The following is a 54900-nucleotide window of genomic DNA, read 5'->3' as shown; positions in this document are numbered from 1 at the left end:
GTAAAATCCAAATACCTTCTTCCGGGCATCGCCAATTATCATTTGCCGGCCAAATGCCCATCTCGAATCCAAGCGGATCGAGAACCGTCGGCGGTAGCCCCATCGCGACCGGCATGACGGCAGAATCCCGAAACGCCAGCTCTGCGATGCTGAAGGGTCGCGTCTCCAAGTTCGACCGCACCCGCATCGCTACGGTGAGCAGCCGTCTGCTCGAAGGAGTGCGTGTTATGAGAAACTCAACGACAATGCTGGCAACGATCGCCCTGGGCGCCCTGCTGGCGACCGGCTCGGCAACGGCGTCGATCGCTGGTGGCGGCGGTGATGGCGGCGCCACATTCATCAGGAGCCGTGGCGACTTCAGGAATCATGGCGGCTTCGGTGGCGGCCGCAGCTTCGGCGACCATTCGTTCAACAGGAGCAATGGTAGCTTCGCCATGCATCGCGGCTTCGGCATGCGTCACCGCTTCAATGGCGATCATCGCTTCTACGGAAGGCGCCATTTTGGTCGCTTCCATGGCGGTGACGACCTAGACGACTTCTTTGTCCCATTCTTTGGACTTGGCCAATATGGACCGTACTGCGGGAACTACCGCTCGTACGGGTGGGGCGTGCATCGCTATTACTGCCCGTAGCCAAGCCGGCGCCAACTCCATTCATCGATAGACCCAAGGCGTTCCGCCCTCGCGGAGGCAGCGCACACCTTAGTGCCAACGTCGATCTAGCCAACCTCCGCCACCAACAGATTACACCGCGGTCGTCGATGGGACGGTCGCTCAATCAGGAAGGAGACCATATCATGAACATCAAAGCTATCTATATCGGCACAGCGCTTGCTCTTTGCGCCGGCGGCGTTGCCTATGCCGGTGCGCTCGATGCCGCCGACACTGTCAACAACCAGGCGTTCCATACTGATCCACTCGTGACAGGCTCGATCGGTCAAGCACAGGGCGTGGACTACGGTATCACCGGCCGCCGCGTGACAGCCTTGATCAATCAGGTGCAGGGCGTGGACAAAGGCATCGAGGACGCGATGCAAGTGAAAAAGATCGAGCCGGCCGAGGCGCATAAACTGCATATGCGGGCCGCTCACATCAGCCAGGCTGCCCAAAGAGCCGCGGGACATGGCGCGATATCGGTTGGCGAGTATCAGCAGTTATTGCACCAACTCGATGGTTTGAGCCAGCAGCTCCGGGTTGACACCGGCAGCGCCTTCTTGATGGGCAACGGCGGCGATGGCGGATATTATCCAAACGGCTACGGCCCGAACGACTGAAATCATCCACCGAACGGACTGTCTGACGCCCGTGGGTTCCGCTCGCGGGCGTCCCTTTCTTCGCCGGTGCTATCAGGAAACTGAAATCCAAAACGGATTCAGGGCGATCGACCTTGCGCAGCGTGCGCATGATCTCGCCCTCCAAGGCCAATCTCTCGAATTGCCCGAGATCCGAAGATGCTCCAGATCGATCCCAAAATCCCGGCAACCGTACTCACGCTTTCCAGAAGCAAGAATGTGACAACCCATCTCCGCGACACGAGTCTCAAGGAAGCCGTCAGGTTCGTCATGGAACGCTTGCCAAAGGTGGATAGACCACGGTCAGTTATCCGGACGGCAACACATTCACACTATTTCGCGGAAATCGAAGCTCTCTACATGCAACCGGAATTTCGCCGCCAGCACGTCGCTGGTCCGGACGCCGATCGTGACGTGGCGTCAGACTACCATTTCACCTCGAAGCCCACCGAGCCGCCGACAGCGTAGCTATCGCCGATCACGCCCGAGTGACTTGCATAATGCAACTAACTTGGCTATAAGTCACTTTCATTTTGAAAGAGACCTCTGCCATGGTTGCAAAAACAAGCTTCGAAACCCGCCCGTGCCCCATCGCGCGCAGCCTCGACGCTGTCGGGGAGTGGTGGAGTATTCTTTTGCTCAGGGACGCGTTCCAGGGTCTGACGCGCTTCGACCAGTTTCAGAAGAGCCTGGACATTGCGCCCAACATCCTGACGCGGCGGCTGAACAGCCTGGTCGAGCGCGGCCTGTTCGAGAAGCGTGTCTACTGCGAACGGCCGCTTCGCCATGAATATGTGCTGACCGCCAAGGCGCGCGATTTCCGCCCGGTTCTGCTTTCCCTGCTCGCCTGGGGCAACAAGCATCTGGCGCCCGAGGGCCCGAGCCTGGTGGTGGTGGACAAGGCAGACGGCCGCTGGGCCGAGCCGGTTCTGGTTGATCGCCAAACCGGCAGCGAACTCGACAGCGAGGGCTTCGCCCTGGCGACGGGGCCGACAGCGACCGATCGCATGCGGCAGCGGTATCGCTTCAGCAGCGCGGGCTCAGGCCTTCCGCTGGTGGAGAACACAGTGATCGAGCACAGGTCCGATGAGGCGCGCCGCCAATGAACAAGGTTCTTTCCGCTGCCGAACTGCAGCCGGCGCAGCCACCGGTCGTGCAGATCGCCGCGCCCGCCAAAAAGCGCCGCAAGCCGTGGCTGACGCTGGCAGCGGTGATCGCCATCGCCGCCGCCGGATGGTACGGCGTCCAGTGGTGGCAGGCTGGGCGCTTCCTTGTCTCCACCGACGATGCCTATGTCGGCGGCAACGTCACGCCGCTGGCGCCGCGGGTTGCCGGCCATATCGATCAGATCCTCGTCGAGGACAATCAGCATGTCGCCGCGGGACAGCTGATCATCCGGATCGATGACCGGCCGTTCAAGGCAGCGCTGGAGCATGCGCAGGCTTCCGCTCAGCAGCAGCAATCGGCGCTCGACAATCTGCGCGCCCAAATCTCGCTGCAGAATTCGGTGATCGAGCAGGCCGTGGCCGATCTTGAGGCCAAGAGCGCTGCCGCTACCTTCACCGAACAGGATGCCAAGCGCTACGAAGTGCTGGCCACCACCAGGGCCGGAACGCAGCAGGATGCGCAGAGAAGCCTTGCCGCCGACGGTCAGGCCAAGGCCACCGTTGCCGCCTCGCGCGCCGGTCTTGCAGCCGCCAAGCAACAACTCGACGTGCTCAACACCCAGATCGCGGAAGCCACCGCCGCGGTTGCGGCCGCCAAGGCGGATGTCGATACGGCCGAACTCGATCTCGGCTTCACTGAGATACGCTCACCCATCGACGGCGTCGTCGGCAACAGGCTGGCGCAGGTCGGCACCTATGTCTCCCCGGGCAGCTATCTGCTGACCATCGTTCCGGCATCGGGGCTCTGGGTCGACGCCAATTTCAAGGAAGACCAGCTGCGCAACATGGCCGACGGCCAGGCTGCCACGGTCTATACCGACATCGCGCCCGATGCGCCGCTCAAAGGCCATGTCACCAGCCTGGGGCCGGCGACCGGGGCGATCTTCAGCGTGATCCCGCCGCAGAACGCGACCGGCAATTTCACCAAGATCGTCCAGCGCGTTCCGGTCCGGATCACGATCGACCAGGACCAGGCGCAGAAGGTTGCGCTGCGGCCAGGCCTCTCCACCGTCGTCACGGTCGATACCGCGTCGCACTGAGGACGCCATGTCAGAGCGCGCTGCCCCCCAGTCCTTTTTCGTCAGCATCCTGCCGTTCATGGTGATGTGCGTCGGGATGTTCATCGCGCTGCTCGACATCCAGATCGTGGCGTCCTCGCTGCAGGATATTGGTGGCGGCCTGTCGGCGGCGCAGGACCAGATCGGCTGGGTGCAGACCTCCTATCTGGTGGCGGAGATCATCGTCATTCCGCTGTCGGGCTGGCTCACCCGTGTGTTCTCGACACGCTGGCTGTTCACCTTCTCGGCAGCCGGCTTCACGCTGGCCAGCATGCTGTGCGGCTTCGCCTGGAGCATCGAAAGCATGATCGTGTTCCGCGCGCTGCAGGGCCTGCTCGGCGCGTCGATGATCCCGACGGTGTTCACCTCGTCGTTCCACTATTTCCAGGGGCCGAGGCGGGTCTATGCGGCGGCGGTGGTCGGCAGCATCGCGTCGATCGCGCCGACGCTCGGCCCCGTCATCGGCGGCTGGATCACCGATACGCTGAACTGGCACTGGCTGTTCTATGTCAACGTCATTCCCGGCACCATCATCACCATCCTCGTCGCGCTGCTGGTCAAGATCGACAAGGCCGATCCGTCGCTGCTGAAAGGCGCCGACTATATCGGCATGGTGCTGATGGCGGTCAGCCTCGGCACGGCCGAATATGTGCTGGAGGAGGGCACGCGCTGGAACTGGTTCGACGATGCGACGATCCGCAACGGCGCCATCGTTGCCAGCGTTACCATGGTTCTGTTCGTCATCCGCAGCCTGACCTATGCGCAGCCAGTGGTGGATTTTCGCGCCTTCGGTAACCGCAATTTTGCCATTGGCTGCTTCCTGTCCTTCGTCACCGGCATCGGCATCTTCGCCACAATCTATCTGACGCCGCTGTTCCTCGGTTATGTCAGGGGCTACGACGCCTTCCAGACCGGGGTGGCGGTGTTTTCCACCGGCGTCGCGTCGATGGTCGGCGTGCCCGTCTACATCTTCCTTGCCAAGCGCTTCGACACGCGCTGGCTGATGATGTTCGGGCTGGCATCCTTCGGTGCGTCGATGTGGAGCTTTAGCGCCATCACCAGCCAGTGGGGCGCGGCCGAGCTGCTTCTGCCGCAGATCTTTCGTGGCTTCCCGCAGGTCTTCGCGGTGGCGCCGAGCGTCAATCTCGGCCTCGGCAGCCTGCCGCCGGAGCGGCTGAAATATGCCAGCGGCCTGTTCAACACGATGCGCAATCTCGGCGGCGCGGTCGGCATCGCCATTTGCGGCGCGATCCTCAACGACCGCACCAACTTCCATTTCCTGACCATCGCTTCGCATCTGACGCCGCAAAACGAAGCGGCGATGCGGCTCCTCGACAATGTCGGGCAGCGTTATGGCCAGTTGCCGGGTGCTGTCGCCGATGGTCATGCCGCGGCGCTGAAGCAGCTCTGGCAGCTGGCCTATCGCGAGGCCTCGACGATGGCCTACGCCGATGCGTTCCTGGTGATCATGGTGGCGTTCGTCATTGCCACCGCGCTGGTTCCATTCCTGCGCAACGTCACACCAAAAGCGCCGCCGCCCGACGCACACTGAAGCTGGACCGCCGTTGGACCGCCGTTGGACCGCCATATGGACAGGGCTGCCATCTGGCCCTGTCGTTTTGCTCTGATATAGCCGGCTGCGATCCATCACATGAGCATGTCCCGTGAAGTCACCCAGCCTGACAGGCATCGTTTCCCCCATGATCCCGGTGCTGGTCTGTGCAGTCGCGATCTTCCTTTTGTCAGCCATGGATGCGGCGATGAAGATCCTGGTCATCGCCGTCGGCGTCTACAACACGGTGCTGTGGCGCAGCATGCTGGCGACCGTAATTGCGGGCACGGCCTGGGCGGCGGGGCCGCGCTCGCTTCCCACGCCTTCCGTGCTCAGGCTGCATGCGCTGCGCGCCGTGGTCGTCGGCATCGTTCTGCTGTCGTTCTTCTGGGGGCTTGCCAGATTGCCGCTGGCGGATGGGATTGGGTTAAGTTTCGTCGCGCCGCTATTTGCTCTCCTGCTGGCTGCGCTGCTCTTGGGCGAACGCATTCAGCGTCAGGCGATCTGGGCGTCGCTGGCCGGCATTGCCGGTGTCGTCATCATCATGGCCGGACAGTTCGGGCAGGGCAGCTACACCAGCGATGCCCTGCTTGGGACGGTGGCGGTGCTCGCATCGACGGTGTTCTACGCCTATAATCTGATCCTCTCGCGGCGGCAGGCGCTGGTGGCCAAACCAGTCGAAATCATGCTGTTCCAGAACCTGTGCGTTGCCGCCGTCCTTCTCCCCGCCGCGCCCTGGCTGGCCGTCGCCCTGCCGGCCAATCTCTGGCTTTCCCTGGCCGGCGTGACGGCGTTGTCCCTTTCTGGCCAATTCCTGATGAGCTGGTCCTATGCGCGGGCCGAAGCGCAATATCTGATCCCGACCGAATACTCGGCCTTCATCTGGGCGATCGTGTTTGGCTGGCTGTTCTTCGACGAGGCGGCGACCTGGACCACGCTGGCGGGTGCCGCCCTGATCGTCGCCAGTTGCCTGATCGCCTCGCGCTCCAGTCCGAAGCTTGCCGAACCGATCGAAGCCGCGGTCTAAACGGGCGCTGTTGTCAACGCACCACCTCGCGATGGCCGCTCGGCAGGCGGGTGGCGATCAGCTTGTCGATGCGGCGGCCGTCGAGGTCAACGACCTCGAAGCGCCAGCCCTGCGCGTCGACGCATTCGCCGGTCGCCGGCAGATGGTGCATGTGCGACAGAACATAGCCGGCGACGGTTTCGTAGTCGCGGTTTTCCGGCAGGTCTATGCCGAGAACTTCCGCCATCTCGTCGGCCTGCATGTAGCCGGCGAGCAGCCATGAACCGTCCTCGCGCTTGACGGCGTTTTCCTCTTCACCGGCGTCGAGGTCGGCGCGGAAGACGCCGGTGATGGCTTCCAGAATGTCTGCGGGGGTGACGATGCCTTCGAAATGGCCGTATTCGTCATGAACCAACGCCATCGGCACGTCGGAATCCTTCAGCTTCTGCAGCACATCTAGCGCGTCGGCCTGGTCATAGACGATGGGGGCCGTGCGCACATGCTTGCGCGGGTCGAGCGCGCGGCCGGCAAGGATCGCCGCCAGCACATCGCGGGTCTGGACGACGCCGACCATGACGTCGACACCGCCATCGCCCGCCGGCAGGCGCGAATGCTGGGTGTCCATCAACAGCTTGCGGATGGCACTCTCATCCGCCTGCAGATTGATCCAGTCGACCTCGGTGCGCGGCGTCATCACCGCGCGCACGGCGCGGTCGCCGAGCCGCATGACGCCGGCGATCATGCGCCGCTCGTCGGATTCGATGGTGCCGTGATGCTCTGCCTCTGCGACCAGCATCTTGATCTCCTCGTCGGTGACCCTCTCCTCGCTCTCGCCGTGCTGACCGAGCAGCCACAATATGGCGCGGCCGGAAATGTCGAGCAGGAAGACCAGCGGCGCCGAGACGGTGGCGAGGATGGTCATCGCCGGGGCGGCGCGGGCGGCGACGCGTTCTGGATCGCGCAGCGCGATCTGCTTGGGCACCAGTTCGCCGACGATCAGCGAGAAATAGGTGATGATGGCAACGACGATGCCGACGCCGAGCGGATCGGCGATGTTTTCGCGGATGCCGGTCGAGGCCAGGTACACCGACAGCCTGTCGCCCAGCGTGGCGCCGGAAAAGGCGCCGGACAGCACGCCGACCAGAGTGATGCCTATCTGCACCGACGACAGGAATTTGCCGGGGTTGGAGCCGAGTGCCAGCGCGCGCCCGGCGCCATTGACGCCACGGTCGATCATCGCCTTGAGCCGTGCCGGGCGCGACGAAACGATGGCGAGTTCGGACATCGACAGAAGGCCGTTCACACAGATGAGGACGACCACGGTAGCGATTTCGACGTATAGCATCAGGGGTCAATAGCATTGCCGCAGGCCGCTGGAAAATGGTCCGCGTTGATTTTTGAAAAATGACAGTGGCAGCCCGTAACAAGGCGGCACGAAAGCATCGGACAGCTTGCCGCCATTTTCGATGTTTTTTCGGCCTTACGGCAGTTGCCGCAGCACACCGACAACGGCCTTGCCGTCAGTGAAATAGGGGTCGCCGCCGCCATTGCGTCCGCTCCTGGTGGCGCCGATGCCGGGGATATCGCTCACCGAGATCACCATGCCGGCCGCAGTCAGGTCGTGGATCACGAGATCGCGCTCGGCGTCGATGTCGGGTCCGATATGGTGGGTGATGGCCCCGGTTTCGTGGCTCAACCCAACGCCACGGTCGAAGCTGGCCGAGCCGAGCCATAGCGGGCGGCCATCGTCGCCGGTCGCGTCGATGCGCCAGAAACGGACATGATGACGCCGGTCGGCGCTGCCGCCGACCGGTTTTTCAAAGGCGAGGTCCTGGGCGCGGCCTTCGAACAGCAACCGGCTGACCGGGGCGTCGGGATAGGGATGATCGAACAGCACACTTTCACCGATTTCGATCGCGGTCTTCAGCGTCACGCCATCGGCGGTGTCCCAGCCGGCCACGGCGAAGGCATGCACAAGCTCCTTTTCGCTGCCGACAAGGCCGACGTTGATCGGATCGCCGGGAATACCTTGCGGCGTGTGCGTCACCATCTCGAAGGTCTGCTTGCGAAAGCCGCGGTCGCGAAACGTCCAGAATTCCGGCGCGGCGACATAGGCAAGCCCCAGCCAGGCCGCGCAGAGCGCCGCCAGCCAGGTCAATGCGCGTCGTCGCAGGCTTCGTTGGCTCATGAATGCGGCTCGATCCGTGCGGTATCTGTTGCCTGACGGACCCTGGAAATCAATGGTCAGCAGCGCGCAGCCGTTCTATCGTCGGCCATCGTTTTTGCGTGGGGTGAGCAGGAATGGAGCGGAAGCTGGTGGGTCGCAGCCCGATGGCATTGACCGCCGACCTTGTCGCAAGGGTCGAGCGTATCGAACCGGATCCGGGTCCCGAGCCCGGAACAACCGAGCATACAGACGCGGAGTTCGATAGTCTTGTCGAGCAACTCCTGTCGGAACATCGGCCTGAAGCGCTGTGGGTTTTTGCCTATGGGTCGTTGATCTGGAACCCCGAATTCGCCCATGTCGAGCAGCCCGGCCACGGCGCCGGGATGGCACCGCTCGTTCTGCCTGAAGCTGACCCGCTGGCGCGGAACCCGCGATTTGCCGGCCTTGATGCTGGCCCTCGATCGAGGCGGAAGCTGCAACGGCATCGTCTATCGGCTGCCCGCGGAAGACCATTTCGGGCAACTTGGCCAGTTGATGCGCCGCGAGATCGATGCCAACCCGCCAACCAATGTGCCATGCTGGATCAAGGTCAAGACCAAGGACGGGCCGCTGCGTGCCTTGGCCTTCGTCGCCGCGCCAGACGGCAGGGCCTATGCCGGCCGGTTGCCATTGGAGCAGGTTGCCAACACACTGGCGCAGGCTGCCGGTCATTGGGGCTTCTCGGCGCAGTACCTATTCCGAACCGTCAGCAAACTGGAGGAGAGCGGGATTCGCGACCGGAATCTCTGGCGCATCCAGGATCTGGTGGCACGACACATCATCGCTTCCACAGGTGACGCCCAGCGCGCCTGATCTTTCCTAGCGGCAGGCGCGGTAGCCGCTCTTCCGGTTCTTGATGTCGAAATGGAAATGATTGCGGTGATCGTAATTGTAGCCCGGGCCGAGCACGGTGGTGAAATACTGGCAGCCGTCGGCGCGCACATTGTTGAGGAAGCCACGGGTGCGGAAGGCAAACAGGCCGGGCTTGCGCACGTCGATGTCGTCGCCATTGTTAAGCTCGATGCTCATGACGTCGAGCGCGTTGCCCTTGCCGTGCTCGGACAAAACACCTTCGCCGGCGATGTTGCGGCAGGAATAGCTCGAGCCCTGGTGGATGGTCTTGACGCCCGAGAAATAGCGCCAGCGGGCAGAGGGAACGAGCTCGTTCTTCGTCCAGGCGGCGAAGCTGGCGGCCATGTCGCAGGTCAATGTCGCCGCCGGCTTCATCTGGATGCCGCCGATGGCCGAGACCTTGACCGGCCAGTCGATGCCGCATTGTCCCTCATGGATCGGCTGGACGTCGGAGTAGACGACACCGAGTCGCCTCAACTCGCCACGGCAGTCGGTTTCGCTGGCTGGCATCTGTTCGGGCTCGGACATCGGCTCGTCCATGCGCGGATAGGCTGCGGTCATGTAGGGGTTGGACGGGACGAGCTTCTGCATGCCTTCATACTGCGGCACGGCCGCGGTCTGCGAGCCGACGTCGACGGCCGGCTGCAGCGACAGCACGCTGCCGGTGTTGCAGGCTGAAACGGCGGCCAGCGCAAGACCGGCGGCCAGCATCGCTGCGCGTTTTGATTGGCGCGCGACCATCGCGGCGGCGCGAAATATTCCGGCCATGGGCGGAATTCCTGTCCCTGATCGGTGGGATTTTAACGATCAAGGGTAAAGGAAAACTCAGCGCTCGCGTTCATGCCTGCGGCCGAAATGCGGCACGTGGGTCAGCCTGCCAGCCTACTGGCAGAAGGTGCCGCCGTGCCGACGCGGTTCGAGATCGAGGTGGAAATGCAGGGCGTGGTCAGGGTCGGCGCCAGGTCCAAGCACGGTCTTGAACGGTCCGCAGGCGGCCTTGCGCACGGCGTTAAGGAATTTCGCGTCCTTCTCAGGCGGCGTTGGACCGACTTCGATCTTCCTGCCGTCAGACAGGGTGAAACTGGCGATGTCGAGGGCGTTGCCGAACGCGTGCTCCGACAGTTTGCGCGTGCCATTGCGCGGCCGGCAGACAAAGGCCGATGCCTGGTTGATCGATTTCAGGTCGGCGCCGAATTCGGCTTTCGCAGCCGGCTGGATGACATTGGCGGCAAAGCGGGCGGCGGCTTCGGCCATCGGACAGTTGAGCTCGGTCGCGGGGCCGATGGCGATGGATTTTCCAAGCGACTTCAGCATCAGGGGATAAGGGATCGAGCAGCCGATGTCGGGATTGCTTTCCGCCTTGTGCTCCTCGAATTCGACGCCAAGCGCTGTCAGCCGCTCACGACAGGCAACTTCCTCCGCCGGCATTTTTGCGTCGGGCAAATCGGCCGAGCGGGGGTCTGGCAGCATCTTCTTGTCGTCGGCATCCGCGGGTTTTTCAGGCGGCTGCGGGGCGACGACCGGCGGCTCGACCTCCGGCTTTGCGACGTCGGGCCTTTGTGTCGGAACTGGCACCACTGCCGGCGGCTCAGGCTCACTTTCCGTATTGGTTGACGGCTCCGGGGCTGACGGTTCGGGCCGCGCCTGCTTTTTCTGGCGGGACTTTTCTTCGTTGAACCGATTGTCATTGGACCGGTTGGGCGCACCGCTGGTCTTGGGACCTTCGGTCTTTTGCTCTTCAATCGGAACGTCGGTCTTCTGCGCCTTCGCGGGGCGCGCCTCGGGCACCGGAACATCGCCAGCTGAGGGCTGCGGATCCGGCATCTTCGGCTCTGCCTGGTTCGGCGCGCTATGCCGCTTGCCGCGCGATTTCAGGCGGTGCTTGCTGCGCGGCTTCAGCGGCTGGTCGGCCCGCTGTGTAAGCGGCTGCTCCGCCCGTGGGGCCAGCGGAGCATGATGCCGGCGATGCTTGGCGTCGGCCGGAGTCGCGAGCGATCCGGCCACCACCATGGCCAGCGCCAACCTGCACATTCTGGAAAAGACAAGCGCCGCCATTGGCCCTAAACGGCGCGGGCTTGTGGAGGTTGCCGGGAAAAGCGCATGCGCCCGATCACGATCGGTTACCCCGGCGTTACGCGCCAATCGCCTCCAGCCCTTCCTCCAGCCAATCGGCCAGAAGCGGCATGCCGAGCAGATATTTTGCCGTGCGTTTGTTGGCGCGCTCGCGCGCGGCGGCAACCGCATCGGACCATTCCGCCGCGTCATAGTCGCCGCGGCCGACCCAGGCCAGCGCGATGAGCTCGGCCGCCTCGTCGACATTGAGGTCGTTGATCAGTTCGCGCAGCTCTTCCTCGCTGAGGTTTTCCGAACTTTCCTCGGCAAGGCCGTCATGGTGGTGGTTGTCGTGCGTGTCGCCGTCGAACTCGACCTCATGCTCGGCGCCGTCGGCATAGTCTTCGTTGACGGCAGCGCTCAGACCCTTTGCCTTGAGAATGAACAGGCGCACGGTGTCCGGGCCGATCGATAGCTCCCATTCCCGTTCACGGCGCTGTTGCACTCTCGCGCACTCCGCTGGTCATTTCGCGGATGATAGCGGATTTGCAGCGCGCGTCACGTCACCTTCGGCCGGCTGGCCTCATCGCCGGCGGAATTTTGACTCGCACGCCTGACTTTTGAAGAGGGTTTTGGGAAATAGTTTTGACGGCGGCGGCTTTTCCGGGATGAAATGGTGTCCGCCCGGCGTTAGCATTTCATCATTATCCCTCAAGGAGGCTTCGATGCGCAGACGTTTGCTGATTCAAGTTCTAGCTGTTGCCGCCCTGCCGCTGTTTGCTGCGCCTGCATTCACCGCGGGTGAAGGCGGCGGCGGCGGTGGTGGCCAGACCACGCAATGCAAGAAGGGCGAGGTCTGGGACAAGAAGCTTAAGAAGTGCGTCACGCCGAAATACGGCATGCTCGACGACAACAACATCTACGAGGCCGGCCACGATCTGGCGATGGACGGGCGCTATGACGAGGCGATCGCCGTGCTCAGCCTGGCCGAGAACAAGCAGGATCCGCGCATCCTCAACTATCTCGGCTATTCGCACCGCCATTCCGGCCGCGTCACCGTCGGCCTCGGCTATTACGAGGAAGCGCTGCGCATCAATCCCGATTACACGCTGGTGCGCGAATATCTCGGTGAGGCGCATCTGCAGATCGGCGACCTGGCCGGCGCCCAGGAGCAGCTTGCCGAAATCGAGAAGCGCACCGGCAAAGGCTCGCGCGAATATGGCATGCTGGCCGAACAGATCTACCATTTCATGAGAAGCTGACCCCACCCCAACGGCTTCTTGGGCCGGCTGCGAGCAATCGCAGCCGGTTTTTCGTTGTCGCAGCCGCAACACAGCGCGCGTGCCGTAACGGCAACTGCACAATCAGCTCATGATTTTTCAAAAGCCCGCTTTTTCAGCGTGAAAAGCGCGCGAAGATCGCTATATTGGGGGAAATTGCGGTGAAACGGTTCCGTTAGCCCGAGGCTGCCGGACCCGTTTTCTTTTTGTACCCATCGACAAGGCTTTCCCCGAAACGCGGGGGTGGCGGCAGGAAAGGTCAGGCATCATGAACAAGGTCCCGATGACAGGCGAGGGGTTCGCGTCATTGAAGGAAGAACTGCGTTGGCGCCAGCAGGAAGAGCGGCCGCGCATCATCGAGGCGATCTCCGAAGCGCGCTCGCATGGCGACCTGTCCGAAAATGCCGAATATCATGCCGCCAAGGAGTCGCAGAGCCTCAATGAGGGCCGCGTCAACGAGCTCGAAGACTATATCGCGCGCGCCGAGGTGATCGATGTCACCAAGCTCAGCGGCGACAAGGTCAAGTTCGGCGCCACCGTCGTGCTGGTCGACGAGGACACCGAGGAAAAGAAGACCTACCAGATCGTCGGCGACCAAGAAGCGGACGTGAAATCGGGCCGTATCTCGATCTCGTCGCCGATCGCGCGCGCGCTCATCGGCAAGGAAGTCGGTGACGCCATCGAGGTCAACGCGCCCGGCGGCGCCAGGGGCTACGAGATCGTCCAGGTGCAATTTATTTAGGGGAAGTTCACGCCTGACCTGCGCTTTTTGAGCTGAGGTTGGCGCCGCCCCTCATCTGGCTGCCGCCATCTTCTCCCCGTGAACGGGGAGAAGGACGCAATCATCGATGGTTTCGCCCGTTTTCGACGTTGCAAGGACGGCGCCAGCGTTGCGGCCAGCCTCTTTCTCCCCGTTCACGGGGAGAAATGCCCGGCAGGGCAATGAGGGGCAGCGCTGACTGATCGAAATAACTAAATCAGGCCTTGTCGGCATTGACCTGACAGAGCTTCAGCAGCCTTTCCGCCTCGGCTACGACCTCAGCAGGTGCCACTCGCCCACCAGCCGCCGCCATCAACGTTGACGCATACGCTCCGCGTGGGCCGGTCAAACCCGGCTCCGTCGCCAGGAACACTGCGACCGTCGGCAGGCCGAAGGCGGCGGCGAGGTGGGTCAGGCCGGTGTCGGCGCCGATGACCAGCGTCGAGCGGCCGAGGATGGTGGCGATTTCAGCCAGTGGTGATTTCGGCACTACGATTCCAGACGGCACGGCTTTTGCGATCGCCTCGGCCACGGCCTTCTCGCGCTCGTTCGACCAGGTGGTGATCGGCGTCAATCCGCTATCAACCAGCAGGCGGGCGGTTTCGATCCAGTCTTCGGCCGGCCATTTCTTATCCTCGCGGCTGGTGCCGTGCAGCAGGACGGCCATTTTGCCGTCGATGCCGGCCAGGCCACCCGGAGGCGGCACAATCCCCGATACCAGCGTCGATAGATCGGGCTCGTAGCCGAGCGCCAGCCCGAACAGCCTCCGTGTGCGCTCAATGGCGTGCAGGTCGCGCGACACGGCGTATTTGCGCTGGTAAAACAACGTTGCTGAGGCCTCCCGCGCGCTGGCGCGGTCGAAACCGGCAACCGGCGCGCCAGCCTGGATGGCGACAAAGGCCGACTTCAACAACCCTTGCGCATCGATGACCAGATCGTACTGGCCAGCGTGCAGTTTCCGGCGCAGGCCGGCCATCTCGCGCCATGTAGCGCTGTCGAAAAGTTGCTTGCGCCAGCGCCGGATCGCCACCTTGTGGATGGTTCGGATCGTCGGATGCAGCGCGACGATGCCGGCAAAGGCCTCTTCAACGCACCAGTCGAAGGAGATATCAGGGCGCTTGCGGCGCGCATCCTCGACAGCGGGGAAGGTGTGAATAACGTCGCCCATCGACGATGTCTTGACGATCAGCACCTTCATGCGACGGCCGGGAGTTCCAGCAAACGGTCCGCCGCCGCCGCAACCTTCGCGACATCCAGCGTCTTCAGGCAGTTGAGATGACCGAGTGGGCAGACCTTCTGATGGCAGGGCGAGCAGGACAGATGCAACCAGATCAGCTCGCGCTGCTCGGCGAGCGGCGGCGTGTTTTCCGGCGAGGTCGAGCCGTAGACGGCAACGATCGGCGTGCCGACGGCGGCCGCGACATGCATCAGCCCGCTGTCGTTGGACACCGCCAGCCGCGCTGCGGCGATCAGGTCGATGGCGTCCTCCAGCCGCGTTTTCCCTGCGAGATCGAAGACGCCGGGTGCGAGGGCTGCGATCTCGGCGGTGACGTCGCGGTCGTTCTTCGAGCCGAACAGCGCGACCCGAAAGCCTTTCGCCATCATCTCGCGGGCGAGGCCGGCATAGCTTTCGCCCGGCCAGCGCTTGGCTGGGCCGAATTCGGCGCCGGGCATCATGGCGACGAATTTTCCCGGCTGCAGCCCGAAGCGCGCAAGAAGCTCGCCCTGATTGCTCGCATCGACGGTCAGCCGCGGCGGCCGGAAATGTCCGCCCTGGGCAAGGCCGAAATAGGCCTGCGCGGTGCGCCGCTTGACGCTTTCGGGCAACGGCACGATGTCGGTCAGCAGCCCATAGCGCATTTCGCGGAGGTTGCCGAAGCGGCGCGGAATGCGGGCAAAGAACGGGATCAGCGCCGATTTCCAGCTTCCCGGCAGGACATACGCCATGTCGTAGCGGCCGCGCAGCAGGCGGCCGAAGCGGCGGCGAATGGTGAATTCGAGCGCGCCGGGTTTCAGCGGGAAATCGATCTGCTGGCGCAGTTCAGGCATACGCTTGACCAAGGGTGCGGCCCAGGCCGGGGCCAGCACGTCGATGGCGGCATTGGGATGGCGTTCCTTCAGCGCCGAGAACAGGCACTGCGCCATGACCATGTCGCCCACCCAGCGTGGGCCGATCACGAGGATCGTTGGGCTTTCAGCCATTCGACATAGTCTCTGACGCCGGTTTCCACGCTGCGGAATTGCCCATTATAGCCGGCTGCGCGCAAGCGGGACATATCAGCCTGGGTAAAACTCTGGTAGCTGCCCTTGAGATGGTCGGGGAATTCAATGAACTCGATCTCGCCTTGGCCTAGCGTGTCGATGACGGTTTCGGCGATGGCGCGAAACGGTTGGGCGCGGCCGGTGCCGCAGTTGAAGATGCCGCTTGCGCCTCGCTTCCACAGCCACAGATTGACGTCGGCGACGTCGCCGACATGAATGAAGTCGCGGCTTTGTTCGCCGGGGCCAAAACCGTCATAGGCGCCGAACAGTTTCGGGTTCTCGCCGCGCCCGACCTGGTTGAACAGGTGGAAGGCGACCGAGGCCATGGCGCCCTTATGCGCCTCGCGCGGCCCATAGACGTTGAAATAGCGCAGGCCCGCAACCTGCGAATGGCCATTTTTTAGCGAATGATTTGGGTCGAAGACGGTCCGCCTGACATAGTCGTCGAACAGTTTCTTCGAATAGGCATAGACGTTGAGCGGCCGCTCGAGCGCGGGATCCTCGCGAAACTCCGAGCCGCCGCCATAGACGGACGCCGAAGAGGCATAGAGGAACGGTATGCGCAGCGACAGGCAAGCATGTAGCAGCCGTTTCGAATAGGCGTAGTTCACGTCCATCATGAACTTGCCGTTCCACTCGGTGGTGGTCGAGCAGGCGCCCTGGTGGAAGACGGCCTCGACGCGGCCGAGGTCGCCGGCTTCCATGCGCGGCAGGAACTCGTCCTTGTCGAGATAGTCTGCTATCTGCAAATCGGCCAGGTTGGCGATCTTGTGGCCATCGGTCAGGTCGTCGACGACGAGGATGTCGTCATGACCTTCGGCATTGAGTGCGGCGACGATGTTGGAGCCGATCATGCCGGCGCCGCCCGTGACGATGATCATGAAGGCCTCTGGTTGCTAGCGATTCCGGACCTTATAAGGGAGGCCAACCGGACTGTCGACAAAGCAGGCGCATACGCCACTGTGGGGCTGCAAGGCTCCCGCCTCAGTCGAAGCCCGCATAATGAGGGACAAAAATGCCGTCGACCGAACTGCTCATCGCGTTTTTCGCCACCACGGCGATCTTTGCCTACATTCCGGGTCCGGCGATGCTCTATGCCGCCGCGCAGACCATGGCGCGCGGGCGCTGGTCGGGGCTGACGGCGGCGCTTGGCATCCATCTTGGCGGCTATTTCCATGTCTTCGCCGCTGCCGCCGGCCTGTCGGTGCTGTTCCACGCCGTGCCGCCGCTCTATATGGCGGTCAAACTCATCGGCGCGCTCTATCTGATCTGGCTTGGCGTTTCCCTGTTTCGCAAGCGCGGAGAGGGCGACGCGGCGCTGCCCGTCATCGAGCGCAAGTCGGCCCGCCGCGCCTTTTTCGAGAGCATCACGGTCGAAGTGCTCAATCCGAAGACGGCGATCTTCTTCATGGCGTTCCTGCCGCAGTTCATCGATGCCTCGGCGGGGTTGCCGGTCTGGCTGCAGTTCGTTGTGCTGGGCACGATCGTCAATCTGATGTTTTCTTCCGCCGATATCGTCTGCGTGTTCCTGGCCGGTGCGGTCATCGGTCGGCTCAAGCGTTCCAGCCGCGCGCAGCGCCTGATGCAGCGGGCCGGCGGCGCGGTGCTGGTCGGACTGGGCGTCCACGTTGCGCTGCAGAAGAGCTGACGGCCGTCCTGACGTTGCGCTGCGTGGATTTGCGGTATATCGGCTTCGCCATGAATGATCCGGCCCGTAAATTGACAATTTTCAGCGTGATTGAGATCGGCCTTTCCCTCGCATTGCCAGTGACATGATCAAGCACAATCCGCCTTCTCCCGAACCGCTGCACCGCGCCATTGCCCGCTTTGGCGACGTTGCCGTGCTGGTGGTCGGTGACTTCATCCTCGACCGTTTCGTCAACGGCGTCATCGAACGCATCTCGCCGGAAGCGCCGATCCCGGTGCTGCACGGTCGTGGCGAGACTTCGACGATGGGCGGCGCCGGCAATGTCGTCGCCAACATCGTTTCGCTTGGCGCCAAGGCCATTCCGGTCTCGGTGATCGGCACCGATGTGGCCGGCGACAGTCTGGTGCGCATGCTTGGTGAGCTTGGTGCCGATACAGCTGGCCTGCCGCAGGCGCGGGACCGCGTGACGTCGTCGAAGAGCCGCTTCAGCGCGCTCAACCAGCAGGTGCTGCGCTTCGACGAGGAAGAGATCAAGCCGCTCGACGAAGCAGAGCGGGCCGGCCTGGTCCGGCATTTCCGCGACGCACTCTCTCGCGCCGACATCGTCATCCTGTCCGACTATGGCAAAGGCATTTTGCTCGACGGCGTCGCCGCCGAACTGATCGCCATCTGCCGCGAGGCGGGAAAGCCGGTGCTGGTCGACCCCAAAGGGCGCGACTATGCCCGCTATGCCGGCGCGACCGCCATCACACCCAACCGCAAGGAACTTGGCGAAGCGGTCGGTCATCCGGTTTTTGCCGATGATGAGATTGTGGTGGCCGCACGCCAGCTGATCTCGGCCCATGGCTTCGACTTTGTCGTCGCCACGCGCAGCGAAAAAGGGATGAGCGTCGTCGGCGCGGATGAGGCGCGCCACATCGCCACCCAGGCGCGCGAAGTGTTCGACGTGTCGGGTGCCGGCGACACGGTGATCGCGAGCTTCGCGCTGGCTCTGGCCGCGGGCGCCGATCGCGTCATGGCCGCCTCCATCGCCAATGCCGCGGGCGGCGTGGTGGTGGGCAAACGCGGCACGGCACGGCTGACGGTCGAGGAACTCACCGGCGCCCTGTTCCGCTCGCATGGCCCGACCGCGCACAAGGACGCCATCCTCGATGCCGCATCGGCCGCGCGCATGGTGGCGGCGTGGAAGGACGAGGGCCTCAGCGTCGGCTTCACCAATGGCTGCTTCGACATATTGCATGCCGGCCATGTCAGCCTGCTGCACGCGGCGCGCAGCCAGTGCGACCGGCTGGTGCTTGGCCTCAACAGCGATGCCTCGGTGCGCAGGCTGAAGGGACCGGGCCGCCCGGTCAACGATCAGCATGACCGCGCCTGCGTGCTCGCGGCCCTGGCTTCCGTCGACGCCGTAGTGGTGTTCGAAGAAGACACGCCGCTGGCGCTGATCGAGGCGTTGCTGCCCGACATATTGGTCAAGGGCGCCGACTACACCGTCGAGACCGTGGTCGGCGCCGATGTGGTGCAAAAGGCCGGCGGACGTGTCGTGCTGGTCGATCTCGTCGCCGGCAAGAGCACCACCGGCACGATCGGCAAATTGCGCGCCGGTGGCGCCACCAACTGAGGGATTTCATGTCCGGACTGAACGATTACCTGGTCCGCTCGGCGGCTGCCGTCAACGCCATGGTCGAGCGTGACCTGACCGGCGAGATGGAACGCGCGGTATCTGCCGTCGTCGCCGCGCTTTCGTCGGGCAAGGCGCTGCTGGTCTGCGGCAATGGCGGTTCGGCCAGCGACGCCATTCACATCGCTGGCGAACTGGTCGGCCGCTTCCTCAAAGAGCGCAAGGCCTACAATGTCATCGCGCTGCCGGCCAATGCAGCGGTGCTGACCGCCTGGGGCAATGATTACGGCTTCGACACGGTGTTTTCACGCCAGGTCGAGGCGCATGGCGCGGCCGGCGGCGTGCTGCTCGCCATTTCGACCAGCGGCAATTCGCCGAGCATCCTTGCCGCCGCCGAGCAGGCGCGGATGATGGGCATGACGGTGGTCAGCCTGACCGGCGACACCGGCGGCAAGCTCAAGCCGCTCACCGACATCCTGCTCAACGTACCCTCGACCTCGACGCCGATCATCCAGCAGGGTCATCTTTGCCTCTACCATTATCTCTGCGAAGTGGTCGAAGCGCGTCTCAGCGATGGCTGACACCGGCGCCTCCGGTCCATACCCGCTGGCTGAGCCCGGCCTGTGGGTCGAGCGGGTCGGTTCGCGCGTGTTTCCAGCCGGGACACCGGCGCTGTTCCTCGACCGTGATGGCACCATCAATGTCGATACCGGCTATCCCGACGATCCCGCTGACATCGTCCTGCGGCCGGAAATGCTGCCAGTAATCCGAACCGCCAATATCGTCGGCCTTCCTGCGATCATAGTGTCCAACCAGTCGGGCATTGCGCGCGGCTACTTCGGTTGGCCTGAATTCGCCGCCGTGAATACCCGGCTGCTGGCACTTCTGGAAGCCGAGCAATGCCGTATCGATATGGTGCTTGCCTGTGCCTACCATTCGAGCGGCACGGGTGAACTGGCGATAGGCGATCATCCGATGCGCAAGCCCAATCCAGGCATGCTTTTGCGTGCTCGTGATCTGCTGGGCGTGGACGTCGGTCGATCGATCATCGTTGGCGACAAGGCTGACGACATGGAAGCCGGTCGAAGAGGTGGGCTGTTAGAAGGCTGGCTGGTCGGCGGCAGGTTCAACAAAGAGGCCCCGGACGGCAGTTTCACGACGCGTAAGCTGATGACGGGCAATGATCACCGCAGACTGTGCGACGTAATCGCAGGGTTGGGCGTGGCTTAGAACGCCACCAGCCCTTCATCCTTGACGCGCCGGATGGTGAGCGCGGTGCGCACGGTGTCGACATTGGGCGCCGAGGCCAGTTGCTCGATGACGAAGGTCTGGAAGGTGCCGAGATCGCTCGCCACGCAATGCAGCAGAAAGTCGGATTCGCCCGACACCATCCAGGCGTCGCGCACGATCGGCCAGCCGCGCGTGCGCTCGGCGAAGGTTTTGAGCTCGGCATCGGCCTGGTGGTGCAGGCCGATCAGGCAGAAGGCGACGACATCCATGCCGAGCGCCGGCGCATTGAGCAAGGCGCGATAGCCACGGATAATGCCGGTTTCCTCCAGCCGCCGGACACGGCGCAGGCAGGGCGGCGCGGAAATGCCGACACGGCTCGACAGTTCGACATTGGTCATGCGCCCGTCGGCCTGAAGCTCGCGCAGAATCTTCCAGTCGATGGCGTCGAGGTCGGCTTTCAGGGGCATGGCTGTCTCAGCTTAAGCGCAAGAATCTTTCGCGATCTCGTCATTAAACGACTTTTGTGGCGATGCCAGCCCTTGGTCAGGCGATTTTAGGGCGGTAACGAAAGCGGCGATTGCGCGAATAAGCCTGTGGGTCGAAGCTTTCCGGGGACGACGGCCTGTTCGTCTTGCTGGCGTGGTTGGCAACCCTTACATTACCGGCGACATTTCACGTCTTTTTCCAAGGCACACTCGATTGTCTGCCCCACAGAGGCTTTAGATGACCACCAAGCACGCGCCTGTTCTCATCATCGGTTCCGGCCCCGCCGGCTATACGGCGGCGGTCTATGCCGCGCGCGCCATGCTGAAGCCGATGCTCGTCGCCGGCCTGCAGCAGGGCGGCCAGTTGATGATCACTACCGATGTCGAAAACTATCCGGGCTTTGCCGATCCGATCCAGGGGCCGTGGCTGATGGAGCAGATGCTGAAGCAGGCCGAGCATGTCGGCACCGACATCATCAACGACATCATCACCGAGGTCGATCTCAACGTGCGGCCGTTCCGCGCCAAGGGCGATTCCGGCACCACCTATTCCGCCGACGCGCTGATCATCGCCACGGGCGCGCAGGCGAAATGGTTGGGCATCCCGACCGAACAGACCTTCATGGGGTTCGGCGTGTCGGCCTGTGCCACCTGCGACGGCTTCTTCTACCGCGGCAAGGATGTCGCGGTGATCGGCGGCGGCAATTCGGCCGTGGAGGAGGCACTCTACCTCTCCAATCTGGCGAAGAGCGTCACCGTCATCCACCGGCGCAACGATTTCCGCGCCGAGCGCATCCTGCGTGAGCGGCTGCTGAAGAAGGATAATGTCCGCGTCATCTGGGACACGATCGTCGACGAGATTACCGGCCGGCCCGGCAAGACGCCGCTGCCGCCTTCGGTCGAAGGGCTGAAGCTGAGGAACGCGGTGAACGGCGAGATCAGCCATCTCAAGGTCGACGGCGTGTTCGTGGCGATCGGCCACGCGCCTGCGGTGGAGCTGTTTGTCGGCAAGCTGAAGCAGAAGCCGAACGGCTATCTGTGGACGGCGCCGAATTCGACCCGCACCGACGTGCCCGGCGTGTTCGCCGCCGGCGACGTCACCGACGACATCTACCGTCAGGCGGTGACTGCCGCGGGGCTTGGCTGCATGGCCGCGCTCGAGGCGGAAAAGTACCTGGCCGGCATCGAGGTGCACCGCGAAGCGGCGGAATAAATCTATCAAGACGGCAGAGCAAGCCGTTCAAAAGCCTGATTTTTCATTCAGACGCCAAAAACAGAACGAGGGGAACTCAATGGCGTTGGACTGGGACAAGCTTCGCGTGTTTCACGCTGCGGCGGAGGCTGGGTCGTTCACCCATGCCGCCGAGACATTGCATCTGTCGCAATCGGCGATTTCGCGCCAGGTCAGCGCGCTCGAACATGATGTCGGCGTGCCGCTGTTCAATCGCCATGCGCGCGGCCTGGTGCTGACCGAGCAGGGCGAGATGCTGTTCCGCACGGCGCATGACGTGCTGATGAAGCTTGAGACCATCAAGTCGCGGCTGACCGAGGCCAAGGACCGGCCGTCCGGCGTGCTCAGGGTGACGACGACAGTCGGGCTCGGCGCCGGCTGGCTGACCGAGCGGGTGCAGGAATTCATCGAGCTCTATCCGGAAATCAGCCTGCAGCTGATCCTCGCCAACGAGGAACTCGACCTCACCATGCGCCAGGCCGATTGCGCGATCAGGCTGCGCCAGCCGCAGCAGCCGGATCTCATCCAGCGCCGCCTGTTCACCGTGCATTTCCACCTCTATGCCTCGCCGTCCTATGTCGGCAAGCACGGCAAGCCAACCTCGGTCGCCGATCTGAAGAACCATCGCATCGTCACCTTCGGCGTGCCGGTGCCGTCGCATCTGTCGGAACTGAACTGGCTGGAAACGATCGGCGATTTCGAAGGCGGGCAAAGGGTGCCGACGCTGCAGATCAACGACATATTGTCGATCAAGCGCGCCGTGCAGGGCGGCGCCGGCATCGCCATGCTGCCCGATTATGTGATCTCCAAGGAGTCGGATCTGGTGCAGCTGCTGCCAGAGACCGAGGTGCCGTCCTTCGACACCTATTTCGCCTATCCCGACGCGATGAAGAACCAGGCCAAGCTGCACGTGTTTCGCGATTTCATCATCGCCAAGGCCCGTAGCTGGTCGTTTTAAGGGCATGTCGATATTCAGGTGAGGCCGGCCTGTGAATGATGGCTTCCTGCGCTTCCGGTGCTCACGTACTTGAGTACGCTCCGCTCCGGTTCTCGGATGCCACCATTCTCGACTCAGCCTGACCTGAATCTCAACATGCCCTGCGGCACTACTTGTTCTTCGGCTTATCCGCGCCACGGCGTCAGCCGCGGCAACCAGCCGGGAACGTTGCGGCGGTAGGTCTCGTATTCGGCGCCATAGCGACTGGCCAATGTCGGCTCCTCATAGAACTTGACGAAGGAGCTCATGACGACCGCGCCGATGGCGGCATAGGCGACGACGCTCCAGCTCGAAAACAGCAGCGCCTGGCCGAGGATGATCGACAGCACGGCGACATACATCGGGTTGCGGACATGGCGGTAGATGCCGCCGATCACCAGTCTCTCTGTGGGCGCGACAGGCGCCGGCGTGCCGAGGCCTTCCAGCGCAAAGCGGGCGAAGGAATGAACGAGCAGGGCGATGGCAGCGACGATCAGAAGCCAGCCGAGCGGAACGAAGCCCGGCACAGTCGATAGCGGCACATGGTAGTGGTCGGTCAGCAGCCAGGGCACCACACCGGCGACGACGCAAGGTGCCACGATGAAGAAGACCGCGCTGCCGGCGATCGCCTGGGGTGTCCGCATTTCAGGTCTCCCTTGCCAGCGGCCTGGCTTTCCGATTCTGGCCGGTGCCGCAAAAATAAACGCGCCCTGCCTGTTTCCGTGTCATTTGGCATTTTTGCGCTTCGGCGCAAAAATCGGGTCCGGTTACGGTTCTGTGACAGCAATGGGCTGGCCGCACAGGCCGTTTGAAGGTTTTTTCTGGTCCTATCGGGCTCTAAGATGGGTTAGACCACAGCCTATGCCTTTTTGCATGCGTGTGTTGCAAAATAGATGCTTGTTTCTTGGGCATGATGAGCACATATATAGATCATCTCCTGGGCGCGTTCTCCTCCCATTAGCGCCCTCGAGTGTTCCCCTCTGGAGGTTAGCCTTAACAGGCACTTCCAATCAAACTCAGCCGGATCTTCGTTGATCCGGCTTTTTTGTTTCCAGGCCTGCCGCAACCGCCGAAAAAAACCGATCAGCATTGCCGCGTAACAGTGACATGTAACCTCAGGTAACATGTCGCAAGCGCGATTCATCGTTTAAGCAGATCATAGGACGCGGTGTGGTTCGTCCGGGAGATGGGGGCATCACTCGGAAGATCCGGGCTCAGGCGGCTACCGCGTCCGAACCTATTCGTCTGCCAGTGCCGTCAGGCGCGGCGGATACATGCGGCGGACCTGCCGTTTTCCTCCCAAGAAGACGGTCCGCAATAGGAGCGGCGTCCGGATCATCCGGGCGCCGTTTTTTGTGCGGATCAGGCGCCTGGAGCGGTTCGCCGTTCAAGGAAACGGCGACCGCTCTAGCTCTTTGTTCTAAGCAATTCCGGACGGAAAACCGCTTCACACTTTTCCTGGAATTGCTCTAGGCAGCCTTGCCGTTGGCGTTCATCGCCTCGTCGGCCAACCGTCCGGTAAGCTCGGCCATATGATCGAAGGCGCAGCGATAGCTGGCGACGCCGGCAGTCGCCGAGCGCAGTTCGATGATCAGGTCGCCGATCTCGGCCTGTGGCATGGTCGCCTCGACGATATCCCATCCCGGCCAGTCTGGCCGCGCGTCGTAGCCGAGGATCTGGCCGCGCCGCTGCGGGATCAGCGCGATGATCTTCGAGGTGGCTTCTGACGGCGTGACGATCTCGACCTTCATTACGGGTTCGAGCAACACCGGCGAGCAGGCCGCCATGCCTTCCTTCATCGCCAGCTTGGCCGCCATCTGGAAAGCCATGTCGGAGGAATCGACGGCATGGTAGGAGCCGTCGGAGAGGTTGACGGAGACATCGACCACAGGGAAGCCGAGCGGGCCGGATTTCAGATAGTCGCGCACGCCGGTCTCGACCGACTGGATGTAGGTCTTGGGCACGACGCCGCCGGTGATGGTGTCCGAGAACTGGAAACCGGAACCACGCGGCAGCGGCTTGATCTCGATCACCACATCGCCGAACTGGCCGTGGCCGCCGGACTGCTTCTTGTGGCGGCCGCGTTGCTGCACCGTCTTGCGGATCGTCTCGCGATAGGGGACGGCTGGCGCATGGCCTTCGACCGGTATCTGGTTCTTGCCCTCCAGCCGCTCGCGCACGACCCGCAGATGCATCTCGCCATGGCCAGACAGCACGGTCTCTGCCGAGTCCTGGTTGTGGCGCAGGGTGAGCGAGGGATCTTCCTCGGCCAGGCGCTGGATGGCCGCCGACATCTTGACCTCGTCCTTGCGCTCCTTCGGCCGCAGCGCGAAGGCAAAGACCGGCTGCGGCGGCGCCAGCGTCAGCAGCGGCTTGATGCCTCCCTTGGTGGAGCTCAATGTCTGGCCGGTCTTGACCTCGTCCAGCTTGCCCAACGCCACCGTGTCGCCGGCCTTGGCGGCAGCAAGCTTGGACTGGTCCTTACCGAGCATCTTGTAGATGCCGGAGACCTTCGCCGTCTCGCCGTTCGACAAATAAAGCTCGGCGGCATCGGCAATCTGGCCGGAGAGCACGCGCGACACCGACAGCTTGCCGCCATGCGCGGTGTGGATGGTCTTCATCACCTGGACGACGGTCTGATTGCCGTCCGGCACCCCGAGCCGCTTGCGCGTCGCCTCGACATCCGGTGCGTCATGGCGGATCGCCTTCAACAGGCGAAGCACGCCATTGCCCTTTTCGGCGGTGCCGATGAGCACCGGGGTTATGGCGCCAGCGCGCAGGTCGGCGGAGAGATCGTCGAACACCGCGTCCTTCGGCGGCTCGATCTCCTCCAGCAACTGCTCCATCAACTGGTCGTCGTGATCGGCGAGCGTCTCCAGCATGGAGAAGCGGGCTTCCAGCTCGCGCGCCTTCTCGTCGCCCGGAATCTCGGCGACCTGGCTTTCGGCATATTCGCGATAGATGTAGGCGCGTTCCAGCGCCAGATCGATCGAACCGATGACCACGTTGTCCTTGCGCAGCGGAATCTGGCGCAGCAGCAGCGGCGCCGCGCTCGTCGGCTGCAGCATCTTCAGCGTATCGCGCACGCCAGCTATCGCCTTGTCGACCTTGTTGAGGAACAGGATGCGCGGCACGCCGAGATCGTCGAGCTTGCGCATGATGAGCTGCAAGGCAGGGATCTTCTTCTCGTCGGCCTCGGCGACAACCACGGCGATGTCGCAGGCGGCCAGCACCGGCTCGGCCTCGAAGGAGAATTCGATTGATCCGGGACAGTCGACGAAGGTGAGCTGCTCGCCCATGAATTCGGTGGTGGCAAAGGTCGCCTCGACGCTCATGGCATGGGCGCGCGCCTCGGGCGAATGATCGGAAACGGTGCTTCCCGATGAAACGGGATTTTGGCGGGGGATCGCGCCCGTACGGGCGAGAATGGCTTCGAGAAGTGTCGTCTTACCGCTTGCAAAGGGACCGACTATGGCAATGCATTTCGGTCCCGTGCGTCGTCCTCCGGCGCGAGTACCCATGGCTGACCTCCACTCAGGCGTTGCCCTTGGAGTGCAATCAGCAAAAGTGGAAACGGTTTTGCGCCGATCGCACCCTGATGTCAGCGGCGGCCGGCCTGTTCGACCGTCGCGGGCGGGTTGTTTTCATTTAGCCACCTGCCCAAACCCATCGTCCCACGGGTTAGGCGGCAGGGCAAGGAAAATAGAAATGCGCGACCGTCAGGCGGACAAAGCGAGGGGTTTGTCCGATGCGGAAAGAAGGCCGACCTTGGCGCGCGGAACCGGCTTGCCGAAAAAGTAGCCCTGGAAGCGGGTACAGCCGGCAGCCTTTGCCAAAGCGAACTCCTCAGAAGTCTCAACCCCTTCGGCAACGATGGTGACGTCCTGGATGCGGGCGATCTGGGCCAGCGCTGAAACGAAGATCTGCGCAACCTGATCGTGCGCGAGGCTGCTGATGTAGGAGCGGTCGACCTTGATGCTGTCGATGGGCATGGTTTTCAGATAGTTGAACCCGCAATGGCCGGTGCCGAAGTCGTCGAGCGCGATGTGGAAGCCGAGGCCGCGCAACGCTTCGAGGCGCCGCAGGATTTCAGGCGTGGCGGCGGTTGCCACCGTCTCGGTGATCTCGATGATGAATTGCGACGCCGAGCGGCCGGTTTCGCTGAGCACGCGATCGCACATGGTCACGATCTCGTCGCGCTTCAGCTGCTCGCCCGATACATTGATTGAAATGCGGCGCCCGTGAAAATGGACGACGTCGGCGCAGGCGCGCTTGAACACCCATTCACCAACCATGTCGATCAGTGTCGAGCGTTCGGCAATTGGAATGAATTCAGCTGGCGAGATGAGACCCCGAACCGGGTGACGCCAGCGGATCAACCCCTCAAGCGCATAGAGCGAACCGTCGGCGTGGACGATCGGCTGGTAGTGCAGTTCGAGTTCGCCGAGATAGACGGCGGCCTGCAATTCCCGCTCGATGAGGCGACGATAACGCTTCTCGGACAGCATCTCCTCGTCGAACACGGTGACGCGGCCGCGGCCCGCAGTCTTGCTTTCGTAGAGCGCCAGATCGGCAAGCAGCATCAGCTCCGTCGGGTTTGACGCGTGCGTCGGCGCGAGCGCAACGCCGACGGAAACGGAAAGCGGGATGGTCTTGCCCTCATAGGATTTTCCCGCCCGCATGGCGTCGAGCAAGCGTCGCACGTCCTTGTTGATGGCGGTTAGATCGCTGTGCGGGACGATGACGCCGAACTCGTCGCCGCCGAGCCGGCCGACCACGCCGTCGGCAAAGATGCGGTCGGCCGCCTTGACGACATGCGCCAGAGTGAGATCGCCGAACTGGTGGCCGAACGTGTCGTTGAGCTGCTTGAAGTGATCGAGATCGATCAGCACCAGGCTTGCTTCGCGCCGATTGCGCAAGGTGCCGATGCTGTCGCGCAGCGCTTCGAGGAAATAGCGGCGGGTCATTGCCCCGGTCATCGCGTCCCTGGTTAGAAAGTGATGCTTTTCGGCCTCGGCGGCTGCCGCCGACTGCAAGCGATGGATGACGCTGCTGCGCATGTACATCAGCACCAGCAAGGCCAGGCTGGTCGCTGTCATCGACACGAGAAAGGCGGTGTTGGCGGGGAAGCTGGCCAACATATTGAGCGCCCCGAAGCCGGCAGCGCCGATGCTCAAAAGGAGCAACAGCTGGATGCCGCGATAGATCCGGCCACTGTGGTCCTTGATGGTCGCCAGTATGCTCATATGCCGCCCCTGTACCCCGGCCCCACGGCTAAAGCGCAGCCGTTAAAATGCCATTGAGGCCGCGGCCTTCGGCCGCCAATTCGGCTGTTCGCGCCACCGATCGATGATGATGGTTAAGAAGCAAGAACCGAGAGAAAGCTGGAAGGGGCTCAGCCAGTCTGGGTCCGGCTCGCCGGCCTGGCTGCACTCTGCTTCACCACCGCCTCGGCAAAGCGCGACAGCAGCGGGTTGAACAGCTCCGGTTGTTCCCAGAACGGTGCATGGCCGGCGCCTGATATGACATGGCACTGTTCCCACAGCGAGGCGTAGGCCACCGTCTCGAAGTAGCTCAGCCGCACCAGCGGATCATGCTCGCCGTTGATGACAGCGACCGGGAACGAAGCGTGTTCGACCACCTGCTTCTGGTCGGCGCCGCCGCCGGCAAACATGCTGCGCGCGACGCCGGCGCGCAGCCTGCCGTCGGTACGCCTTATTGCTTCGCGGAAGGACGGACTTGCGGTGTCGCCGAAGCAAAGCGCTTCAAAGCGCTCGACGTCGCGTTCGGAGTAGACCTTCTTGGAAGCGAGCAGCATGTCCCAGTTGGCATGAAAGCCGCGCAACATTCCGAGCGGCCCCCTCGAAACCGGCGGCGCCCCGGTCAGCACCAGGCCGCTCACCGCATGGTGGAAGCTGGCAAGTTCGATCGCCACATGGCCGCCGAGCGACCAGCCGAAGATGATGGCGCGGTCGATGCCCAGGGCATCGAGAAGTCGGGCTGTGGTCTGGGCAAGGCCGGTAATCGTATAGGCGGTTGCCGGGTCGCGGGCGTCGGAGGACTCGCCATGGCCAGGAAGGTCGAAGGCGATCAGCCGGTGGACATCGGCGAGCGGACTGTCGAACTGACGGGCAAACACGGCGCGCGAACTGCCGGAACCATGAATCATGACGATAGGCATGCCGGAGCCCGACGACTGGCTGAGGCGCAAATCGGCCTGGGGCGTGCGGAACGTGCGGTCGGAAATGCTCATGCTGGATTAGACCTTCAGATTTGCCTGAAGGCCAACATCGCATCGCGGGCTCTATATGTTCTTTAAACATGTGGTTAAGAAAGGATTTCTAGAAATCGACCATCGGCGTGACCGCCGGGTCCATGGCAACCACCGCGGAATCCCGACAATGGAACCAGTCCTCGACCTTCTTGTCTCGATCTGCAGCATCGCGACGCTCGGCCAGTATGTCTGGTCGATGCGGGCGCATTTCCAATCGCAGGCCATGTCTCCGGGCGCCATCGTAATATCGGCGGCGGTCATCGCCACGGCGCTGTTCTTTCTGGCCATACTGTGGATCCAAGCGCAGCCGGTTTCGGCAAAGCTCATCGGGCTCGCCGTCGAATTGGCGAGTTCTGCCCTGTTCTGGTGGGCGATTGTCACGTCGCGCAAGGCGCGGTTGCGCTTCGCCTTTGCGCCCGACAACCCGCACAGTCTGTTGACCGATGGTCCCTATGGCTATGTCCGCCACCCTTTCTACACCTCCTACATCATCTTCTGGATCGGATGGGGGATTGCGACCTGGTCGATCTGGGCGGTGGTACCCGTCGCCGGGATCGTCGTCCTCTATGTGTTTGCGGCGCTGGACGAAGAGAAGAAATTTTCGCGCACGCCGCTCGCCGACTCGTACAAGGCCTATCGTGGGCGTGCCGGCCTGTTCTGGCCGCGGTTGGGGTGGTAGCCGGCACCGGGGCAGGGTAGGGTCAGCCGAACTCAGGGATTGCCAGACATGAAGATCATTGCCTGCGGCAGCGTGCCGACCATCATCGCGCCGGACAAGTATTTCACCGGCCGCGTGTTGCAGACGCCGATCATCGAGAAGGAAGCGCCGGCGCGGCTGCGCGCCACGCTGGTCAGCTTCGAGCCTGGCGCACGCACCCACTGGCACACGCATCCGCTCGGCCAGACGCTCTACGTCACTTCGGGCGTCGGCCTTGCGCAGACATGGGGCGGGCCGATCCAGGAGATCAGGGCCGGTGACGTCATCTCGTTCGAGCCCGGCGAGAAGCACTGGCACGGAGCGGGCCCGAAGACGACGATGACCCATGTCGCCATGCAGGAGGCGCTTGACGGCGTCCATGCCGATTGGATGGAAGCGGTGACGCCTGAACAATATGGCGGCTGAGCGCTAAGCAAGAGGCGTAGGCAACAAAAAACCCGGCGGTGACGCCGGGTTTTTCTGTTTCAGGCTGTCCTGATCAGGTCAGCGATGCCGTGAACCGCTGGATGCGCGTGCAGGCTTCCTCCAGCAGCGTCTCCGACGTCGCGTAGGAGATGCGGAAGTTGGGGCCGAGGCCGAAGGCCGAACCGAACACCACCGCGACACCCTCGGCCTCGAGCAGTTCCGAGCAGAAGGCCTCGTCGGTGTCGATAACCTTGCCGGCCTTGGTCTTCTTGCCGATCAGCTGCGCGCAGGACGGGTAGACGTAGAAGGCGCCTTCGGGCGACGGGCAGCTTATGCCGCGCGCCTGGTTGAGCATCGACACGACAAGGTCGCGCCTGCCTTGAAAGATCGCCTTGTTCCTGGCGACGAAATCCTGCGGACCGTTGAGCGCCTCGACCGAGGCCCATTGCGCGATGGTGCAGGCGCCCGAGGTCTGCTGGCCCTGAATCATGTCCATCGCCTTGATCAGCTGCACCGGACCCGCCGCATAGCCGATGCGCCAGCCGGTCATGGCATAGGCTTTCGAGACGCCGTTCATGGTCAGCGTGCGCTCGTAAAGCGTCGGCTCGACCTCGGCGATGGTCTTGAAGACGAAATCGCCATAGGTCAGGTGCTCGTACATGTCGTCGGTCAGCGTCCAGACATGCGGGTGCTTCAACAGCACATCAGCCAGCGCGCGCAGCTCGGCTTCCGTGTAAGCGGCGCCCGACGGGTTCGACGGCGAGTTCATCAGCAGCCATTTGGTCTTCGGCGTGATCGCCTTTTCCAGGACGGCGGGAGTCAGCTTGAAACCATTGTCGATCGAGGTGTCGGCAAACACCGAGGTGCCGCCACAGATCGCCACCATTTCGGGATAGCTGACCCAATAGGGGCGGGGGATGATGACCTCGTCGCCGGGGTTCAGTGTGGCCATGAAGGCGTTGAACAGGATCTGCTTGCCGCCGGTGCCGACAATGGTCTGCTCGGGCTTGTAGTCGAGATTGTTCTCGCGCTTGAACTTTTTGGCGATCGCCTCGCGCAGCGGCACGATGCCCGAAACCGGCGGGTACTTGGTCTCGCCACGGCGGATCGCCTCGATCGCCGCATTCTTGATGTTGTCGGGCGTGTCGAAATCCGGTTCGCCGGCGCCGAGGCCGATAATGTCACGGCCGGCATTTTTCAGCTCACGGGCTTTCTGCGTCACCGCGATGGTGGCGGAAGGCTTCACGCGGGAAAGAGCGTCGGCAAGAAAGGCCATGACCAGATATCTCCAGAGGGGTCGACGCAGCGGGAACAGCTGCGGCGCTTCTCATGTCGCATCAACCCGCCAAGTGCAAGCATTGTCGGATGAGCCAGGGATCAAGGGCCTGTGAAGATCGGCTTTGGAACACCGGGTTTCGTCCGCGCTTGGGACCTTGCAATCCATGGGGCGTATCCGCGGCAAGAATAAATTCATCAACGGCCGTTAAAACCTTTGACGGCAGGATCGCCAGCCATTTCGCCTGTCTCGCGGAGCGAGGGACCCTTGTCGCGCAGCATCGGGCTTGCCCACATCATCCGTAACGATGACGGCACCTCGTCAGGTGTCTGGGGCCTCTATACCCTGCAGAGCGCCTTCCAGCCGATCTTCGCCTTCAAAGAGGGCAAATTGTCGGTGGTGGCGTTCGAAGGGCTGATCCGGCCGTTTCGTGACGGCGAGCCGCAATCGCCGTTGAATTTCTTCTCGACCTGTCCGGCCGGCGACCGCCTGCATATCGAGGCGCTGACGCGCACACTGCATTTGCTCAACGCCGGCGCCTGCCTGCCGCAAGAGGCCTCGATCTTCATCAATTTCGACCCGTCGGTGTTCACCGAGCGCTCCATCGCCGACAACGCGCTGCGCGACATGCGCCTGGTGTTGCACGAGGCCGGGATCGATCCGCGCCGCATCGTGTGCGAGGTGACCGAGCAGAAGTCGGCGTCGCAGGAAACGCTTTACAGCTTCGTCGAGGCGCTGCGGGCCAATGGCTTCCGCATCGCCGTCGACGACTATGGCGCCGATGAATCCGACATCAACCGCATCAAGGAACTCAAACCAGACATCGTCAAATTCGATGCGCACTGGATCACGCAGCTGATGGAATCCGGCGCCGGCTTTGCCCTGTTGACCACCATGGTGACGAACTTCGAACAGCAAGGCATCCGCACCGTGTTCGAGGGCATCGAGGAGGGCTGGCAGCTTGAACTGGCCGAGAAATCGGGCGCCTCGATGGTGCAGGGTTTCGTGCTGGCAAAGCCGGAACTGGCGCCGACCAGTTTTCGTGTTTTCGGCAAGGATGCGCAGCCACCTGCCGCGGCGACCGAGCCAGTCAAGGCGCCTGCCGGCCGAACCGCTTCAGGGCGGCCGGGCAGGGTGTTCGGGCGCAGGACCGGGCCATGACCGGGCAGCGCGAGCGGCGGCGCGATGTCGGCGAGGCGATCTTTGCCGACGAGGTCGGCATCGAATACGGCGTCCATGGCGCGTTCCGGCTGAAGAGCGCCTACCAGCCAATCTTTGCGCCACGCGGCGGCGCGCTGGCCGCGGTCGCCGTCGAGGCGCTGATCGAACCGCACCGTGCGGCCATGCCGGTTGCGCCTTCCGTGTTCTTTGAAAGCGTTGCGACGGGCGACCGCCTGTTTGTCGAGACGATGTGCCGGATGCTGCATCTGAGAAACTTCCGCAACATCGGCGTCGATGGGCTCTACCTGTTCTTCAACTACAACCCGATGATCAACGACCATCTCGGGCGTGCGCTGGCCGAGATCCGGCTGATGACCCGGCATCTCGGCGATCTCGACCTGCATGCCGGCATGCTGGTCTGCGAGATCACCGAGCAGGCCGCCGACGATCATGTGCTGGCCCCGCTGGTGCGCGAGATGCGGCGCCACGGCGTTCGCGTTGCCATCGACGATTTCGGCACCGGCCATTCGACCGCGGAGCGGATGAGCCTGCTTCAACCGGATATCGTCAAGATCGATGGCGGCTGGTTCGCCGAATTCTGCCGCCACGCCGCCGCCGAACGCTTCTTCCGGCCGCTTGTCTCGTCGCTGCACGATCGCGGCGCCAAGGTGCTGGTCGAAGGTATCGAGCAGGCGACGCATCTGCGCGTCGCGCTGGATGGCGGTGTAGATCTGCTGCAGGGATATCATCTCGGCCGCCCGGCGCTGGCCGGTACGCTCTTCAACCAGGAGCCGCTGTCGATCGAGGCGCTGCTGGACACGGACAACAAGGTGGTGCCGTTGCATCTGCGGCGTTGATTTTGTCCTCACGCTTGCCGCCGCTTCGCGGCTCGCTCCGGACGGGCGCGCCAACGGGCGCGACGCCCGGTCGGGCTTGCGGCCTTTGGCCGTAGCGCGAATTCAGAGAGGACGAACTCGGCCCGCGCGAAGTTCGGCCAAAGCCTGCTCGGCAGGCTTATCCAGTCTGCCGGCCTTGGCGTCGGCCTCGATCTGCATATCCCACACATCTGCCTGAAACGCCTCGAACCATGCGGCAAAGGCCTTCAGTTCCTCGGGGCTCAGGGCTGCGATGGATCTTTCGATCTGTTCAAGCTTGGTCATGGAGTGGAAAATAACATGATCGAGGTTGCAGGGCCAAGTATCTGCAACAGACAAACAAAAAGGCGGGATAAATCCCGCCTTCCCATTTTTCGGTAGCCTGATTGGGAGCTTTAAGTCCGGACTGGCAGCTATCTGCTGATCCAGCTTGTCGGGTCTTTCCGCTCCAACGCGCTTCTCGCGCGACTGTCAGTACATCCGTGACTTGCCGCGCGCCCCGAACTCTCGCCCGGCGCGCGCTATCGCAAAATCAGGCTGCCTTGCTCAGAGAACCAGCGGACGACTTGCCTGTGCGGCGGTCCTGCTCGATCTCGAAGTTGATCTTCTGGCCTTCGACCAGGGTCGACAGCCCAGCGCGCTCGACAGCGGAGATGTGGACGAAAACGTCCGCGCCGCCCGAATCAGGCTGAATGAAGCCGAAGCCCTTGGTGGCATTGAACCACTTGACCGTACCAGTTGCCATATGAATAGTCCTCGCATTTGCTTTGGTTTGACCGAACCGAGGTTCAGCCGGTGTGTATCGAGATTTTGGAGATAGACGTCAGCAAACGCGAAGATCGCGAGGCCCGGATCGATCGGCCGAAATATCAATGGACCTGATATAGGCAGGTTTTGCACCAAAAACAAGACGGCTCGAAAAAAGGCGCCGCCGTGGCACCGCCCAAAGGCCGCCCCAATCGCATGAAAGCGTTGAGCAATCGGGAAGATCGGGACGCCCCACGGCGTTAGTCCGGTTTTGGGAGACAACCATGAAAACCGTCGTGAAAACCATTCTGCTGGCTGTCTGCCTGACGCTGGCGGCCGCCGAGGCGCAAGCGATCTCGCGCTACGACCCCACCCGTATGAGCTGCGACAGGGTGCAGGGCACGATCGCCCGCCAGGGCGCGGTCATCCTGCGCTATCAGTCCAGACGCGTGCCGGGGCTGCCGCTCTTCGACCGCTATGTGCAGAGCCAGCAATTCTGCAACATCGGCGAGGTCAGGAAGCGTGCCTATGTGCCGAGCGCCGATACCGAATCCTGCCCGGTCTATCTCTGCAAGCGGATCGAGAACGACCATTTCCATCGCCGCTTCCTGCGCCGCCGCTAGAGGCTGATCGTTTCATCGCGATTCCACCGGTGGAACAGGTTCCTGATCCACCGGAACAGGCCCTGTTTTCAGAACCCGAACGAGACCTGCGCCGGCGGTGGCGGGCCGACGCGCACGCCTTCCATGGCCAGCATCTTTTCCTTGGTGACCGAACCGCCGGGCGCCGAGAAGCCGCCGATCTTGCCGCCCGCGGCCAGGATGCGGTGGCAGGGGATGACCAGCGGTACGGGGTTGGCGCCAAGCGCTGCCCCGGTTTCGCGTGGCAGGCCGGGCTGGCCGGCACGCTTGGCCAGTTCGCCATAGGTCGTTGTCTCGCCATAGCCAAGCTTTCGCGCCGCGTCGTAGATGGCGAGGCGGAAGTCGTCGACGCCATCCAAATCGACCGGCACACCGGAGAAATCGACGTCCTCGCCTGAGGCATAAGCCTTGATCGAGGCGATCAGCTCGACGACCCATTTCGGCTGCTCGGTATTGGCGGCAACACCGGCATGACGCATCAGCCGGCGCTCCACCGCTTCGCGGCTCTTTTCGGGCAGGCAGAGCCGGATCAGGCCCTTTTCGCTCCAGGCGATGCCCATGAAGCCGATCACTGTTTCTAACACTGCGTGGCCGGCTGTGATCGAAGATGTCGTTTCCATGATGCGCTCCTTTCCGCAAAGTGGCGAAAACCGGCATACCGACCGGTACATATGCAGAACAATATGGCATCTGGGGCCAGCTCTCGCCACCCGAAAACCACCGGATAGCCCCGATTGCTCACCAGGAATCGCTGGTGTAAGGACTTCTTAACAACCCGACAAACCGGACCCGCGCGGCTTGCCAGCAAAATTCAACCTTATTGCGATCTGCGTGATCGTCGGCGCCGCCGCACTCAGCGGCTGCCAATCGACTTCGCAGATGAAGGCTACGCCTGCGCTGACCGAAACAGCGACCGCCGCCGGCAGCGATGCCGGCTTCACCGTGCCGCTGCCCGACACGGTTTCGGTGCTGCCGCAATCCTCGGGCACAACACCAGTCCAAGCGGCCGAAGTGGCTCCCGTAACCCCAGCGCTCGATGAAGCTGCGCAGCCGGTTGCCGCGACCGCGGCCTTTGCCGGCGCGACACCCGCGGCCCCGGGCGTGCCTGCGGTGATGGCCGCCAGTGCGTGGCAGGCGCCGGCGCCGGCCAAGGCCGGGCAGCCCGTCACGGCTGAGACATACACCACCGCCGGCCTTGTCATGCCGGCAACCGCCAAGAGTGGCGAGAAAACCCTGCCCGGCGTGCAGCAGGTGGCTTATGTCGGGCCGCAGAATCCGGCTGCCCTGGTGCAGTTCCCCGCCGCGCCGCTCAGCCCGGCGCCAGCAGAAGAGCATGCGACCGGCATGCGCGGCGACATCGACCAGTTGATCCAGAAATACGCCGCACTCTACGAGGTGCCGGTCGACCTGGTGCGCCATGTCGTCAGCCGCGAAAGCACCTACAATCCCAAGGCCTACAACAACGGCCATTGGGGCCTGATGCAGATCAAGCACGCGACGGCACGCGGCATGGGCTATGACGGGCCGGCCAAGGGCCTGTTCAATGCCGAGACCAACCTGAAATACGCGGTCAAATATCTGCGCGGCGCATGGTTGGTGTCGGACGGCAATGCCAAGAAGGCCGACTGGCTCTACCAGACCGGCTATTATTTCGACGCCAAGCGCAAAGGCCTGCTCGAGGCGACCGGCCTCGGCGTCGACCGCAAGCGCCGCCGGCTACAGCCCGACGCCTGAGCGTTATGCCTGAACCGCGCCCGCCGGCTCCAAACGACATCCGGCTGCGCAAGATCCTCGACGAGACACTCGTTGCCCCGCATTGGCCGGACGGCTTTACCATGCGCTGCTTCGAGCATGGCGACGCTCAGCCCCTGCATGCGCTTTTGACCGAAGTGTTCGACGACGGCACCGACGGACCCTTCGACGAATGGTGGCCGCGTATCTCAAGTGATGCCGAATTCGACCCGGCGCTGTGTTTCCTGGTCATCGATGACAAGGGACGGCTGGCGGCGGCAGCGCTCTGCTGGACGAGGGCCTTCGTCAAGGACCTTGCCGTTCATCCCGAAGCGCGCGGCAAAGGCATTGGCGAGGCGCTGATGTGGCAGGCGTTCACCGCCTTTCGCGAGCGCGGTGCCGCCCATGTCGACCTGAAGACCAACACCGTCGAGAACGCTGCCGCGCTCAGGCTCTACGAGCGGCTGGGTATGGTACCCGTCGCCTGGGAAGGTTGAGCGTTTTGTGTTGTTGAAATCCTTCGATTTGTGAACTGCTTCACATAGGCCGCCGCAACCGGGTGCTACCTCACCATCCATGCCTTTCGACCGATGGCGGATCGACGACTGGCAGATGTGGAGCGGCTGCACCGGCATGTGTTCAGCCACTCCTTGGCGGGTCCCAGGCGGGGGTTTGGGGCCCGCCAGTCGTCTTACAGCTAACCTTCAGATATCAGGCGCCCCTTAGATATCAGGCGCATTGCCGATCTTTTTTTTGAGCTCGAGCGCCCAGGCGCGGCCCTCGTCGCCGCCCCACAGCAGCCAGGCGATGGTGCCGGCCGACGGATTGTCTTCATTGCCATAATTCTTGCCGCGCTTGTCGACCTCGTGGCGGGCGAAATAGCTGACCATGCGGCGGATGGTGGAGGGGGCCAGCTTTTCGCGGTTCTTGAGTTCGGTGGCGCGCGCAACGCCGATCTCGGTGCCGCCGCGACCGAACTGCTTGCGCAGCCTGAGCCCCTTGGCTGCGTTGTCGGCCACCACTTGCGGACAGCGCAGGTCGATCTCTTCGGTGTTCTGCTCGCGCATGTATGCTCCCTGATCCCGAGAGATCTAGCTGACGGGAAGAATACGGCAAGTCGGGCTCGTTTCCCGGATCAAAATGTCGGAACCGATCGCCGTGAAACGTCCTTGGGCCGTAACGCAATCCGTGCCGGGACGCCGGCGCGACGGCCAAGGAGACGATCATGATCACCTTCCCCAACGAATCCGCCAGATATCGCACCGCGCGTGAAAAACTCCTGCAGAAGGAAATTGAATTGCGCCGCGCCATGGAGGCCGTGGCTGTCGCCCGGCGCGCTTTGCCGCCGGGCCGGCTGGTGCCGCAGGATTATGTCTTCGACGGTCTTGGTCCGGACGGCAAGCCGGCGCGCATAAAACTGTCGGAGCTGTTTGCGCCGGGCAAGGATTCGCTGATCCTCTACAACATGATGTTTCCGCGCCATCCGCAGGAAACGCGCGATGTCGCGGCGAGCGGCGAAACCGCCAAGCTGGCAAGGAAGGACCAGCCTTGCCCTTCCTGCACGGCGCTGCTCGATCAACTCGACGGCGCGGTCGGCCACCTCGAAGGCGCCGGCTTCAACTTCGCCGTGGTGGCCAAGACCGCGCTGGAGAACGTGATTGCGCTCGGTCGCGACCGCGGCTGGAGGAACATCCGGCTCATTTCTTCCGCCGGCAATGATTTCAAGCGCGACTATCACACCGAGGCCGATGATGGTGCGCAGCTGCCGCTGATGTCGGTGTTCCACCGCGATGGAGACGGCATCAGGCATTTCTGGTCGTCGGAACTCGGCTTCGCGCCAACGGATCCCGGCCAGGATCCCCGCGCCATCGGCACCTGCGAGATCCTGTGGAATTTGATGGATTTTACGCCGGAAGGGCGGCCGGATTGGCATGAACAGCTGCAGTATGGCGAGGGGTGCTGTCATTGAGAGAAGTGCGGCGGTGCATCGGGGTGACCTGGCCCGAAGAACGTGAACGGGTCAAAAATCGGCGCTYTACGGCGCCCCCCTCTGTCCTGCCGGACATCTCCCCCACGGGTGGGGAGATTGGCYGTCAYMKCGGCYTTCGCYAATTTTCAACGTYGCAAGAACAGAGCCGGCGCGCCAAGACTGCTAATCTCCCCCCAAGTGGGGGAGATGTCCGGCAGGACAGAGGGGGGCGCCGTAGAGCGCTATGGTTGATGCCAGCCGTTGGCAAACCGTTGCCGCAAAGTGGCTCTTTGCCCTCGCCTGCCGCGAAAGCACAAATCCTAGGGAGCATCCCATGCCCAAGATCGACATCTCCGCCGTGCCCGTCCGCAAAGGCTCAGGCTACCCGCGCCCTTCGATTCCCCTTGCGCAAACCGCGCGCGCCGCCGCCTCGGCGACGCGGGCGGCCTCCGCGACTTCGGCGTCAACCTGATGATCTTGCCGCCCGGCGGCTGGTCCAGCCAGCGGCATTGGCACAGCCATGAGGACGAACTCGTCTATGTGCTGGAAGGCGAATTGGTGCTGGTCGAGGATGGCGGCGAGACGCTGCTCAGGGCAGGCGACTGCGCGACCTTCGCCAAGAACAGCGGCAACGGCCATCACATGATCAACCGCTCGATGATGACAGCGCGCTATCTCGAAGTCGGCTCGCGCTCTCTAGACGATGTCATCACCTGCTCCGACATCGACATGATGAGCCCAAGCTCGGACGGCCGGTTCCTGCACAAGGACGGCTCGCCATATCCGGGGCAGGGGTAGCGGTTTGTTTTTTGCGGCCACGCGCGGCTCTGACCTGCCTTGGACCATGCATCCGCGCTGGCGTTCAGCCAGTGCCGGGATAAGCTCCCTGCAAAACCAGGGAGGATTGCCATGAAGAAGGAAATCATCGAAGTGCCGGTGCTGTCGGCGGCGGTGCGTGCGCTCGGCGTGCCGCTGTCGCTGGTGACCAAGGGGGCAGGGCTGGTCTTCGTCTCCGGCATACCGCCGCTCGATCTCGTCACCGGCAAACTGGTCAAGGGCGACATCGAGGTACAGACCGAGGCGTCGCTCAGGGCGTTGCGCCATTGTCTCGAAGCGGCGGGCAGCTCGCTCGATAACGTGCTGATGGTGCGAATTTATGCCGCCAATGCTGGCTTCTACAGCGCTATCAACCGCGTCTATGCCAGGCATTTCCCGGAAAATCCGCCATCGCGCACCTTCGTGCCGGTGGCGTCATGGCCGATGGAGTTCGATATCGAGATCGAGTGTGTGGCGGTGGGGTGAACTGAGCGGCGGCTGGACCATGCGTCGGCGCTGGCGTTCCGCCCGCGCCGGGATAAGCTCCCTGCAAACAAGGGAGATCACAGTGAACAAAGAAGTCATCGAAGTGCCGGTGATGTCGGCCAAGGTCCGAGCGCTTGGGCTGCCGTGCTCGACAGCGGTCAGGGCCAATGGCTTCGTGTTCATCTCGGCGACGCCACCGGTGGACATGGTGACCGGCGAGATGGTGCGCGGCGACATCGAGGTGCAGACGGAGGCATCGCTGAAGGCGCTGAAGCATTGCCTGGAAGCGGCCGGCACCTCGCTGGACAATGTGGTGATGGTGCGCATCTACGCCGTCAATTCCGGCTTCTACAACGCCATCAACCGGGTCTATGCGAAGTATTTCAGCGTGAACCCGCCGGCGCGTAGTTTTGTCCCCGTGGCGTCATGGCCGATGGAGTTCGATATCGAGATCGAATGTGTGGCGGTGGCGTGAGGTGGCGTTTCTCTTCGCATAGCATCGGCTCTCCCTTGTTCACGGCGTTTGACTTTGATCCCTGCCTACTGGCTTGAATCGGTGCTACCAACGTTGTCGGTCATACGAAAACGAGCTAGTTGTCGGCTAAGATCCGAAAAAGATGAGAGACGCGATGGCTGAAGCAGATCTTGAATTCGTCGATGAGGACGATGCGGTTCTAGACCCTAAGGATACTGCTGCTTTTTCAGAAGCAGTCCTATATTCGTCGGATTGGACGGTTCAGACTGTTATCTCCCAGTTGATGAATAAAAATATCGATATGAATCCTCGTTTCCAAAGGCGAGATGCTTGGTCAATAGGAGGGAAGGGCAGATTTATTGAAAGTGTTATATTGGGGTTTCCAATACCGCAGATAGTTCTGGCGGAAAAGAAGAATCAGAGAGGTCAATTCATCGTTTTAGATGGAAAGCAAAGGTTGCTTTCTCTTCTCCAATTTACTGGAAACGCTGAAGGAGCGAAGAATGCTTTCCGCCTCTCCGGATTGGAGGTCCGAACGGACCTGGCTCGAAAGAGCTTTTTGCAGCTGGAAAAGGATCCTGCGAGGAGAGACGACCTGAATGCCTTTTTCAACAATACGATTCGGACGGTTGTAATTCGAAACTGGCCCAATACGAATTTTCTTCATACTGTGTTTCTCCGATTGAATACCGGTAGCGTTAAACTTTCTCCTCAAGAACTCCGCCAAGCTATGGTGCCGGGTCCGTTTTCGGATTTTATCGATGACACCGCGATTTCATCAGTTCATGTGCAGCGACTAATGGGCAGAACAACACCCGATCCTCGGATGCGTGATGTAGAGCTTATTGTTCGTTACCTTGCTTATCGGCGGTTTCTCACAACGTATTCGGGTAGGATGAAGGAGTTTCTTGACAACACCTGTATGGAACTTAATGAAACCTGGGTGAAGGCGCAGATCTCTGTCGAACGCGATATTGAGCAATTTAACGAGGCTGTTGACGTTCTTATAGATATATTTGGCGATGAGGCCTTGGCTCGGAAACCTGGATCGCGCTCTTTCAACAGAGCGATTTTCGACGCTCTTGTTTTTTACGCCGCTGATTATGAAATTCGCACTGCCATGGCTGCTAACGCTAAGAAAGTGCAACAGCTATATGCGTCATGTCTTGCGGATGTAACGTTCTCGGAGGCTGTTGAAAGCGACACCGCCGGTATTCCGCATACATTTGACCGATTGTCGATTTGGGGAAGCGGACTTCGCGAGGCCCTAAAGCAAGACATTAAGGTGCCAGCTCTTGAATCTAGGAAAGACGGGAGCTCGCGTATAACGTTCGACGGCTTCCACTAAATGGCGTCGAGGCGCTTTAAGGATCTTCAAGCACGCGTCAGGGAACTGAAGCGCATGCTTTTGCCATTCAAGTTCGATCCGACTGGTACCTACAAAGATCCGTTACGTGTTACGACCCGCGCGCTTTCTTTTCGCGTGCTGGCTCACGCGGAAGTGGAAACCTATCTTGAGGATCGCGTTCTTGAAGTAGCCACCACAGCTCTTGATGCTTGGGAGACAAACAAGTTCGTTTCCGTTGTAACATTTCATTTGATCGGTTTCAGCGGAAGAGCAGCAGATCTTCCACCCGAAACCTTGCATACGACTGAGCAAAACAAAATTAAGGAATGGCCAAGCAAGACATTTATAGATTATCGCTTTTCAAAATCTGTGTCGGAATTTCAAAAGCGAATTCGATTGGAAAATCACGGAGTCAAAGAAAAGAATATTATGGAAATGTTCATTCCAATTGGTTTCGATATGGGAAAGTGTGATGAGATTTTTCTGCAAACGATGAGTAATTTCGGTGAGGCGCGGGGCGCGGTAGCACATACGAGTGGAAAGGGCCACGTTCAAAAGGCTGTCGACCCGAAAGACGAATACACTACACTTCAGAAGATTGTTGACTCTTTGGAGTTAATCGACACCGAATTCGATCGACTTTTGAAGGCATCAAAAGCTCCAAAATAGTGCTGAAGTATCTGGGTGATGTTCGAGACTTTTTGCGTTGGCGGGACAGCCCCCTCTGGCCTGCCGGCCATCTCCACCACAAGGAGGGAGATTAGCTAATCGCTCAAGCAAAATACTCCTGCAGCGGCCGCACCTCGAGGTTCCCCGCCTTCAGCGCCGCAATCGCCTCAGCCACAGCCGCCGCCCCAGACAGCGTCGTGTAATACGGCACCTTCTGCATCAGCGTTGCCCGCCGCAGTGATTTCGAGTCCGATACCGCCTTCTGACCATCCGTGGTGTTGAAGACGATCTGGACCTGGCGGTTGCGGATGGCGTCTTCGATGTGGGGACGGCCCTCGAGCACCTTGTTGATTTTTTGCGCGTCGACGCCGTTCTCGGCGAGGAAGCGGGCGGTGCCGGATGTCGCCAGCACTTTGAAACCCTGGCCGGCGAGACGCTTGACCGCCGGCAATATGCCCTTCTTGTCCTCGTCGCGCACCGAGACGAACAGCGTGCCGGAGCGTGGCAGGTCGACGCCGGCGCCGAGCTGGCTCTTGGCGAAGGCGAGTGCAAAATCGCGGTCGAGGCCCATGACCTCGCCGGTCGAGCGCATTTCCGGGCCGAGCAAAATGTCGACGCCGGGGAAGCGGGCGAAGGGGAAGACGGCTTCCTTGACCGCGATGTGGCCGGGATTTCTCGGGTCGGGCATCGCGCCGTAATGGGCGAAGGCGTCTTCCAGCTTTTCGCCAGCCATGATGCGGGCGGCGATCTTGGCGATGGGACGGCCGATGGTCTTGGCGACGAAGGGCACGGTGCGGGACGCCCGCGGGTTGACCTCCAGCACATAGACCGTGCCTTCTTTGATCGCGTACTGCACGTTCATTAACCCGCCGACATTGAGCGCGCGGGCAAGGGCCGCCGTCTGGCGCTCCAGTTCGTCGACGAGGTCCGAAGGCAGGGAGTGAACGGGGAGCGAGCAGGCGCTGTCACCGGAATGGATGCCGGCTTCTTCGATATGCTCCAGGATACCCGACACGAACGTGTCCTTGCCGTCGCAGAGGCAATCGACGTCGACCTCGATGGCGCCGGAGAGATAGGTGTCGAACAAAAGCGGGTTCTTGCCCAGCAGCGTATTGATCTGGCCGGTCTTGTCGTTGGGGTATTTCTGCTTGATGTCCTCCGGCACCAGGCCGGGCACGGTGTCGAGCAGATAGGATTGCAGCATGCCCTCGTCATGGATGATCTGCATGGCGCGGCCGCCGAGCACATAGGAGGGGCGCACCACCAGCGGGAAGCCGAGCTCGCCGGCGACGAGGCGGGCCTGCTCGACCGAATAGGCGATGCCGTTCTTCGGCTGGGTCAGGTTCAGCTTGTGCAACAGCTTCTGGAAGCGGTCGCGGTCTTCGGCGAGATCGATCATGTCGGGTGACGTCCCGAGGATCGGGATGCCGGCCTTCTCCAGCGAGTCGGCAAGCTTCAGCGGCGTCTGGCCGCCGWACTGSACGATGACGCCGACCAGTTCGCCCGAGGCCTGTTCGGCGCGCAGGATCTCCAGCACGTCTTCCGCCGTCAGCGGCTCGAAATAGAGCCGGTCCGACGTGTCGTAGTCGGTCGACACGGTCTCGGGGTTGCAGTTGATCATGATCGCTTCATAGCCGGCGTCGCGCAGCGCGAAGGCGGCATGGCAGCAGCAATAGTCGAACTCGATGCCCTGGCCGATCCGGTTGGGACCGCCGCCGAGGATGACGACCTTCTTGCGCGACGAGACCTGCGCCTCATTGGCGAGCGCGCCGGCGAAAGGCACTTCGTAGGTCGAATACATATAGGCGGTGGGTGAGGCGAACTCGGCGGCGCAGGTGTCGATGCGCTTATAAACCGGATGAACGTCGAGCTTTTCGCGAATCTTCTGAATCACTTCGGCGTCGGTCTTCGTCAGCGACGCGAGGCGGGCATCGGAGAAGCCCATCGCCTTCAGCATGCGCAGATTGACGGCGTCCTGCGGAATGCCGTGCTCGCGGATGCGGTCTTCCATGGCGAGAATGCCGGCGATCTGTTCGAGGAACCACGGGTCGATCTTGCACATGGCGTGCACGTCTTCCAGCGAGGTGCCCATGCGGATCGCCTGCGCCACCATGCGCAGCCGATCCGGCGTCGGCGTGCCCAAAGCGGCGCGGATGGCGTTGCGGTCGTCGACGTGGCTGGCGGGCGCAGTACCATGACCAAGGCCGGGGATTTCGATCTCGTCGAGACCGGTGAGGCCGGTCTCCAGTCCACGCAAAGCCTTCTGCAAAGATTCCTGGAAGGTGCGGCCGATGGCCATGACTTCGCCGACCGACTTCATGGCGGTGGTCAGCACCGGCTCGGCGCCGGGGAATTTCTCGAAGGCAAAGCGCGGGATCTTGGTGACGACGTAGTCGATCGACGGCTCGAACGAAGCAGGCGTGGCGCCGCCGGTGATGTCGTTCTCCAGCTCGTCCAGCGTGTAGCCGACGGCGAGTTTGGCGGCGATCTTGGCGATGGGGAAGCCGGTCGCCTTGGAGGCCAGCGCCGACGAGCGCGAGACGCGCGGGTTCATCTCGATGACGACGAGGCGGCCGTCGGCCGGGTTGACGGCGAACTGCACGTTGGAGCCGCCGGTCTCGACGCCGATCTCGCGCAGCACCGCGATCGAGGCGTTGCGCATCATCTGGTATTCCTTGTCGGTCAGCGTCAGCGCCGGTGCGACGGTGATCGAGTCGCCGGTGTGCACGCCCATCGGGTCGATGTTCTCGATCGAGCAGACGATGATGCAATTGTCCGCCTTGTCGCGGACGACCTCCATCTCATACTCCTTCCAGCCGAGCACGCTTTCCTCGATCAGCACTTCGGTGGTCGGCGAGGCGTCGAGGCCGGACTGGACGATGTCGTAGAATTCGGCGCGGTTGTAGGCGATGCCGCCGCCGGTGCCGCCCATGGTGAAGGACGGGCGGATGATGGCGGGCAGGCCAACATGGTCGAGCGCCTGGGCGGCGATCGCCATGCCATGGCTGATGTAGCGCTGCTTGCGGTCACCTTCGCCGAGGTTCCAGCGGGTTTCCAGCGCATCGAGAGCTGCATCGAGATCGGCAGGCGCCTCGGCCTTGACCGCGGCGCGCTCGGCCTCATGCATCTTGCGGTCGGTGTTCTTGACGTCTGTGGCGTTGGCCAGCATCGACTTCGGTGTTTCCAGGCCGATCTTCTTCATCGCCTCGCGAAACAGCGCGCGGTCCTCGGCCTTGTCGATGGCGTGCGCGTCGGCACCGATCATCTCGACATTGTAGCGCTCGAGCACGCCCATGCGGCGCAGCGACAAAGCGGTGTTGAGTGCGGTCTGGCCGCCCATGGTCGGCAGCAGCGCGTCGGGCCGCTCCTTGGCGATGATCTTGGCGACGACTTCAGGCGTGATCGGCTCGATATAGGTGGCGTCGGCCAGTTCCGGGTCGGTCATGATGGTGGCCGGGTTGGAATTGACCAGGATGACGCGGAAGCCCTCTTCCTTCAGCGCCTTGCAGGCCTGGGYGCCGGARTAGTCGAACTCGCAGGCCTGGCCGATGACGATGGGGCCGGCCCCGATGATCAGGATCGACTTGATGTCGGTGCGTCTTGGCATCGTTGTGAGTTCCGTTCGGCGAGCGGCTTGCACGAAAAACCGGGACGGGAAGACCCGGCCGGTTGTGCTTGCGATTCTGGTATCAGGCTAGGAGGGCCTTATAGGGAAGAGTTTTGACGGATGTAACCCCGAAAATGAGGGATTGTGGGGCTGCCAACACTCAAACGCCGCGATCCGTCGCACCCCCCTCTGCCCTGCCGGGCATCTCCCCCTCAAGGGGGGAGATCGGATAGTCACTTCGGCTTTCGCCAATTTTCTATGTTGAAAAAGAAGAGCCGGCGGCGAAGCTGCCAATCTCCCCCCTTGAGGGGGAGATGTCCGGCAGGACAGAGGGGGGTGCTTCCCGCCGGCGTTCGAGGCTCAAGCTAACCTCCGGCCGCCACGGCGTCAGTAATCTCGAAGCGTTCGGAGGCGCCGATGCGGATCATGTTCAAGCTGCCCTCGCGGGTGAAGCGGAATTCATCGGGAGAGTCCGAGCCGACAGGCAGGCCGCCCTGAAAGCTGATGATGCGCGTTCCGCCATCCGGCCACGTCACGGTCACCGCGCTGTCGCCGCCGGTATGAGCGACGCTTATCTGGCACTGCATCATCGGCTCGCCGACATGGCGGGCGCAGGGGATGCCCGGGGCGGAAGGGGATAGCTCGATCGCCGCGAAGGCCAGGCCATAGGCGTCCTCCATGGCGGTCCTGCCGATCGCGTCGGCGGATTTCGGCGCGCCGCGATCGGCCGGCGCGTCCGCGCCGAGCCGCGCCTTGAGGTCAGGCGGCGGTGCGGTAGGGGCAGCCGGCGCAGACGCAGCCGGAGGGGACGGCGTCGCAGCCTCGGCGGCTGGCGCCGCCGCCGCTCCGCCGACGGCATCTGGTGTCTGGCCAGCTTGTGGCGCCGTGGCGTCCGGCGTCTGGCCGGCATTGGCAACAGCGGACGCATCCGCCGCCTGGTCGGATTCGGGCACGGTCGCCGGATTGACCGGAATGAGATAGCGCGCCGGCGCCCAGCCGGTGACGGCGGGATTATCTGAAACAATCTTGCACCAGGGATGTCCGTCAATGTCGTTGCAGCCGAGGTTGCGCACGCTCGCACCTGCAGCCACCCGCGCCTCGGTCTTGCCCATCGGCGATGGCTTGGCGCGGATGTTGAGCAGATCGTCGGGGGCAAGCCCGGTGACGATGGAGATGAAGGGCACTTCTTCGGCGTGGGCCGGGACAACAGCCAGCCACGCCGCCGTCAGCAGCGGAGCGGCAATCAGCGCATGCAAACTTGTTCGGAGCGTAACTATGCGCCTCATCATTGGCCGTGCACTGATACTCTGTACCTTTTACGCAATTCCGGACGGAAAACCGTTTCACACTTTTCCTGGAATTGCTCTTGCCGCGGCAGGTCGGACCCCGTCGCATGCCGAGGGCGGTTTATAAGGGACGATGCGGCGCCATGTAAGTCCGAAAATGCGTCCGATCTTTGGTGCCGGAGGCCCGAGGTGGACGCTGCTGTGCGATCAAGCGGAGCCTTGCCAAGAGGGTTTGGGCATGAAGCCGGTTCTGAGCGCATGCGCCCATTCCGGCCGTCCCGCCTGTTCGGCCTGCCTGGCCGCAGCTTCGTGGTCATAGTCGACGGCGACGGTCTCGAAACGCTCGGGTCCATGTCCAAGCGTGACAATGCCGTAGCGCGCATGCGGGCTGCCTTGCTCTGAAACATGCGCCGGCGGGGTGTCGTCGTCATAGGCGGGGGCGCCGACGCTACCGGGATTGAAGATCACCGGCCCGCCGGGGATACGGATCAGCTCCGCGCGGTGGCTATGGCCGCACAGTACGATGCGGCAGGCGGGGTCGAGCCCTTTCAGCCGCCGCTCGATAGCGGCAAGCGCTGCGCGCATCAGCCTGCCGTCGATCACCGCATCGGCAAGATACTTTTCGTCATGGTCGGGACGGGCGTGGAAGGCGACCACGCCGGGAACGATCTCCAGCGTGAAGGGCAGAGCGAACAGGGCTTCGCGCTGCGCCGATGTCAGCCGTTCCTGGGCATAGCGGTCGGAGGCCCACATCGTGTCGTCGGCCGGATCGACTGCGACGCGGCGGTCGTGGTTGCCGCGCACCGTCGGCAGGTCGAGCGCTTCGAGCCGCTCGAACGTCTCGCGCGGCCAGAGCGGACCGGAGACGCAATCGCCGAGATTGATGGTGAGGTCGGCGCCGCCGCGCCGTTCGAGATCGGCGAGCACGGCATCCAGTGCCAGTACATTGCCGTGGATGTCGGCGAGGACGGCGATGCGCATGCGGCGGGCTCCTTGGGTGCAGCCCGATGGGGCTTGCGGCCCGTCTTCGTTATCAAGCCCCTGCCTTCACTATCAAGCCCTTGACATCGTTCGGGACAGCCGCGAGTCCCACCCCTTGGCTATCGCTGAAGCACTCCATCTGCTAGCGTCCACGCCGTCCAGAGTTGGTCTGGGGGGAATATCTGCTCGAGACAGCCTGGGAGGGACGAGACGATGACCCGCGACCAGATGGTTGCCCACCTCCGCGCCGCCAATGACGTCGCGCGCGAGACCGCCGCGCACGGGCATCATCCTTTCGGCAGTGTGCTCGTCGGCCCCGACGATCGCATCCTGATGCGGCAAGGCAACATCAACACCGTACGCCACGCCGAAACCGAACTCTCCCGGCGTGCCGCGGACGCCTATCCGCCGGAATTCCTCTGGTCCTGCACGCTGGTCACAACCGGCGAGCCCTGTGCGATGTGCACCGGAACGCTCTACTGGGCCAATATCGGCCGGCTGGTCTATGGCTACGAGGAGACCAAGCTTCTCGCGCTGACTGGCGACCATGCCGAGAATCCGACGATGAGCCTGTCGTCGCGCACGGTCCTTGGCTCCGGGCAGAAGCCGGTCGAGGTCCACGGTCCCTTCCCCGAGATGGACGAGGAGCTTCTCGCCCCGCATATCGGTTTCTGGCAACGCTAGGAACTTGACTTCGGAACCGGCTAGGCCGGCAGTTCGATGTCGTGACCGCCGACCGCGGGCAGGGCGGGATCGTCTCCGGCCGCTGCAATGACGCTGTCGAGCAGGCCGGGGAAGCGGGCGTCGAGATCGGCGCGGCGCAGCGTGATCATGCGGTTGGTGCCGACCACTTCGGCGCGGGTGACGCCGGCTTCGCGCAGCTTGGCCAGGTGGTAGCTGAGATTGGTCTTCGAGCCGAGATCGAGGAACTGGCTGCAGTTCAGCGCAACGCCTTCCTTGCTGGCGAGATAACGCACGATGGCAAGCCGGGTCGGGTCGCCAAGCACGGCGAGCACGATCGGCAGGCTGATCTGGTCTGTATTGGGGTGCGGCAAGGTCATGGCCCGAAACTAAGCACAGTCGGTGGCGATTTCAACGCGTCCATCTTGTCCTGCGCATACACAGTGTTTCTCCGTTTCGCGATTGGCCCAATGGCTGTCCTGACACAGGGCTGTCAGCAGGGTTCAGCTATTTTCGCGTGGCTTCATTGACATCATGCCCTGTTATGTCCAATTGTTCAATAACTTTTGAACTAAGGACACCCCAATGGACAAGCGCCTCTTCTGGCTTGCGCTCGGATCGTTCACGATCTCGACCGAAGGCTTCGTCATTTCCAGCCTGCTGCCTGATATCGCCGGCGATGCCGGCATCTCGATTCCGCTCGCCGGCACGCTGATCACCGCCTTCGCGCTCGCCTATGCAATCGGCACGCCGATCCTGGCGACGCTGACCGGCGAATGGGACCGGCGCCGCGTCATTTTGTGGACGCTGGTGTTCTTCGTCATCGGCAATCTGGTGGCCGCGCTGAGCTCGTCCTTCGAACTGCTGCTCATAGCCCGCATCATCATGGCGCTGTCGTCGGGCCTGTTTGCCGCGACGGCGCAAGGCACGGCGGTGGCGCTGGTCGATGACCATCACCGGGCGCGCGCCATTGCAGTCGTCGTTGGCGGCACCACGGTTGCGGTTGCGCTTGGCGCGCCGCTCGGCGCGCTGGTCGCGACGATTGCCGGCTGGCGCGGCACCTTCTTTGCCATAGCCGGTCTCGGCGCGCTGGTTGGCGCCATCCTGTGGTACCGGCTGCCGCGCGGCATTGTCGGCACCAGGCTGCCGCTGCGGCGCAGGCTGGCCGCCGCATTGCGTCCCGGCGTCATGCCGATCCTGTTGACGACGGCGCTCGCCCTGATCGGCGCCTTCTCCGTGTTTTCCTATATCGCACCGCTGGCCATCCAGAGCGGCGGCTTGAGCCCGCTGGCGCTGCCCGGCATGCTGCTCGCCTTCGGCGTCGGCGCTGTCATCGGCAACATTGCCGGCGGCCAGGCGGCCGACCGGTTCGGTGCGACGCGCACCGTCGGCTGGTCGCTGGCGCTGAGTGCCGCGATGCTGGTCATGCTGTCGGTCGTGCCGACCTTCCTGCCGCAGCATCTCGCCGGACCGGTGCTGATGGCCATGATGGTGCCGTGGGGCATGGTCGGCTGGGCATTCCCGCCGGCGCAGGCCAGCCGCATCATCAAGCTGGCGCCCGACGCAGCACCGATCGTGCTGTCGCTCAACGCCTCGGCGCTCTATCTCGGCGTGGCGCTGGGCGCGGTGGTCGGGGGTGCGGTGCTGAGCTACGGCGTGCCGGCCGATCTTGGCCTTGTCGCCGCCGCTTTCCCGCTGATCGGGCTTGGCGTGGTGCTGGCCGGCCGCTGGGCGGCCCGTCCGGTCGGCGTGCCGGCGGAGTAGACCTTTGCAAATGTGACTGGCGGCCGCTCTTTCAGTCTAAAGGGGCGGCCGGCCGCACTTCGTAATCCAGCGCCGCGACTTCATCGAGCATTGCGCGCAGGTCCGCTGCTCGTTGCTGGCCGACCAGCGCCTCGAAGCGCTGCTGGGCAATGCTCCACAATTTCGTCGCCTCCTCGAGCTTGGCGAGGCCTTGGTCTGTTAGCCGCACCCGCTTGATACGGCGATCGTCCTTGTCGGCGAAGGTGTCGACATAGCCGTCGCGGACCAGCGGCTTCAGCGTGTGGCCGAGCGCCGACAGATCCATGACCATCTCTTCTGCAATCGTGCCCATCGCCGGCTCGCTGCCGACATAGATCTGGTAGAGCAGGCCGTATTGCGTGCCCTTCAGGCCCGAAGGCGCGATCACATCATCATAGAAGCGGCTGAGCTTGCGTGCGGCGCGCCGCAGCGTGGCATTGTTGCAAGGGCTGAAGCCCGGCATCGCAGTCTTGTCCATCACGACTCCTCGCCGGCAAAATCGTCTGCCAGCCTGCCGCAGAAATAGTTTCTGCCGCCGCCGTTGACAAGATAGTGGCATATACCTATTTCCCAGATAGTGGTATATGCCACTAATTGGAAATCAGGCGACGGGACTGGAGATTTCCGTTTCGCCGGGCAGCGAAAAGGAACACGACAATGAGTGGACAGGACAACAAGGGCACCGCAGTCATCACCGGCGCATCGGCCGGCATCGGTGCTGTCTATGCCGACCGGCTGGCCGGGCAGGGCTACGATCTGGTGCTGGTGGCGCGGCGCGCCGACCGGCTCGAGGAACTGGCTGAAAAGCTGCGTTATGCCTACAAGCGCAAGGTCAGCGTGATCGCCGCCGATCTCGCCGACGACAATGATGTGCGCCGCGTCGAAAAGGCCATTTCTGCCGACGACAGCGTCACGCTCTTGGTCAACAATGCCGGTATTGGCGGCCAGCAGGTGGTGGCAACCGCCGACGCCGACGAGGCCGAGCGCATGATCAAGGTCAACGTCATCGCCTTGACCCGCCTGACCCGCGCCATGCTGCCGGGGCTTTTGGCGCGCAATCGCGGCGCCATCGTCAACATCGCCTCGGTGCTCGCCTACGAGACCTCGTTCGGCGGCATCTACAGCGGCACCAAGGCCTATGTCGTCAACTTCACCGAGGGGCTGCACCGCGAGGTCGCCGGCACCAATGTGAAGGTGCAGGCAGTGCTGCCGGGCGCGACCCGAACCGATTTCTGGGAGCTTGCCGGCAGCGATATCGACAATTTGCCGAAGGAAATCATCATGAGCGCCGACGATATGGTCGATGCCGCACTTGTCGGTCTCGCCAGAGGCGAAGCCGTCACCGTGCCGGCGCTTGCCGATGCTGCCAAGCTCGACACTTTCCTCGGCGCAAGGCAAGCCTTCTACGGCAGCCTGCACGCCGACAAGCCGGCGGCGCGCTACGCGGCTTGAGGAGAGGGCTGGTTCGCTTTGCGAACCAGAACCCCCACCCCGCTCACTTCGTTCGCGACCCTCCCCACAAGGGGGAGGGTAAAGGGGCGCTCCCTACCTCCCCCTTGTGGGGAGGTCGGACCGAAGGTCCGGGTGGGGGTGCTCGCGCCGACGCAGCGGTCACCTTAAGCCCCCCGCCACATCGGAATGATCGACGCCGCCAGCACCAGCGCCAGCACGATGTTGAGCGCGCGCCATTGCCATTCGGTCTTGAGCAGCCGCGCCAGCACCATGCCGGCCACGCACCAGATGGACAGCGAGATGGCGGCGGTGAGGCCGAAGGTCGAGCCGAGCAGCAGTGCTAGTTGTCCCGGTCCGTCGGCAAGGGCCGCGAACGAGGCCGCGGCACCCAGCCCCATCGCCCAACCCTTCGGATTCATCCACTGGATGCCGGCGCCGCCGAAGAAGGAGTTGGGCTTAGCCATCGTCACATCGAGATTGGACGGCCCGGCCCGGCCGATCTTGATTGCCAGCCAGATGAGATAGAGCGAGCCGATGATCTTCATCGCCAGCTGCAGCGACGGCATGGCCAGCAGCAGGCCGGCGAGCCCGCCGGCAGCAGCCCCGGTCACCGTGGCAAGGCCGGCGGCACTGCCGGCCATCAGGGGAACAGAGCGGCGAAAGCCGAACTGCGCGCCCGAGGCGGTGGACAAAGTGGTGGCGATGCCGGGCGTGGCAGTGGCCACGAAGGCAAACAGGATGAGCGGCAGGATGGGCTGGAGCATGGTGCGTCCTTCATCGGAGGCGCCCATGGTAGACTCCCGCCTGCTTCAGTAAATGCAATGTTTGCGATGTCTGACATTAGCAGATATAATGCAAGCCATGATCCGAAATCTCGACACCGCGCTGATCCGCACCTTCGTCACCGTCGCCGACAAGGCCAGCATGACGGCTGCGGCGAACGCGCTGCACCTGACGCAAGGCGCCGTCAGCCAGCAGGTCAAACGGCTGGAGGAGGCGCTGGGCTGCAGCCTGTTCGAGCGCGACCGGCGGGGCTTGCGGCTGACACGGCCGGGCGAGCGACTGTTCGGCAAGGCAAAGCGGCTGCTTGGCCTCAATGACGAGATCTGGGCCGAGATGGCGGGCACCGAGGTCGCCGGCCAGGTGCGGCTCGGCGTGCCCTACGACCTTGTCGGCACCTTGCTGGCGCCGGTGCTGAAGGCCTATGCCGAGACCTATCCGCAGGTCGAGATTTCACTGCTCTGCGCTGCCTCGCCGGACCTTACTGCTGCCCTTGCAGCCGGCACAATCGATCTTGCCGTCATCGAGGAGCGGGTTGGCCCGTCGGCCGGCGAATGCCTGGCCATCGACCGGCTGGTCTGGGTCGGGGCCAAGGGCGGCGTCGCCCGCGCCAAGCGGCCGCTCCCGGTGTCGATCGTCGCCGACACCTGCGCTTTCCGCCCGGCGGTGCTGTCGGCGTTGAACGAGCATGGGTTGGAATGGCGCACCGTGTTCGAGAACGGCAACATCGACGCGACGACGGCGACGGTGCGCTCCGACCTTGCCGTCACCACCTGGCTCGCCTCCACCGTGCCGGCCGACCTCGACATTCTGCCCTTCGATTCAGGGCTGCCGCCGCTGCCGAATTTTTCCATCAATCTGCATTTGCCAAGGTTTGGCGTGGCACCGGCCGCGCAGGAGTTTGCGCGGTATATCAGGGATGGACTGGCCCGACGGGCGGTGGCGGCTTGAGCGTTGAATTTCGCTGGAGCACCCCTCATCCGTCTCGGCGCTGCGCGCCGATCCACCTTCTCCCACAAGGGGAGAAGGGAAGGCGCACGGAGGTTACCGCTAATTGCAAACGCTGGAGATTGACTGAGCCGCGTGGGCCAGGCTCCACCTCTCCCCTTGTGGGAGAAGGTGGCCGAGCGAAGCTCGGTCGGATGAGGGGTGTTCCAGCTTGGCGCCAAGTCCGATCACTTCCAGTTCTTGCGCCGCTCGAACTCGGCTTCGGACGGTTCCTGCGTGGCAAAAGAGCCGACCTTGATTTCGCCCGCGCGTTCGTAGGTCGCCATGATGACGCCGGTGGTCGTGGCCTGCGACTTCACGAGCTTGAAGGCGGCCGGCATCGCGCCGCCATCGAACAGCCGCTTGCCCTTGCCCAGCAACAACGGGAAGATCATCAGCCGGATCTCGTCGATAAGCCCGTTGGCGAGCAAGGTCTGGATCAGTTCGCTCGAACCCTGGATGAGCAGGTCAGGACCATCCTCTTGGCTGAGGCGGCGCAACGCCGCGACGATATCTTCCCCAAGCCATTGCGTATTTTCCCAGGTGAGCGAATCCGGCCGATGTGTCGCCACATATTTGGTCGCAGGGTTGAAGGCATCGCCGATCGGATCTTTCTGGTAAGGCCAGTAGGCAGCGAAGATGTCGTAGGTTCTGCGGCCGAGCAGCAGGGCGAAGGGTTTGGAGAACAGTTCCTCCATTGCCACGCCCGCCACCTCGTCAAAGTAATGGAAAGTCCAGCCGCCGAACTTGAAGCCGCCGACCGGATCCTCTTCCGGACCGCCCGGCGCCTGCATGACGCCGTCGAGGCTGACGAAGGTGGCGGCGATGATCTTCCTCATTGGATTTTTCCTTCTCTTTGGTCCGCGCCGTCAGGGCTGGACTTCGATCCAAGGACGGACGGGCCGGCGGCCGTCCGACAGGTAACGGCAAAAAACGATACCTATTGCCGCTTTAGCCCGCTGCCAGGAGCCTGTGACGAAAACCAGACATCGCCGATGATAGCGGTGGCGGTCCGGTCGGGCGTCTTGTCAGCCGCCAGCCAGATCGAGCGACTGAGCGCCGCTTTCTGGAGATCGGGGA

Annotated in this window: 57 protein-coding genes and 3 pseudogenes (1 of these 60 running past the window's edge); 33 read left to right on the top strand and 27 right to left on the bottom strand. The window is 62.9% G+C overall.

Going from position 1 to position 54900, the window contains the following annotated elements:
• Window positions 1-227: 227 nt before the first annotated feature.
• The 7 genes from AC1DYO_RS09230 to AC1DYO_RS09200 all read left to right on the top strand — a co-directional run bounded on the left by AC1DYO_RS09230 (window position 228) and on the right by AC1DYO_RS09200 (window position 6094).
• Window positions 228-632, top strand: coding sequence for a hypothetical protein (locus AC1DYO_RS09230; protein ID WP_477262403.1), 405 nt, complete (start codon window positions 228-230; stop codon window positions 630-632).
• Between the two features lie 164 nt (window positions 633-796).
• Window positions 797-1273: a hypothetical protein gene (locus AC1DYO_RS09225; protein ID WP_477262401.1), complete on the top strand. Its 477-nt coding sequence runs from the start codon at window positions 797-799 to the stop codon at window positions 1271-1273.
• 177 nt (window positions 1274-1450) lie between these two features.
• Window positions 1451-1759, top strand: a complete 309-nt coding sequence (locus tag AC1DYO_RS09220; RefSeq protein ID WP_477262399.1) for a hypothetical protein — start codon at window positions 1451-1453, stop codon at window positions 1757-1759.
• A gap of 83 nt (window positions 1760-1842) precedes the next feature.
• Window positions 1843-2397 (top strand): winged helix-turn-helix transcriptional regulator, encoded by a 555-nt coding sequence (locus AC1DYO_RS09215; RefSeq protein ID WP_477262397.1) that lies wholly within the window; start codon window positions 1843-1845, stop codon window positions 2395-2397.
• Entirely contained in the window at window positions 2394-3497 is a 1104-nt protein-coding gene (locus AC1DYO_RS09210; protein WP_477262395.1) for an HlyD family secretion protein, read from the top strand. The genes AC1DYO_RS09215 and AC1DYO_RS09210 overlap by 4 nt, the downstream gene beginning before the upstream one ends.
• A 7-nt stretch (window positions 3498-3504) precedes the next feature.
• Window positions 3505-5067 carry a DHA2 family efflux MFS transporter permease subunit gene (locus AC1DYO_RS09205; RefSeq protein WP_477262393.1) on the top strand — a complete coding sequence of 521 codons (1563 nt, stop codon included), beginning with the start codon at window positions 3505-3507 and terminating at the stop codon, window positions 5065-5067.
• Between the two features lie 148 nt (window positions 5068-5215).
• Window positions 5216-6094, top strand: a complete 879-nt coding sequence (locus AC1DYO_RS09200) for a DMT family transporter (protein WP_477262475.1) — start codon at window positions 5216-5218, stop codon at window positions 6092-6094.
• 13 nt (window positions 6095-6107) lie between these two features.
• Here AC1DYO_RS09200 and AC1DYO_RS09195 read toward each other — a convergent pair whose 3' ends face one another.
• A complete protein-coding gene (locus AC1DYO_RS09195) occupies window positions 6108-7418 on the bottom strand; it encodes a hemolysin family protein (protein ID WP_477262391.1) in 1311 nt (436 codons plus the stop codon).
• 135 nt (window positions 7419-7553) lie between these two features.
• Window positions 7554-8261, bottom strand: a complete 708-nt coding sequence (locus AC1DYO_RS09190) for an LssY C-terminal domain-containing protein (RefSeq protein ID WP_477262389.1) — start codon at window positions 8259-8261, stop codon at window positions 7554-7556.
• A gap of 113 nt (window positions 8262-8374) precedes the next feature.
• Here AC1DYO_RS09190 and AC1DYO_RS09185 point away from each other — a divergent pair.
• Window positions 8375-9092, top strand: a pseudogene (locus tag AC1DYO_RS09185) (gamma-glutamylcyclotransferase).
• Window positions 9093-9098: 6 nt separating this feature from the next.
• Here the strand turns inward: AC1DYO_RS09185 and AC1DYO_RS09180 are convergent.
• The 3 genes from AC1DYO_RS09180 to AC1DYO_RS09170 form a co-directional block, all read right to left on the bottom strand.
• Window positions 9099-9899 (bottom strand): extensin-like domain-containing protein, encoded by an 801-nt coding sequence (locus tag AC1DYO_RS09180; RefSeq protein WP_477262387.1) that lies wholly within the window; start codon window positions 9897-9899, stop codon window positions 9099-9101.
• 114 nt (window positions 9900-10013) lie between these two features.
• Window positions 10014-11147: an extensin-like domain-containing protein gene (locus AC1DYO_RS09175; protein WP_477262473.1), complete on the bottom strand. Its 1134-nt coding sequence runs from the start codon at window positions 11145-11147 to the stop codon at window positions 10014-10016.
• Between the two features lie 115 nt (window positions 11148-11262).
• Window positions 11263-11688 (bottom strand): DUF3775 domain-containing protein, encoded by a 426-nt coding sequence (locus tag AC1DYO_RS09170; RefSeq protein WP_477262385.1) that lies wholly within the window; start codon window positions 11686-11688, stop codon window positions 11263-11265.
• 220 nt (window positions 11689-11908) lie between these two features.
• Between AC1DYO_RS09170 and AC1DYO_RS09165 the strand changes: the two genes are divergently transcribed.
• Both AC1DYO_RS09165 and greA read left to right on the top strand, forming a co-directional pair.
• Entirely contained in the window at window positions 11909-12445 is a 537-nt protein-coding gene (locus tag AC1DYO_RS09165) for a tetratricopeptide repeat protein (RefSeq protein WP_477262383.1), read from the top strand.
• 286 nt (window positions 12446-12731) lie between these two features.
• On the top strand, window positions 12732-13205 hold the full coding sequence (gene greA, locus AC1DYO_RS09160; RefSeq protein ID WP_181058741.1) for a transcription elongation factor GreA: 474 nt from the start codon (window positions 12732-12734) through the stop codon (window positions 13203-13205).
• A gap of 235 nt (window positions 13206-13440) precedes the next feature.
• Here the strand turns inward: greA and waaC are convergent, their stop codons facing one another.
• The 3 genes from waaC to rfaD are packed head-to-tail and all read right to left on the bottom strand — an operon-like array spanning window position 13441 to window position 16366.
• The gene (waaC, locus tag AC1DYO_RS09155) at window positions 13441-14421 is read right to left on the bottom strand and encodes a lipopolysaccharide heptosyltransferase I (RefSeq protein WP_477262381.1); all 981 of its coding nucleotides are present in this window, start codon (window positions 14419-14421) and stop codon (window positions 13441-13443) included.
• Window positions 14418-15425 carry a lipopolysaccharide heptosyltransferase II gene (gene waaF / locus AC1DYO_RS09150; protein ID WP_477262379.1) on the bottom strand — a complete coding sequence of 336 codons (1008 nt, stop codon included), beginning with the start codon at window positions 15423-15425 and terminating at the stop codon, window positions 14418-14420. The genes waaC and waaF overlap by 4 nt, the downstream gene beginning before the upstream one ends.
• The gene (gene rfaD, locus AC1DYO_RS09145) at window positions 15398-16366 is read right to left on the bottom strand and encodes an ADP-glyceromanno-heptose 6-epimerase (protein ID WP_477262378.1); all 969 of its coding nucleotides are present in this window, start codon (window positions 16364-16366) and stop codon (window positions 15398-15400) included. The genes waaF and rfaD overlap by 28 nt, the downstream gene beginning before the upstream one ends.
• Before the next feature lie 134 nt (window positions 16367-16500).
• Here rfaD and AC1DYO_RS09140 point away from each other — a divergent pair, with 134 nt between their 5' ends.
• From AC1DYO_RS09140 to AC1DYO_RS09125, 4 genes are all read left to right on the top strand, one after another.
• Window positions 16501-17133, top strand: coding sequence for a LysE family translocator (locus tag AC1DYO_RS09140; RefSeq protein WP_477262376.1), 633 nt, complete (start codon window positions 16501-16503; stop codon window positions 17131-17133).
• Between the two features lie 124 nt (window positions 17134-17257).
• Entirely contained in the window at window positions 17258-18751 is a 1494-nt protein-coding gene (gene rfaE1, locus AC1DYO_RS09135) for a D-glycero-beta-D-manno-heptose-7-phosphate kinase (RefSeq protein WP_477262374.1), read from the top strand.
• A gap of 8 nt (window positions 18752-18759) precedes the next feature.
• On the top strand, window positions 18760-19332 hold the full coding sequence (locus AC1DYO_RS09130) for a D-sedoheptulose-7-phosphate isomerase (protein WP_477262372.1): 573 nt from the start codon (window positions 18760-18762) through the stop codon (window positions 19330-19332).
• Entirely contained in the window at window positions 19325-19981 is a 657-nt protein-coding gene (locus tag AC1DYO_RS09125; protein ID WP_477262370.1) for a D-glycero-alpha-D-manno-heptose-1,7-bisphosphate 7-phosphatase, read from the top strand. The genes AC1DYO_RS09130 and AC1DYO_RS09125 overlap by 8 nt, the downstream gene beginning before the upstream one ends.
• Here AC1DYO_RS09125 and AC1DYO_RS09120 read toward each other — a convergent pair.
• Complete coding sequence (locus AC1DYO_RS09120; protein WP_454585545.1) at window positions 19978-20448, bottom strand: Lrp/AsnC family transcriptional regulator; 471 nt, start codon at window positions 20446-20448, stop codon at window positions 19978-19980. The genes AC1DYO_RS09125 and AC1DYO_RS09120 overlap by 4 nt on opposite strands.
• A gap of 256 nt (window positions 20449-20704) precedes the next feature.
• Here AC1DYO_RS09120 and trxB point away from each other — a divergent pair, with 256 nt between their 5' ends.
• Together trxB and AC1DYO_RS09110 are read left to right on the top strand one after the other, a co-directional pair.
• Window positions 20705-21679 (top strand): thioredoxin-disulfide reductase, encoded by a 975-nt coding sequence (trxB, locus tag AC1DYO_RS09115; protein ID WP_477262368.1) that lies wholly within the window; start codon window positions 20705-20707, stop codon window positions 21677-21679.
• 79 nt (window positions 21680-21758) lie between these two features.
• Window positions 21759-22655 carry a LysR family transcriptional regulator gene (locus AC1DYO_RS09110; RefSeq protein ID WP_477262366.1) on the top strand — a complete coding sequence of 299 codons (897 nt, stop codon included), beginning with the start codon at window positions 21759-21761 and terminating at the stop codon, window positions 22653-22655.
• 164 nt (window positions 22656-22819) lie between these two features.
• On the opposite strand, the gene AC1DYO_RS09105 is transcribed toward AC1DYO_RS09110, so the two are convergent.
• The 4 genes from AC1DYO_RS09105 to AC1DYO_RS09090 all read right to left on the bottom strand — a co-directional run bounded on the left by AC1DYO_RS09105 (window position 22820) and on the right by AC1DYO_RS09090 (window position 28926).
• Window positions 22820-23317, bottom strand: a complete 498-nt coding sequence (locus AC1DYO_RS09105; protein ID WP_477262364.1) for a methyltransferase family protein — start codon at window positions 23315-23317, stop codon at window positions 22820-22822.
• A gap of 825 nt (window positions 23318-24142) precedes the next feature.
• Complete coding sequence (locus tag AC1DYO_RS09100) at window positions 24143-26194, bottom strand: elongation factor G (RefSeq protein WP_477262362.1); 2052 nt, start codon at window positions 26192-26194, stop codon at window positions 24143-24145.
• 198 nt (window positions 26195-26392) lie between these two features.
• Window positions 26393-27919, bottom strand: coding sequence for a putative bifunctional diguanylate cyclase/phosphodiesterase (locus AC1DYO_RS09095; protein WP_477262360.1), 1527 nt, complete (start codon window positions 27917-27919; stop codon window positions 26393-26395).
• A 149-nt stretch (window positions 27920-28068) separates the two neighbouring features.
• The gene (locus AC1DYO_RS09090; RefSeq protein ID WP_477262358.1) at window positions 28069-28926 is read right to left on the bottom strand and encodes an alpha/beta fold hydrolase; all 858 of its coding nucleotides are present in this window, start codon (window positions 28924-28926) and stop codon (window positions 28069-28071) included.
• 148 nt (window positions 28927-29074) lie between these two features.
• Here AC1DYO_RS09090 and AC1DYO_RS09085 point away from each other — a divergent pair, with 148 nt between their 5' ends.
• Both AC1DYO_RS09085 and AC1DYO_RS09080 read left to right on the top strand, forming a co-directional pair.
• Window positions 29075-29626 (top strand): methyltransferase family protein, encoded by a 552-nt coding sequence (locus tag AC1DYO_RS09085; protein WP_477262356.1) that lies wholly within the window; start codon window positions 29075-29077, stop codon window positions 29624-29626.
• Between the two features lie 48 nt (window positions 29627-29674).
• Window positions 29675-30070: a (R)-mandelonitrile lyase gene (locus AC1DYO_RS09080; RefSeq protein ID WP_477262354.1), complete on the top strand. Its 396-nt coding sequence runs from the start codon at window positions 29675-29677 to the stop codon at window positions 30068-30070.
• Window positions 30071-30143: 73 nt separating this feature from the next.
• Here AC1DYO_RS09080 and AC1DYO_RS09075 read toward each other — a convergent pair whose 3' ends face one another.
• Window positions 30144-31346 carry a pyridoxal phosphate-dependent aminotransferase gene (locus AC1DYO_RS09075; protein WP_477262352.1) on the bottom strand — a complete coding sequence of 401 codons (1203 nt, stop codon included), beginning with the start codon at window positions 31344-31346 and terminating at the stop codon, window positions 30144-30146.
• A 267-nt stretch (window positions 31347-31613) separates the two neighbouring features.
• Here AC1DYO_RS09075 and AC1DYO_RS09070 point away from each other — a divergent pair, with 267 nt between their 5' ends.
• Both AC1DYO_RS09070 and AC1DYO_RS09065 read left to right on the top strand, forming a co-directional pair.
• Window positions 31614-32507, top strand: a complete 894-nt coding sequence (locus AC1DYO_RS09070; protein ID WP_477262350.1) for an EAL domain-containing protein — start codon at window positions 31614-31616, stop codon at window positions 32505-32507.
• Window positions 32504-33364, top strand: coding sequence for an EAL domain-containing protein (locus tag AC1DYO_RS09065; RefSeq protein ID WP_477262348.1), 861 nt, complete (start codon window positions 32504-32506; stop codon window positions 33362-33364). Before AC1DYO_RS09070 ends, AC1DYO_RS09065 begins: the two co-directional genes overlap by 4 nt.
• Before the next feature lie 102 nt (window positions 33365-33466).
• Here AC1DYO_RS09065 and AC1DYO_RS09060 read toward each other — a convergent pair whose 3' ends face one another.
• Together AC1DYO_RS09060 and AC1DYO_RS09055 are read right to left on the bottom strand one after the other, a co-directional pair.
• Window positions 33467-33667 (bottom strand): hypothetical protein, encoded by a 201-nt coding sequence (locus AC1DYO_RS09060; protein WP_477262346.1) that lies wholly within the window; start codon window positions 33665-33667, stop codon window positions 33467-33469.
• Between the two features lie 247 nt (window positions 33668-33914).
• A complete protein-coding gene (locus AC1DYO_RS09055) occupies window positions 33915-34127 on the bottom strand; it encodes a cold-shock protein (protein WP_015316174.1) in 213 nt (70 codons plus the stop codon).
• Between the two features lie 298 nt (window positions 34128-34425).
• On the opposite strand from AC1DYO_RS09055, the gene AC1DYO_RS09050 reads away from it, so the two are divergent.
• A complete protein-coding gene (locus AC1DYO_RS09050; RefSeq protein ID WP_477262471.1) occupies window positions 34426-34752 on the top strand; it encodes a hypothetical protein in 327 nt (108 codons plus the stop codon).
• A gap of 68 nt (window positions 34753-34820) precedes the next feature.
• Here AC1DYO_RS09050 and AC1DYO_RS09045 read toward each other — a convergent pair whose 3' ends face one another.
• On the bottom strand, window positions 34821-35390 hold the full coding sequence (locus AC1DYO_RS09045) for a methylated-DNA--[protein]-cysteine S-methyltransferase (RefSeq protein ID WP_477262344.1): 570 nt from the start codon (window positions 35388-35390) through the stop codon (window positions 34821-34823).
• 178 nt (window positions 35391-35568) lie between these two features.
• Between AC1DYO_RS09045 and AC1DYO_RS09040 the strand changes: the two genes are divergently transcribed.
• Together AC1DYO_RS09040 and AC1DYO_RS09035 are read left to right on the top strand one after the other, a co-directional pair.
• Complete coding sequence (locus AC1DYO_RS09040) at window positions 35569-36504, top strand: transglycosylase SLT domain-containing protein (protein WP_477262342.1); 936 nt, start codon at window positions 35569-35571, stop codon at window positions 36502-36504.
• A gap of 5 nt (window positions 36505-36509) precedes the next feature.
• Complete coding sequence (locus AC1DYO_RS09035) at window positions 36510-36998, top strand: GNAT family N-acetyltransferase (RefSeq protein WP_477262340.1); 489 nt, start codon at window positions 36510-36512, stop codon at window positions 36996-36998.
• 225 nt (window positions 36999-37223) lie between these two features.
• On the opposite strand, the gene AC1DYO_RS09030 is transcribed toward AC1DYO_RS09035, so the two are convergent.
• On the bottom strand, window positions 37224-37568 hold the full coding sequence (locus tag AC1DYO_RS09030; RefSeq protein WP_477262338.1) for a hypothetical protein: 345 nt from the start codon (window positions 37566-37568) through the stop codon (window positions 37224-37226).
• Between the two features lie 158 nt (window positions 37569-37726).
• Between AC1DYO_RS09030 and AC1DYO_RS09025 the strand changes: the two genes are divergently transcribed.
• From AC1DYO_RS09025 to AC1DYO_RS09000, 6 genes and pseudogenes are all read left to right on the top strand, one after another.
• Complete coding sequence (locus AC1DYO_RS09025; protein WP_477262336.1) at window positions 37727-38470, top strand: DUF899 family protein; 744 nt, start codon at window positions 37727-37729, stop codon at window positions 38468-38470.
• Between the two features lie 334 nt (window positions 38471-38804).
• Window positions 38805-39268 (top strand): annotated as a pseudogene (locus tag AC1DYO_RS09020) (cupin domain-containing protein).
• Window positions 39269-39379: 111 nt separating this feature from the next.
• The gene (locus AC1DYO_RS09015) at window positions 39380-39772 is read left to right on the top strand and encodes a RidA family protein (RefSeq protein WP_477262334.1); all 393 of its coding nucleotides are present in this window, start codon (window positions 39380-39382) and stop codon (window positions 39770-39772) included.
• Between the two features lie 82 nt (window positions 39773-39854).
• Window positions 39855-40247 carry a RidA family protein gene (locus tag AC1DYO_RS09010; RefSeq protein WP_477262332.1) on the top strand — a complete coding sequence of 131 codons (393 nt, stop codon included), beginning with the start codon at window positions 39855-39857 and terminating at the stop codon, window positions 40245-40247.
• A 154-nt stretch (window positions 40248-40401) separates the two neighbouring features.
• Window positions 40402-41595: a GmrSD restriction endonuclease domain-containing protein gene (locus AC1DYO_RS09005; protein WP_477262330.1), complete on the top strand. Its 1194-nt coding sequence runs from the start codon at window positions 40402-40404 to the stop codon at window positions 41593-41595.
• On the top strand, window positions 41596-42264 hold the full coding sequence (locus tag AC1DYO_RS09000; RefSeq protein ID WP_477262328.1) for a HEPN domain-containing protein: 669 nt from the start codon (window positions 41596-41598) through the stop codon (window positions 42262-42264).
• A 103-nt stretch (window positions 42265-42367) separates the two neighbouring features.
• Here AC1DYO_RS09000 and carB read toward each other — a convergent pair whose 3' ends face one another.
• The 4 genes and pseudogenes from carB to AC1DYO_RS08980 form a co-directional block, all read right to left on the bottom strand.
• The gene (gene carB / locus AC1DYO_RS08995) at window positions 42368-45871 is read right to left on the bottom strand and encodes a carbamoyl-phosphate synthase large subunit (protein WP_477262326.1); all 3504 of its coding nucleotides are present in this window, start codon (window positions 45869-45871) and stop codon (window positions 42368-42370) included.
• 181 nt (window positions 45872-46052) lie between these two features.
• Window positions 46053-46208 (bottom strand): annotated as a pseudogene (locus AC1DYO_RS08990) (precorrin-3B synthase); the annotation flags it as partial.
• A 28-nt stretch (window positions 46209-46236) separates the two neighbouring features.
• Window positions 46237-47127 carry an SH3 domain-containing protein gene (locus AC1DYO_RS08985; RefSeq protein WP_477262324.1) on the bottom strand — a complete coding sequence of 297 codons (891 nt, stop codon included), beginning with the start codon at window positions 47125-47127 and terminating at the stop codon, window positions 46237-46239.
• 237 nt (window positions 47128-47364) lie between these two features.
• Entirely contained in the window at window positions 47365-48138 is a 774-nt protein-coding gene (locus AC1DYO_RS08980; RefSeq protein ID WP_477262323.1) for a metallophosphoesterase family protein, read from the bottom strand.
• 213 nt (window positions 48139-48351) lie between these two features.
• Between AC1DYO_RS08980 and AC1DYO_RS08975 the strand changes: the two genes are divergently transcribed.
• Window positions 48352-48822, top strand: a complete 471-nt coding sequence (locus AC1DYO_RS08975; RefSeq protein WP_477262321.1) for a nucleoside deaminase — start codon at window positions 48352-48354, stop codon at window positions 48820-48822.
• A gap of 20 nt (window positions 48823-48842) precedes the next feature.
• On the opposite strand, the gene AC1DYO_RS08970 is transcribed toward AC1DYO_RS08975, so the two are convergent.
• Window positions 48843-49199, bottom strand: a complete 357-nt coding sequence (locus AC1DYO_RS08970; RefSeq protein WP_477262319.1) for an ArsR/SmtB family transcription factor — start codon at window positions 49197-49199, stop codon at window positions 48843-48845.
• 205 nt (window positions 49200-49404) lie between these two features.
• Between AC1DYO_RS08970 and AC1DYO_RS08965 the strand changes: the two genes are divergently transcribed.
• On the top strand, window positions 49405-50583 hold the full coding sequence (locus AC1DYO_RS08965) for an MFS transporter (RefSeq protein WP_477262317.1): 1179 nt from the start codon (window positions 49405-49407) through the stop codon (window positions 50581-50583).
• 31 nt (window positions 50584-50614) lie between these two features.
• Here the strand turns inward: AC1DYO_RS08965 and AC1DYO_RS08960 are convergent, their stop codons facing one another.
• Window positions 50615-51079, bottom strand: coding sequence for a MarR family winged helix-turn-helix transcriptional regulator (locus AC1DYO_RS08960; protein ID WP_477262315.1), 465 nt, complete (start codon window positions 51077-51079; stop codon window positions 50615-50617).
• 179 nt (window positions 51080-51258) lie between these two features.
• Between AC1DYO_RS08960 and AC1DYO_RS08955 the strand changes: the two genes are divergently transcribed.
• Window positions 51259-52053: an SDR family NAD(P)-dependent oxidoreductase gene (locus tag AC1DYO_RS08955; RefSeq protein ID WP_477262313.1), complete on the top strand. Its 795-nt coding sequence runs from the start codon at window positions 51259-51261 to the stop codon at window positions 52051-52053.
• A 164-nt stretch (window positions 52054-52217) separates the two neighbouring features.
• Here the strand turns inward: AC1DYO_RS08955 and AC1DYO_RS08950 are convergent, their stop codons facing one another.
• On the bottom strand, window positions 52218-52817 hold the full coding sequence (locus tag AC1DYO_RS08950; RefSeq protein WP_477262469.1) for a LysE family translocator: 600 nt from the start codon (window positions 52815-52817) through the stop codon (window positions 52218-52220).
• Window positions 52818-52905: 88 nt separating this feature from the next.
• On the opposite strand from AC1DYO_RS08950, the gene AC1DYO_RS08945 reads away from it, so the two are divergent.
• Window positions 52906-53784, top strand: a complete 879-nt coding sequence (locus AC1DYO_RS08945; RefSeq protein ID WP_477262311.1) for a LysR family transcriptional regulator — start codon at window positions 52906-52908, stop codon at window positions 53782-53784.
• Between the two features lie 224 nt (window positions 53785-54008).
• Here the strand turns inward: AC1DYO_RS08945 and AC1DYO_RS08940 are convergent, their stop codons facing one another.
• Both AC1DYO_RS08940 and AC1DYO_RS08935 read right to left on the bottom strand, forming a co-directional pair.
• Window positions 54009-54659, bottom strand: a complete 651-nt coding sequence (locus AC1DYO_RS08940; protein ID WP_477262309.1) for a dihydrofolate reductase family protein — start codon at window positions 54657-54659, stop codon at window positions 54009-54011.
• A gap of 101 nt (window positions 54660-54760) precedes the next feature.
• Window positions 54761-54900 carry the 3' end of a protein-L-isoaspartate O-methyltransferase family protein gene (locus AC1DYO_RS08935; protein ID WP_477262307.1) on the bottom strand. It continues 721 nt past the right edge of the window, so only the last 140 of its 861 coding nucleotides appear in the window; its start codon lies beyond the right edge, outside the window — the gene reads right to left on this strand; the stop codon is at window positions 54761-54763.

The organism is Mesorhizobium sp. P2_F5, assembly GCF_056403715.1.
Note: the sequence above shows the minus strand (reverse complement) of the source record. Positions and strands in the feature narration are given on the sequence as shown.

Coding starts and splice junctions, on each gene's coding strand:
- AC1DYO_RS09230 (WP_477262403.1), top strand. CDS start 228: ATGAGAAACTCAACGACAATGCTGGCAACGATCGCCCTGGGCGCCCTG.
- AC1DYO_RS09225 (WP_477262401.1), top strand. CDS start 797: ATGAACATCAAAGCTATCTATATCGGCACAGCGCTTGCTCTTTGCGCC.
- AC1DYO_RS09220 (WP_477262399.1), top strand. CDS start 1,451: ATGCTCCAGATCGATCCCAAAATCCCGGCAACCGTACTCACGCTTTCC.
- AC1DYO_RS09215 (WP_477262397.1), top strand. CDS start 1,843: ATGGTTGCAAAAACAAGCTTCGAAACCCGCCCGTGCCCCATCGCGCGC.
- AC1DYO_RS09210 (WP_477262395.1), top strand. CDS start 2,394: ATGAACAAGGTTCTTTCCGCTGCCGAACTGCAGCCGGCGCAGCCACCG.
- AC1DYO_RS09205 (WP_477262393.1), top strand. CDS start 3,505: ATGTCAGAGCGCGCTGCCCCCCAGTCCTTTTTCGTCAGCATCCTGCCG.
- AC1DYO_RS09200 (WP_477262475.1), top strand. CDS start 5,216: ATGATCCCGGTGCTGGTCTGTGCAGTCGCGATCTTCCTTTTGTCAGCC.
- AC1DYO_RS09195 (WP_477262391.1), bottom strand. CDS start 7,418: ATGCTATACGTCGAAATCGCTACCGTGGTCGTCCTCATCTGTGTGAAC.
- AC1DYO_RS09190 (WP_477262389.1), bottom strand. CDS start 8,261: ATGAGCCAACGAAGCCTGCGACGACGCGCATTGACCTGGCTGGCGGCG.
- AC1DYO_RS09180 (WP_477262387.1), bottom strand. CDS start 9,899: ATGGCCGGAATATTTCGCGCCGCCGCGATGGTCGCGCGCCAATCAAAA.
- AC1DYO_RS09165 (WP_477262383.1), top strand. CDS start 11,909: ATGCGCAGACGTTTGCTGATTCAAGTTCTAGCTGTTGCCGCCCTGCCG.
- greA (WP_181058741.1), top strand. CDS start 12,732: ATGAACAAGGTCCCGATGACAGGCGAGGGGTTCGCGTCATTGAAGGAA.
- waaC (WP_477262381.1), bottom strand. CDS start 14,421: ATGAAGGTGCTGATCGTCAAGACATCGTCGATGGGCGACGTTATTCAC.
- waaF (WP_477262379.1), bottom strand. CDS start 15,425: ATGGCTGAAAGCCCAACGATCCTCGTGATCGGCCCACGCTGGGTGGGC.
- rfaD (WP_477262378.1), bottom strand. CDS start 16,366: ATGATCATCGTCACGGGCGGCGCCGGCATGATCGGCTCCAACATCGTC.
- AC1DYO_RS09140 (WP_477262376.1), top strand. CDS start 16,501: ATGCCGTCGACCGAACTGCTCATCGCGTTTTTCGCCACCACGGCGATC.
- rfaE1 (WP_477262374.1), top strand. CDS start 17,258: ATGATCAAGCACAATCCGCCTTCTCCCGAACCGCTGCACCGCGCCATT.
- AC1DYO_RS09130 (WP_477262372.1), top strand. CDS start 18,760: ATGTCCGGACTGAACGATTACCTGGTCCGCTCGGCGGCTGCCGTCAAC.
- AC1DYO_RS09125 (WP_477262370.1), top strand. CDS start 19,325: ATGGCTGACACCGGCGCCTCCGGTCCATACCCGCTGGCTGAGCCCGGC.
- AC1DYO_RS09120 (WP_454585545.1), bottom strand. CDS start 20,448: ATGCCCCTGAAAGCCGACCTCGACGCCATCGACTGGAAGATTCTGCGC.
- trxB (WP_477262368.1), top strand. CDS start 20,705: ATGACCACCAAGCACGCGCCTGTTCTCATCATCGGTTCCGGCCCCGCC.
- AC1DYO_RS09110 (WP_477262366.1), top strand. CDS start 21,759: ATGGCGTTGGACTGGGACAAGCTTCGCGTGTTTCACGCTGCGGCGGAG.
- AC1DYO_RS09105 (WP_477262364.1), bottom strand. CDS start 23,317: ATGCGGACACCCCAGGCGATCGCCGGCAGCGCGGTCTTCTTCATCGTG.
- AC1DYO_RS09100 (WP_477262362.1), bottom strand. CDS start 26,194: ATGGGTACTCGCGCCGGAGGACGACGCACGGGACCGAAATGCATTGCC.
- AC1DYO_RS09095 (WP_477262360.1), bottom strand. CDS start 27,919: ATGAGCATACTGGCGACCATCAAGGACCACAGTGGCCGGATCTATCGC.
- AC1DYO_RS09090 (WP_477262358.1), bottom strand. CDS start 28,926: ATGAGCATTTCCGACCGCACGTTCCGCACGCCCCAGGCCGATTTGCGC.
- AC1DYO_RS09085 (WP_477262356.1), top strand. CDS start 29,075: ATGGAACCAGTCCTCGACCTTCTTGTCTCGATCTGCAGCATCGCGACG.
- AC1DYO_RS09080 (WP_477262354.1), top strand. CDS start 29,675: ATGAAGATCATTGCCTGCGGCAGCGTGCCGACCATCATCGCGCCGGAC.
- AC1DYO_RS09075 (WP_477262352.1), bottom strand. CDS start 31,346: ATGGCCTTTCTTGCCGACGCTCTTTCCCGCGTGAAGCCTTCCGCCACC.
- AC1DYO_RS09065 (WP_477262348.1), top strand. CDS start 32,504: ATGACCGGGCAGCGCGAGCGGCGGCGCGATGTCGGCGAGGCGATCTTT.
- AC1DYO_RS09060 (WP_477262346.1), bottom strand. CDS start 33,667: ATGACCAAGCTTGAACAGATCGAAAGATCCATCGCAGCCCTGAGCCCC.
- AC1DYO_RS09055 (WP_015316174.1), bottom strand. CDS start 34,127: ATGGCAACTGGTACGGTCAAGTGGTTCAATGCCACCAAGGGCTTCGGC.
- AC1DYO_RS09045 (WP_477262344.1), bottom strand. CDS start 35,390: ATGGAAACGACATCTTCGATCACAGCCGGCCACGCAGTGTTAGAAACA.
- AC1DYO_RS09035 (WP_477262340.1), top strand. CDS start 36,510: ATGCCTGAACCGCGCCCGCCGGCTCCAAACGACATCCGGCTGCGCAAG.
- AC1DYO_RS09030 (WP_477262338.1), bottom strand. CDS start 37,568: ATGCGCGAGCAGAACACCGAAGAGATCGACCTGCGCTGTCCGCAAGTG.
- AC1DYO_RS09025 (WP_477262336.1), top strand. CDS start 37,727: ATGATCACCTTCCCCAACGAATCCGCCAGATATCGCACCGCGCGTGAA.
- AC1DYO_RS09015 (WP_477262334.1), top strand. CDS start 39,380: ATGAAGAAGGAAATCATCGAAGTGCCGGTGCTGTCGGCGGCGGTGCGT.
- AC1DYO_RS09005 (WP_477262330.1), top strand. CDS start 40,402: ATGGCTGAAGCAGATCTTGAATTCGTCGATGAGGACGATGCGGTTCTA.
- AC1DYO_RS09000 (WP_477262328.1), top strand. CDS start 41,596: ATGGCGTCGAGGCGCTTTAAGGATCTTCAAGCACGCGTCAGGGAACTG.
- AC1DYO_RS08980 (WP_477262323.1), bottom strand. CDS start 48,138: ATGCGCATCGCCGTCCTCGCCGACATCCACGGCAATGTACTGGCACTG.
- AC1DYO_RS08975 (WP_477262321.1), top strand. CDS start 48,352: ATGACCCGCGACCAGATGGTTGCCCACCTCCGCGCCGCCAATGACGTC.
- AC1DYO_RS08970 (WP_477262319.1), bottom strand. CDS start 49,199: ATGACCTTGCCGCACCCCAATACAGACCAGATCAGCCTGCCGATCGTG.
- AC1DYO_RS08965 (WP_477262317.1), top strand. CDS start 49,405: ATGGACAAGCGCCTCTTCTGGCTTGCGCTCGGATCGTTCACGATCTCG.
- AC1DYO_RS08960 (WP_477262315.1), bottom strand. CDS start 51,079: ATGGACAAGACTGCGATGCCGGGCTTCAGCCCTTGCAACAATGCCACG.
- AC1DYO_RS08955 (WP_477262313.1), top strand. CDS start 51,259: ATGAGTGGACAGGACAACAAGGGCACCGCAGTCATCACCGGCGCATCG.
- AC1DYO_RS08950 (WP_477262469.1), bottom strand. CDS start 52,817: ATGCTCCAGCCCATCCTGCCGCTCATCCTGTTTGCCTTCGTGGCCACT.
- AC1DYO_RS08945 (WP_477262311.1), top strand. CDS start 52,906: ATGCAAGCCATGATCCGAAATCTCGACACCGCGCTGATCCGCACCTTC.
- AC1DYO_RS08940 (WP_477262309.1), bottom strand. CDS start 54,659: ATGAGGAAGATCATCGCCGCCACCTTCGTCAGCCTCGACGGCGTCATG.